The sequence below is a fragment of the Nocardia niigatensis NBRC 100131 genome (assembly GCF_000308655.1).
GTDB lineage: Bacteria > Actinomycetota > Actinomycetes > Mycobacteriales > Mycobacteriaceae > Nocardia > Nocardia niigatensis.
Genome location: NZ_BAGC01000043.1, coordinates 572,472 through 630,142, shown reverse-complemented (window position 1 = coordinate 630,142; position 57,671 = coordinate 572,472). Strand labels below are relative to the sequence as shown.

Here is a 57,671-nt window from a genome sequence, read left to right as displayed (position 1 = left end):
CTGAACCCCTTCCGCCGCTGGAGATCGAGCCGGTAATCCGGCGATTGGCCGGCGTCGTTGCAACATGGGTGGCAGCGGGCGCGCAGCTCATAACTGGTCGGAGTGATGATGCTCGCCTGTCGGCCCAGTCATCTATCTGTTGCTCGAGGATCGGCGCGAAGTCCATATCCTCCTGGTGCAGTGGCTCGGATGAGCTGGCCGGCGCGCCGGTAGAGATCCGATTCGGGCCGGTGTGGCCGGCCTGGATCGGGCAGCGGTGCAGCCTGGAACTGCTCGAACAGCTCGGAATCGACGCCATTCGCCGGCACGATGTGGCGCTGGCGGATCGGCTGGGCAAGGGACTGGGCCTGCCGGAAGGCAATTCGGCGATCGTGTCGATCGAGGTGCCGGAGCGGACCCTGGAACGGGTGCGCGCGGCGCGGATCGTCGGCGCCCTGCGAGCCGGGCGACTACGGCTGGCCTGCCACCTCTACAACACCGAGGCGGATATCGACCGCGCCCTGGATGTGCTCGCCGGACAGGCCGCAGTCAGAACGGCTGGAAACCGCTGCCGACGCCCTTGCCGGCGTCGACGGCGGCGCGGACGGTATCGAAGGCTACGGCGATGACCGGGGTGTGGAACGGGTTGCTGGGGTCGGTGCAGCTGAAGCGGATGGTGCGGGTGTCGCTGATCAGTGGGGCGGAGACCATGCCTACCAGTTGATCGCCGTCGGTGACGGGGGCGCCGGAGTCGCCGTAGCTCGAGCAGGCCTGTTCGAGGAAACCGACCGGGCTGGAGGCCCACACGACCCCGCAGGCGTGTCCGCTGGTGCGGCCGTTCTGGCAGACGATGCTCAGGGGCGGTGGGGCGGGGGCCACGGCGGTGATGGTGCTGCCGTTGAGGGAACGCAGGGGAGTGACGACGGACGGGTCGAATTCGATTACGGCGTAATCGAGTTGCTCGTCGGCGTCGCGGACCACGCCGACAACGCCGGCGTCCGGGAACCGCTCGCCGCGTACCGGGGTGCCCGCTGCGGCGCAGTGGCCGGCGGTGAAGCCGACCAGTCGTCCGGCGCCGTCGTAGCCGATGGTGGTGAGGCTGCATTTGGTGGTGCGGCCCAGGACCAGGCCGGAGCCGCCGCCGAGCGCGGCCTGAGTGTCACCGGGATCGGCGTGGGCGGCGGGCGCTGCGGACAATCCGCAGGCGACGGCCACCGCGGCCGGTGCGATCCAGCGGTTCACCTGCATGCCCAACCACCCATCCGACTCGACGCATACCGTTTCCGGCTTCAGCTACACGGTAGCCTTCCGGCATCAGCGTGCCTGGAGTCTTCCGGCATCAGCGCAGCCAGATCGGAGGCTGTGCGGCGAAGGGATCGGGCTGGACGTGCGGTGCGTCGGACCAGATCATGGTCTCGCGCCGGTCGAGATTGTCGCGGGGCAAGCCGTTGCCCGGGCCTTTCCGACCCCGCCGCCGTGCCGCCGCTCACTGCGGCGGACCGCACGACGGTCTGATCGACGGCCGGGTAACGAGCAGGGCGGTGACGGCACCCCTCCGGCCGTCACCGCCATCGCCGCCCGCTCAGCGGGAGCCTCTCCTCCAGGGGTCTCGAAAGGTGCTGCCGGTCAGCGGATTCGCTGATCAGCTGTGCACCGGAGTCGCGGGTCGGTGGTGCGGCATCGGTGTGGCGTCGGGTCGCGGGTCGCGCTGCGCGGACCGGACCCACAGCAGCACAACGACTTCGCGCAGGGTGAGGTCGAGTTCGGCGGCCAGCAGTTCGGCCACCGCCAGCGCCTGCTCGGGATCCTCGGGATTCGGGTCGCTCAGGATTTCGTCGAGCGCGAGGCCGTGGCAGGCCGCTTCCTGGGTGAGCAACCGGTCCGGAAGCCAGCTCAGCACCCAGCTGTCGGCGGAAAGAGTTGTGCGAACGGCCATCTCGGGCGTTTTGTCGCTGCGGACGGTCCAGGTCGTGAATTCGAGGGCCATGAGGTCGGGCACCTCCTCGAAGAGTGGTTGTAGCACCAAGGATACTGGAGTGCTTCCATGGCACATAGCCAGAAGAATTGCCCAAGAGAGATACTCGGAAGACGAATGCTGCTCAAAAGTAAGCGGGTAGGCATACATGTATCTCAAATATTGCAGATATCAGGCATTTTGGCGTCCGTTGCAGCGCCGTTGGCCGGTTTCAGGTCTCAGATTCGAGGTGCACCTGATATTCGCCATGACCATTTCGTCCGTTCAGCCTGACCTGCAAAAGAATCAACAGACTCGTGCTAGGTCTGCGATGGCGCAGATGACACATCCTGCTTAGGATGGGCATCGCATGACACGTCTGAGCAATGCGGATCATGATGGGAGACGGGCATGTCTGGCTCGGCCTCGGACGGCGAGCGGATCGGCGCGGTGATCAAGCGACTCCGCCGGCAACGCAATCTCACCCAGGAGGCACTGGCCGAGCGGGTCGGGTGCTCGCGCAGCCTGATTCAGCAGATCGAGAACGGCAAACGCACGCCGCCGCGTCCACAGCGAGAGAAGCTGAGCGCGGTCCTCGGCGAACGCCTGCCCGGCCTGGGTGACGAGACCCCGGCCGAGGCGGCCAGTAGCGACCTGCGCATCCGCTTCGACATCCTGCTGGATCGCCGGCCGGAGATCGCGGCCCGGGTGCTCTCCCTGGCGCAGAGCCTCGCCGCGCTCGACGACACGAGCGAGGAACTCGTCCCGCTGCGGGAGATCGCCGAGCGGCAGCTGGCCCGGGCAGAGGAGGTGCTGATCCAGATCCCGTCGGGCAGTGTCGTTGTGCGCGAATGGAATACGGTCAACGACTGGCTTTCCGTACTGGTGCGCGCGCGGGAACGGATCTGCGCGATCCACACCGCCGACCTGGGCGCGATCGGCGGCGATGTCGGCGACGAGTATCACCGGGCGATCCTGGCCCGGGCCCGATCTGGTGTGTCGGTGCAGCGTGTCTATGTCCTCGACGACGTTTCGGGCGTGATCCCCTATGAGGACAAACTCTGGCAGCAGGTCAAGGCGAAGGTGGAAACCACACTGGTGAAGCGGGACTTCGCTCCCAACGCGCAGGGCATGCTCATCGTCGACGACAGCTACGTCCTGGCCGGGGATTATGATTTCCGCCGCCGCGAGCGGGACTCCAGCCGGTTCTCCTCGCTGTGGCACGACGTGCAGACTGCACACCGCAAGTTCACCCACCTTCGTGAACTCAGGAGCGACGGAATGGCGCTTGGCGTCAACGATCTCGTGGAGCGAACGGGACTGGCCCGCTTCCAGCGCCTGGACGAGGAGGACTGCCGCGACCGTTTCCGCGCGGCCCTGCGTCAGGCGTGGAACAACGAGCAGTCCGGATTCGAAAGCGCGCCCAGATGAGCCGAGGGTTCGCGGTGTCGCCACCGCCGGACCCGGTCGACGTGGCGGACCGTTCCGACCAGCGCAAGCAGATCGCGCGGAGGTACCTCGACAGCGAGAGCCGGTTTCCCGGCACGAACGGCCGGAACTACCGCGGGATCATCGACGCGTACCACGGTGAGACCGGGCTGCCCCGGGACGAGAACGCCACGGCGGCCCTGAATTCGGCGTGGGCGGAGGTGATGGGCGGTCCGGACCTGGCGGGCGGCGGGAATCTCGTCGACCTGGATGGGGCGCCCTATGCGAAGAAACAGCCGGCGATCCTGCGCCGGCTGGCCGCCGAGCGGCTCTTCGCGCGGATCGCGCACCCGATCGCCGGAATGCCCGGTGTCGATATCGATCCCGCCGAGGTGATCGTCAGTCCGTACTCGAGCACCGTGCTGCTGGAGGAGGCGATCGCCACGCTGGCTCGCCCCGAGGGGGTCCTGGTCTGCCCGGAGGGCTACTACAAGAGCGTGGCCGGCCACATCGCCAAGTTCGGTATGCGCATGGCGACCAGCGAGGTGACCGCCGACGACGATTTCCGCATCGACCCGGTATCGCTCGAACTGACCCTGAAACATCATGCGGCAGAAGGTGATCTGTGCGGTGTGCTGCTGACGCTGCCCGGCAATCCGGTGGTGGCCGACTACACCCCGGAGCAGCTGGTCGAGATCGGCCGGGTGCTCGTCGCCGCCGAGGTTCCGGTGATCTGCGACATGTCCTTCGACCTGCTGGTGCAGGGGCATATCCCGATAGCGTCGATCGTCGTTCCCACCGACAGCGGGCCGGTGCGGCTCTATGACCGGGTCCTCAGCATCACCGGCAATTCCAAGGCGTTCAATGCCGTCGGTCCGTCCAAGTTCGGTGCGGCGTGTTCGGGAGACCAGCAGTGGCTGGCCAGGATTCGGGAGCGCCTGCGCGTCGCGTTCCAGCGGGAGACCACGCATCTGGCCCGGGCCACGATCGAGGGCACCTCGGAGGACTACCTGGTCCGCAACCGTGTCCTGCTCCGGGAACGGATGGATACCGCGCGGCGGCTGGTGGCCGGGATCAATGCCGGATTCGGCACCGAGCTGCTGCGGCCGCTGGGCAGCCGGGACGGCATGTTCCTCACCATCGAGTTCGATGCCGAGGTGATGTCGGCGGCGGCGGTGCGCTCCAGTGCGGATCTGGAGGACCTGCTGCTCATGGCGGCCGGTATCGACTGCGTGGCGCTCGACCGCACCGGATCGGATCGAATGGGCGTGCGGCTCAATGTGACAACGCCCCGGCGCGCCACCGGAGAGGCGGGGCCCGGCCTGGTCGCCGAGGTGTTCGACCGCATCGAACGGCTGCTGCAGCGGATCGACGACGGCATGACGTATTCCGGCGCCCTGCTGGAACGACGGATTCCCGCACGGTCCCCGCGTGTCTCCACCGTCGGAGTCCTGCGCGAAACGGCCGCGCACGAATTGCGCGTCGCCTCCACCCCGGACGACGTGACGGCGCTGGTCCGCAGCGGGCTGAAGGTGGTGGTCGAGCAGGACGCCGGCCGGTGGGCCCGATTCGACGACGCCGACTATCGGGCCGCCGGCGCCTCGGTGGTGCCCGGCCCGGAGGGTGTCTTCGCCGTCGCCGACCTGGTCGCGTGGGTGAAACCGCCTGCCTACGATCTGGATACGATGCCGACCCGGACCGGGCAGCTACTGCTGGGTTTCCAGGATCCGGTGCAGCGCCGCCGGCACATTCGCCGCCTGCGTCAGTACGGAGTGGAGTCGGTGGCCTTCGAGCACATGCCGCCGGACCTCGAAACCGCTCACCTCGATCCGCTGAGCGCCATGAGCCGGATCGCGGGTGAGGTGGCATATCGGGAAGGGCGTGAACTCCGGCAAGAGCGGAGTCCGGGTGATCCGGTGCGTGCCCTCATCATCGGCTGCGGGCAGGCCGGGCTCGCGGCGGTGGATGCCGCGGTGCGCAGTGCGGACGAACCTCCCGCCGTCATCGGCAGCCGTGCCGAGCAGCGTGCCGCGGCGTCGGCGCGGGGTGTGCGGAACTTTCTCCTCGATCCGGACCCGGGCCCGGACCTGGTCGCGGAGTACATCCGTGCGGTCCGGCCGAATCTGGTGGTGTGCGCGGCAGGTCGGCGCGGGATGCCCGCACCGGTGCTCCTCGACCGGTCGGGTCTGGCGGCCTTGCCGATCGGTGCGGTGGTGGTCGATCTGACGGCCAAGGCAGGCGGCAACTGCGTGGTGACCCGTGTGGACGGCACGGTGACGCTCGCCAACAACGTGACGGTGATGCATCGCTCGAATTTCCCGTCCGTGCGCCCGGATATCGCGAGCCGGGCGTACGGCGCGGCCGCGGCCACCGCGATCCTGGGGTACAGCGCGGCCACCGGTTCAGGTGGAGGATGTTCGCGCTGATCTGCGTGTTCCTCGCGATCGCGGCGTGGATCGGTTAGGCGCCGGGGAACGCCATCCCGGTGAACTGGGCCCAGCACTGCTGGAGGTAGAACTCCATGTCGATGGTCGGGTCGATGAGCCAGCGCGATTGCAGGCCGTCGGAGAGCGCCATGAACACGGTGGCCATCACCTGGGTGTCGACGGCCTCGGGGATGTTGCCCGCCCGCTGCATGCCGCGCAGGATCTCGGCGAAGCCGGCGGTACCCAGGTCGTAGCGCTCGCGCATGTAGTCGTGGGCGGGGTGGCGCGGATCGGCGGCGGCCGCCTGCATGTGGGTGAACAGCTCGATGAGGCCGGGCACCTGGGTGTTCCGGCGAATGATCTGGATCAGCGCGTCGGGCGTGGGCTCGCCCATGGCGGCCGCGTCGATCTCGTCCCGCTTGCGCAGGACCGCGATGAACAGCTCCTCCTTGGAACCGAAGTAGTGCAGCAGCCCGCTCTGGCTCAGGCCGACCGCCTCCGCGAGCTCGGCCACCGAAGTCGCCAGGAATCCGCGCTCGGCGATGGTCTGCAGCGCGGCCTCCAGGATCTGCTCTCGTCGTTCGATGCCCTTCCCGTACGGTCCTCGTTTCGCCACCGGTCGAGTCTAAGGGGACTCGGAGAGCTTCTTGTCCGCCAAAACAGAGCATTGTGTGGTTTTCGGCATGCGCTTCCGCCGCCACAATCTGGCACCAGGCGTCCTGGCCGCCTCCGACGCCCCCACCGCGAGCGCCACTCCGCCCTTCGCCCGGCCCCAGCCACCCGAGCAGATCGCCCCGCTCGGACCCGATTTCCTCTGGGGTGTGGCGACTTCTGGCTTCCAGTCCGAAGGGCACGCGCCCGACAGCAATTGGTCGCGGTACGCCGCCTCCGGCGCTGCACCGTAGACCGCCCGCCGACCCCGGACGTGCTGCCGGCGGGCGGTTTCCGGATTCAGCGCAGGGCCGGGACGACCTCGCGCTCGAAGAGCTCCAGGCCGGAGGTGTCGTAGGCGGTCTCGGGGAAGTAGTGGATGGAGTAGCCCAGCCCGAGATCCTTGACGCGCGAGAGCTGTTCGACGATCTGCTCCGGGGTGCCGACGGCGGGGGAGTTGCGGAACAGATCCTTCACGTGCTGGGCCGCGCCCTCGGCGCCCACGAACGGGGTCAGCCGGGTTTCCAGCTGGGACAGGCGATCCTGCACCTCGGCCTCGGTCGCGCCGATCAGGGTGTTGAAGTTGGAACTGCGGGTGATGGCGTCGAATTCCGTTCCGACCGCGGCGCAGTGGGCGCGCAGCAGATCCGACTTCTGGGTGAAGGTCTCCGGGTCGCCCGCGAAATTGGTGTACTGCGCGTACTTCGCCGCGATCCGCAGCGTCACCTTCTCGCCGCCGCCCGCGACCCAGATCGGAATGCCGCCCTCCTGCAGCGGGAGCGGTCGCACGATCGCGCCGTCGACCTGGTAGTGCTTGCCGTCGAGGGTGGCCTTCCCGGTGGTCCAGGCCTGCTCGAAGATCTGCACGCCCTCGTCCAGCCTCCCCAATCGCTCACCGGCGGAAGGGAATCCGTACCCGTAGGCCCGCCACTCGTGCTCGTACCACCCGCCCCCGATACCCATCTCCACTCGCCCACCCGAGATGAGATCCACGGTGGCCGCGACCTTGGCCAGATAGGCCGGATTCCGATAGCTCATCGCGGTACACATCTGCCCCAGCCGAATCCGCGAGGTGCTCGCCGCCAGCGCCGACATCAATGACCACGCCTCGTGCGTGGCCTCCTCGGTCGGTACCGGAACGGTATGAAAATGGTCGTAGACCCACAGCGATTCCCACACCTCCCCGGAATCCGCGCGCTGCGCCAGATCCCGCATCACCCCCCACTGCGCGGCGGGATCGATACCGACCAGGTCGAGCCGCCACCCCTGCGGAATGAAGATGCCGAAACGCACGAGATGTCTCCTCTGTTCGAATCAGTTCCGATCGAATCCGGTGGGACCGATCCCGCTCCCCACCCTTCCCGCCGCCCGGCGGCCCGGCAACCGTTCGGCCCAACCCGCGTCGAATTCCGCCGCGTCCCACACTGCGCGCTACGGCGTGCCGACCTCGGGTGGCGGGATGTCGGCGGGCGCGAGCACCTTGCGCAACGCTCCCGCGACGGTCTCCAGCTCGGCCGTGTCCAGCTTGCCGCCGAAGCGTCGCTCGATTCCGGCCAGATAGTGCGGCGCGGCCTCCCGGAAGCGGCGGCGGCCGGCGTCGGTGATGCTCACGAACGCCGAACGCCCATCGTCCGGATTGGATTCTCGCCGGACCAGTCCGTCCGACTCCATCTCGGTGATCAGCCGGCTCACCCTGGTCCGGCTCAGCACCACCCGCTCGCCGAGGTCGCTCATCCGGAGCCGGTGTGGTCCATCGAGTTCCAGCAGTACGTCGTACCAGCTCAGCGGTAGCCCGGTGGTGCGGCGCAGTTCGGCGTCGAGTTCGGGGACGAGTTTGGCGTGGACTTGCAGCAGCGCGGCCCAGGCATGGACGGCCGGATGGGATCGGGAGGCGGACACCGGCTCATCATAACCAGTTGCGTGCGCCCGCACATAAGTAGTAGCGTGCACACGCACATAATTTCGGGAAAGGAACTTCCATGACCGCACTCATCACGCGCGACGAGCTCGTTCGAGAGATCGAGGCCGGTTCGGTCATCGTGCTCGACGCCCTCGGTGGCGAGTACTACGCCAAGGCGCACCTTCCCGGGGCGCTCGCCCTGGTCGAGTCCGAGGTGGAAACGCTTGCGCCGCAGCTACTTCCGGATCGCGACGCGGCCATCGTCACCTATTGCTCCAATGCCGCCTGCCCCAACAGTCAGAACGTGGCCGCGAAACTGGAGCGTCTGGGCTACACGAATGTCCGCAAATACCGTGACGGCATTCAGGATTGGACCGAGGCGGGCCTGCCAATCGAGGGCTGATTGTCCCAGACACGTTAGGATGCGGTGGTCAGCTCGATCCCCGACGGAGAGGCTCGCCGATGAGCACGATCCAACTGACCACCCCGAACGGTGTCATCGATGCCTACGTCGCCACCCCGGCGGGGACCGGACCCTGGCCGGGTGTGGTGGTCCTGCACGACATGGTGGGCGTCAACCATGACATGCGGACCACGGCCCGCCGACTGGCGGAGAACGGGTATCTCGCCATCGTTCCGAATCTGTTCGCGCGCGGCCGGGTTCGCTGCGTACCCAGCATGATGCGGGAGCTGTTGTCCAATGGGAACGGGACGACAGTGCACGACATCCTCAGCGCCCGCGCCCATCTCATCGCCGATCCGGACTGCACCGGCCGGGTGGCCGTGGTCGGCTTCTGCCTCGGTGGCGGGTTCGCGCTCCTGGCCGCCACCAAGGGTTTCGACGCCGCGGCGCCCTTCTATCCCTCGGGTCGCGGCAACTACAAGGACATCCTGCGTGGTTCCTGTCCCATCGTCGCCAGCTACGGCGCTCTCGACCCGGCCAACCCCGGTCGCGGCGCGAAACTCGAACGCGTGCTGACCGATTACGGCATCGACCACGACGTCAAGACCTACCCAGGCGTCACCCATGCCTTCGCCAACCTCACCCCCGCCGAATCGGTCATCCGGGTGACCGGCCTCGGCTACAACGAGGAAGCCACCGAGGACGCCTGGAAGCGGATCTTCAGCTTCTTCGAGACCCACCTGCGCTGAGCTCGGTCGAACGCCGTGCAAAGGTCATTCCAGGCTCGCGTTCTCATCCAGGACGTCGATGATTTCGTGCGTCTCGACCTCGCCGGCCCGCACCGCGGCAATGGATTCCCTAAGCCGTCGGGCCATCTTCGGTGAGGACATCCTGTAGTCGGTTTCCGTCACCACGCCGCCCGCGTCGGGCCTCGCTGCTCAGTCCCGCACGGTGATCGAGAGGCGGGGGCGGGTGGGATTGTCGGGGGAGACGCGTTCCCAGACGGCATCGAGCATGGGAGCCAGGAGGAGTTCGCCGAATTGGCGGAGCAGGACCGCGACGATCTGGGCGGATTCGGGTTTGTCGGTGGAGGCCAGCCCCGCCTCGCGGAGGCCGGCGACCTCGCTGCGGGTGAGGTCGACGACCGCGTCCAGCAGGTGGATGCGGGTTTCGGAGGGCTCCAGCAGGGAGCGGCGGATGTAGTTCACGACCGCCGGATTGTCGTGCAGCATCCGGCGGACCGCTTCGTCGCGGGCGGACGCGACCTCGGCGTGCGTGCCGGTCGGGGGAATCGAGGCGACCGTCTGGGCGAAGTAGTCGACGACCAGTTTGTCGACGGCGTCACGCAGGCCGTCCTTTGTCTTGAAATGGTGCTGGACGAGCCCGAGGGTGACGCCGGCCTCGGCGGCCACCGCGCGCAGCGAGACCCGCGAATCGCCGTACTGGGCGAACAGATCCATCGCGGCATTGCGGATTCGCGCCTTCGCGGTCAGGTCGTCATTGGTGGCCCGTGGATTCAGCATCGCCCCTCAACTCGTCGATTGCGTCCGCCGATTTTACGTCTCGTAGTAGCGGTTCCCGCTCAGGCGCCGGGCGCGCCTTGCCATTGACCCGTTTACGATACAACTGTATCGTTCGCTGCATGCGGGAGCCCGAGTGCCGGGTCGTCGCGCGGAAACCGCTGCGGGACAGCCGTATCGGGCGGCTCTGGAGGAGGCGGCCGCCCGGGCGCGATGGCGACCTTCGAGGCCGACGGCACCGACGAGGCCTTCCGGAAGGCGTTCGCCGACAAGACCATTGCCGAGCTCGAAGCCATCGCGGCTCGGGACGACCTGCCGCTCAACGGCATCCGACGCAATAGACGGCATCCGAAGCAACAACGGAGAGTGACACCGATGTCCGAACTGTTCCCCGACTATCGCCCCTCCTGGGAGACCGAACAGCACCGCGAGCTGCGCAAGCACGCGGCCGAATTCTTGCGCAAGGAGTCCGCGCCCAACCGGGAGCGCTGGACCAAGCAGCACATGGTCGACCGCGAGTTCTGGAACAAGGCCGGCGACGCCGGGCTGCTCGGCCTGGACCTGCCGGAGGAATTCGGCGGCGCGGGCGGCGATTTCGGCCTGCAGGCCGTGGTCCAGGAGGAACTGGTCTACGCCCACGACAACGGCTTCGGCTTCTCGGTGCACTCGCCGATCGTGTCGCACTACGTCTACAACTACGGCAACGAGGAGCAGCGCCGGCGCTGGCTGCCGGGCATCATCAGCGGCGAGCTGGTACTGGCCATCGCCATGACCGAGCCGGGCACCGGTTCGGACCTGCAGTCGGTGCGCACCACCGCCATCCGCGAGGGCGACCACTACGTCGTCAACGGCTCGAAGACGTTCATCTCCAACGGCACCCACTGCGATCTGCTGGTGATCGTGGCCAAGACCGACCCGTCCAAGGGCGCGGCCGGCGTCTCGCTCATCGTGGCCGAGACCAAGGATCTGCCGGGCTTCGAACGCGGCCGGGTGCTGGAGAAGATGGGCCAGCACGCGCAGGACACGCGTGAGCTGTTCTTCTCCGACATGCGCGTCCCGGTCGCGAATCTCCTCGGCGCGCAAGAGGGTCTGGGCTTCTACCAGCTCATGGAGCAGCTGGCCCGCGAGCGCCTGATCATCGCCAGCCTGTGCTCGGCGCTGGCCGAGGCCGCCGTGCTGGAGGCGCTGCGCTACTCCAAGGAGCGCGAGGCGTTCGGCCGCCCGATCGGCAAGTTCCAGCACAACGCCTTCACCCTGGCCGAGGTCAAGACCGAGGCGCTGGCCATCAAGACCCTGGTGGACTACGCGATCCAGCAGTACATCGATGGCAAGAACGACCCGGCTACGGCCTCCATGGCCAAACTGTTCGCCGCCGAGACCGCCGACAAGGTGGTCGACAAGTGCCTGCAGCTGTTCGGCGGCTACGGCTACATGATGGAGTATCCGATCGCCAATATGTACACGGGTTCTCGCGTCAACCGCATCTACGGCGGCACCAGCGAGATCATGAAGGAGATCATCTCGCGCTCACTGTGACGCGGCCGGTTGCTCAGGCCGGGCGGGAGCGACCCACGATGGCCAGGCATACCGCGCAGGCCGCGGCGAGGACGCCGAACATGGCCGGATATCCGATCCCGGTCCCGTCGTGGCACACCGCCATGACGGCCGGGACGCCGAAGCCGAGGTAGCTGACCGCGTAGAACACCGCGGTCAGCCCCGCCAGGTCGTCGGGCCGGGCCATGCGCTCGATCTCGAGCAGGCCCGCGACCAGGCCGCTGCCGAAGCCCATGCCCAGCGCGACGGCGGTCAGCACGGTCAGCCACATGGTGAGGGTGGCGGAAGCCGCTGCGGCCAGCAGCATTCCGGTGATCACCAGGCTCAGCGCCAGGATCGGCAGCCGGAGCGAACCGGGCCGGTCGATGCGGCGCGCGACGGACTGGATGCCGAACCCGCAACCCAGCGTGATGACCGTGATCAGGGCCGAGAACGCGATGGGCGCGCCGTGCACCTTGGGCATCATGAGCGTCGGCATGATGGCGTAGGCCGCCGCCGACGAGGTGAACAGCCACAGACACACCGGCAGTGCCACGGTCCGGAAGCGGTGGTGCGCCGCGGCCGGAACCTTCAGGTCGTCCAGCAACCGGCCCGGATTCTCCTGCGGCACGGTGGTTTCCGGCGCGCGGAACAGCAGGACCGCCGCCAGCCCGCAGAGCATCACATTGATCAGGTACGCCAGGGTGTCGGGCCACGGACCCCACTGCGCCAGCACCCCGGCCACGCCCGCGCCCACACCGAAGCCGCCGGTCAGGCTCATGGCCGAGCGGCGCGCCCCGGTCCCCGAGACGGTGTCGGCGGTGAACGGCGCCTGCGAGAGCTCCTTGAGCCAGCTGCTGCCCACCGCCATGGCCAGGCCCAGCGCGATGCCGCACAGCACGCGACCGGCGGAAAGCATGGGGACGGAGGCGGATCCGAAAGCCAGCAGCGTGGAGCCGGTGGCCGCGATGAAGGGCGCGGGTCGCATGAGCAAGCGGCGGCCGTAGCGGTCGGAGAGCGGGCCGCCGATGAGCAGGGCGGGGATGATGCCGAGCACGTATTCGAACAGCAGCAGATCCACGGTGGTGACGGGGAGTCCGTCCCGCTTGTACATGACCAGCAGCGGGGTGAATTCGTTTCCGCCCCAGGCGATCGCGAAGATCGCCGTGGCCACGCCGAGCCACGCCCTGGGATGGGTGCCGATGCCGGTGGTGCGGGCGCCGACGGCTGTCAGCGTTGCCATCACAGTCCTCTCAGGGTCACGCCGTGCACGTCCGTGAGGTGCTCGGCGAGTGCTTCGGCGAATCCGGCGGCGTCGGCGGCTTCGATCAGGTCGGCGATCCGGTTGTGCTGCTCGATGATCCGGTGCGGATGGGTCTCGCCCCGGTGCAGCGCAACGCTGTTCATGCGGCGCTGGCGCTCCCGCAGTGAGTCGTAGAAGCCGATGAGCAGCGGATTGTCGGCCGCCACCACGTACTCGCGGTGGAAATCGGCGTCCACGATGGCGAATTCGTCGAGGTTGCCGGCGTCCGCGAGTTCGCGCTGGCGGTCCAGGGATTCGCGCAGTCGGGGGATCAGCCCCGCGCGCGCGATGCGGGTGAGCGCGTCGACCGCGCCGGTTTCCACGATGTAGCGGGCATGGATCACATGCTCGGCCTCGTGCGAGGGCACCGGCACCACCAGGGCGCCGCGCTTGGGGTAGAGCCGCATCCAGCCCTCGGTCTCGAGCCGCAGGAAGGCCTCGCGGACCGGGGTGCGGGAGGTGCCCAGCTCGCCGGCCATCTCGTTCTCGCTGACCAATTCGCCACCCGGCAGGTCGCCGCTCAGGATGCGTTCCTTGATCTCGCGGTAGGCCCGCTCGGCGGCGGAGAAAGTCTTGGACACGACTTGCATACTAGAGGCGACATGGGATGATTTGCTGGGATGTGGCGGGTTTCACGCGGGGCTGAAAGAGTTGCGCCGCAACCCTCTCACCCATAATGATTCACGCTGTTGGCAATACGTCAGTAAGTTGCCCCATTTCCGGGACGAGGAGGTCCGCATGGCGAACGATGCCCCGCCGCTGAACGAGGTCGTGAACGGTGGTCTGGAGTTCACGATTCCGATCGCGCACAAGATGGGGGTGCGGGCCGAGGAGGTGCGCCCCGGCTTCGCCGCCACCACGGTGCCGGTCGAGGGCAATGGCAATCACTTCGGCGTCATGTACGCCGGCGTGCTGTTCACCGTGGCGGAGATCCTGGGCGGCGCGATCGCCATCGCCAGCTTCGACACCGCCAAGTACTTCCCCCTGGTGAAGGATCTGCAGATCTTCTTCCGCAAGCCCGCCGCCACCGATGTGCGTGCCGAGGCCACACTGTCGGACTCGGAGATCGCGCGGATCACCGAGGAAGCCGCGGCCAAGGGCAAGGCCGACTTCACCCTCGAGGCCGTGGTGACCGACGCCAATGGCGTGGTGGTGGCCGAGACCCGGGGTCTGTACCAGCTGCGCGCCCACGGCAAGTGAGCCACGCTCGGTGAGCTGAAACGGCCGGGCCCCGAGGAAAACCCCCGGGGCTCAGCCGTTCTCGCGGCGGGTCAGGCGACGATGATCCAGCCCTTGCAGCCGGTGCCGATGCTGCCGGGCCACTCCGAGCCGGACACCTCGAAGGGGATGGCCCCGGGCATCGGGGTGCCCAGGTCGATCTGGGTGGTCTGGACGGCGTAGGTGTCGGGCAGCGGGGTGCGCTGCCCGTTGATGTCGATCTTGGCGTCGTCGGTGAAGTTGCTGGAGGTGGTGATCTCCAATGTGGTCGGCGTGAACGAGTGCGCCAGCAGGGTGGTCTGGGCGCACCGGCCCTTGGAGTAGTCGAGCGTGATCCGCTGCGGGGCCGCGTCGGCGGACGCGGGTGCGGCGAGGGCGCCGGAGACGGCGCAGGCGAGCGTGGCCAGGGCGATGCGGCGGAGGTACACGGTCTTCACGAACAGAACCCCTTTCCTGTGGTCACGACAGTGAATCCCCCCTCGAACGACGACGATCATGCCGTGACCGAGCCTCCGGCACGCGGCGGACGCGCGGAGGAATCCGCGCGGGTTGCCCGGATCAGCGCACGCTGCGCCGGTCCAGGCACGTCGGGTGCGGTCCGGGTCATGGGATCCGCGTTTCCCGGACCCTGAACCGACTGTCAACGGCCGTCTCGCGGTGAGACGGCGGACGCGCGGTGACTCACCCGTACGCTGGGGGTTTTGATCGCCGCTCGAGACTATGGGCCCCCGTCCCGGACGGTCGACTAGTATCGGACGATTACGCGATAACGCTGCTGGCCCAGGAGGCTCGGGTGATCGTGCGTGACCGGGAGTGGATGGGGTGGGGAGCCGGGGCGGTGCTCTCGGTGGTGGCCCTGCTGGTGACGGTCTTCGCGGTGCACGGACCGGTGGCGCGCGCCCTACCGGCCGCCCCCGGCATCGTCGCCGTCGACAGTGGCAGCCTGCGCGGCGTGGTCGCCCCGGACTACCGGCTCTTCAATGGAATCCCTTACGCCGCACCACCGGTCGGCGCGCTGCGCTGGCAACCGCCCGCACCGGTGCCGCCGTGGCCGGGCCTCCGCGAGGCCCGCGACGCCGGGCCGAAATGCGCGCAGGACACGGGCGTGGGCGGACTGCGCTCGACCGATGAGGACTGCCTCTACCTGAACGTGTGGACCCCGCCCACGCTCCCGGCCGATGGCCACGGCCTGCCGGTCATGGTGTGGCTGCACGGCGGCGGCCTGCAAACCGGCACCGGAAGCATGTACGGCGCAGCGCCTTTGGTGTCGCAGCCGGACGGTGACGCCATCGTGGTCACCATCAACTACCGGCTCGGCACCTTCGGCTTCCTGGCTGCCTCGGGCCTGGACGAGGGCGCTGGCTCCGGGGATTACGGGCTGATGGATCAGCAGGCCGCGCTGCGCTGGGTGCAGCGCAATATCGCGGCCTTCGGCGGCGACCCGAAGCGGGTGACGGTGGATGGTGAATCGGCGGGCGGGATCTCGATCTGCGCGCAGCTGGCCACGCCCTCGTCGGCCGGACTCTTCCAGGCGGCCATGATGCAGAGCGGCCCGTGCGCCGGGCAGGCGCTCTCGGCCGCCGAGGCGGAGGGCGATGCCTGGGCGGCCGGCGTCGGTTGCCCGGGAGCCGATGCGGCGTGCCTGCGCGGCCTGCCCGCGGATGTCCTCGTCGATCGCGCGCCGGAGTCGGTGAATGTGGTGTACGGCAACGACTTTCTCCCTCGCGATCCGGTCGCCGTGCTGAAAGCCGGTGGGATGGCGCATGTTCCCACCTTCATCGGCTCCAACCACGACGAGATGGCGCTGTGGGTGTGGATGGATTACGGCAACCCGCTCGGCGCGAGGATGACCGCCGCGGATTACCCCGCCCAGCTCACGGCGAAGCTGAGCGGGGTGGATCGGGCGCAGGTCGATCGAATCGTGGCGGAGTATCCGCTGAGCGACTACGCGCAGCCCACGCTCGCGCTCACCCGGGCCTGGACCGACAAGTTCGTCTGCAACCTGGCCGACCAGGTCGGCGACTTCGGCCGCCAGAATCCCACCTACGTCTACGAATTCGACGACAGGTCGGCCCTGGCCCCGCCCAGCACCTTCCCCATGGGCGCGTACCACGCCGCGGAACTCCCCTTCCTCTTCGATCTGGTGCAGGCCGGTCCGCTCCTGCACGCCGTCATGAACCCCGCCCAGCAGCGCCTGCAGGACGAGATGCGCCGCTACTGGACCCGCTTCATCACCGCCGGCACCGCCGACCCGCAGGGCCTGCCCGCCATGCCGCGATACACCACGGCCGCACCGTCGTTCCTGTCCTTCCGCCCCGGCGGCAGCCAGTTCTCCGACACCTTCGCCGCCGACCACCGCTGCGCGTTCTGGAGCGACCTGCTGCAATAGCCACCATCGGGTCGCGTGGCGCGACAACTCGTTCATGGGTCCCGACTCGCTGACGCGAGCACTCCCGCCCGCTCGTTCAGCTCCGGCTCGTCGAGTCGACGCGGTACCCGCTCAGCCCTGGAATCGCGGGGCTTCGCCGTCAACCCGGTCCAGCGGATGCCGGTGCTGTGGGTGGAGGCCGGCTGACCCGAGACCGCTCGATTGGCCTGCCGTGCAGGTACATTCGAGGTGTGACGCTCGGTAAGGGGGAACCGTGGGCGGGGCTGGGGCCGGTGGACCCCGAGCCGGCGACGCCGCGTGCGGGCCTGGCCGCGCGCCTGCGGGCGGCGGTGCAGGACGCGCATGCCGAGGCGGTGGACGCCGCGGTCTCGCCGGACGGCATCGGGGAGGCGATGCCCCGGGATCTGATCGAACTGCTCGCCCTGCAACGCCGGATCGCCGTGATCGCCGATCAGCTCGATACGAATCCCGCTGACCCGGACGTTGATTCGGTGATCTCCGCGTCGCGGCGCGAGGACGACCGGGCCGGGCGGTTCCGATCCGGGAGGGACCGTCACGCGATGAGTGTCCGGGTGGCCAAGGGCGGCAATGTCTCGCTGTCGAGGCAGGCGCCGAACCTGACGAAGGTGGCCGTCGCCCTGGGCTGGGACGTGCGCGACACCGTCGGAGCCGATTTCGATCTCGATGCCAGCGCGCTCGCGTGCGGATCGAACCAGCGTGTCGTCTCCGACCGGCATTTCGTGTTCTACAACAACCTGCGTTCCCCCGAGGGCGCCATCGAGCACACCGGCGACAACCTCACCGGCGCGGGCGACGGCGAGGCGATCACCGTGGATCTGGCGGCGATGCCGCCGGGCATCACGAATATCGTCTTCCCCGTATCGATCTACGAGGCCGAGACCCGACGGCAGGCCTTCGGCCAGGTCCGCAATGCCTACATCCGGGTCGTGGACGCCGTCACCGGATCGGAGCTGACCCGCTTCGACCTCACCGAGGACGCCTGCACCGAGACCGCAATGGTGTTCGGCGAGCTCTACCGGTCCGGCGCCGAGTGGAAGTTCCGGGCCATCGGACAGGGCTACGCCTCCGGATTGGGCGGTATCGCAGGGGATTACGGGGTCGACGTCTGACTACGCGGGGGCGACCCCGCTGCCGGGCATCGTGACCGGATCGCTCAGCTGGACCGGGAGCGGCACCGGGCGCTTGGGCACCCGTCGGTCCCCGGAGGAGATGCCGCGCAGCCGGCGCATCACCCACGGACCCAGTGCGGTTGCCGCCCAATGGAATTCGGCTGCGATCGAGCGCAGCGCCCCGTTCTCGGGCAGGGCCGGAAGCAGCGGCCGGGTCCAGGCGTCGTTCGCGCCGGGCAGCCGCAGCGCCTCGGCCACCGCGTCGGCGATGCGCTGATGCCCGAGCGGGCTGGCGTGCAGCCGGTCGGCGTCCCACAGGCGGGGATCGGTCACCACGGGGTGATGGCCGGTCTCGGCGACCAGTACGCCGTGCCGATGGGCGGCCGCCCGCAGCCGGTCGTTGATCGCCGCGATCCGGCCGCGAATGGGCCGGGCCATCGGAATGGTCTCGGCCACATCGGGGAAGGTCAGTGTCGCCACTACCGCGCCGGTGGCGGTGAGCGCGGCGAACATGGCCTCCACGTGCCCGGCGATCTCGTCCGGATCGAAGTTCGGGCGCAGCAGATCGTTCATGCCCGCCAGCACGGTGGCCAGGTCCGGGCGCAGCGCCAGCGCCGCGTCCAATTGGTCGTCGCGGATCTGGTGCGCCAGCTTGCCGCGGACCGCCAGATTGGCGTAGCGCAGTTCGGGATTGGTAACGGCGAGTCGCTCGGCCAGCCGGTCCGCCCACCCACGCAGGCCGGTCAGGTCGTCGCCGTCGCCCACGCCCTCGGTCTGACTGTCGCCCAGGGCGACGTATCGGGTGTAGCTGCCCTCGGTCATGGCGGATCGGCCTTTCGGTGACTGTTCGTGGATCATCCCAGGAAATCGGCCGCCACGGGAGCCGGGCCGGACTCGTTCACGAGCCCGCCGCTTGGCGTTCGGCCGCTGCTGCCTCCCGTTCGATTTGCGCCACGGCCTCGGCCTGGATCCGCTCGAACTGCGCGGCCATCGCCTCCGCGAGGACCTGCGCGCCGGAGAGCGGGCGCACCATCACCGTGAACTCGTCGATCAAGCCGTCGGCGTCGACGTGCAGGAAGTCGCATCCGGTGATGCGCTTGCCCGCGACCGTGGTCTCGAAGACCAGGGCGTGATCGCTGCTGTCCGCCGCACCGATCTCCTTGATGTAGCGGAAGTCCTCGAACACCCGCATGACTCCGCGCAGGATGGCGGCGGTGATGGCCTTGCCCCGATAGGGCTTGAAGGCGACCGGGCTGGTGAAGATGACATCGTCGGCGAGCAGGGCCTCGATGGCCGCCGCGTCACGGGCTTCGACGGCCTTCCGGAACGGGTGCATGATCCCTCGATTTCAATAATCAAATCATTGTCTACCGACTTCGAACAGTAGCGCGCGGCTGACCGGAGTGTCCAGGTCATCGCTAGTCAAAAAATTGAGTATTTAGGTAGCGGTCGACGAAGCTGGCTACCGCGGCAATGCGGTGCCGGGTCAATAGACTCGCCGGGTGCGACACAAGCAGGCTGACGGCTCGATGGATCTCGCGCAGTTGCGGACCTTCCTGGCCGTCTACCGAGCCGGGTCGATCACCGCGGCCGCCGGGCAGGTCGGTCTCTCACAGCCGACCGCCACCACCCAGTTGCAGGCGCTGGAACGTCAGCTCGGCCGCCCGCTCTTCGAGCGGCTGCCGCGCGGTGTGGCACCCACCGCCGCCGCCCACGATCTGGCCGCCCGGGTCTCGGCCCCGCTCGATGCTCTGGAGTCGGTGATCGGCAACGGTTCCCCCGACACCGTCGCCGCCGTGGAACCGCCCGTGTTGCTCGGCGGCCCGGCCGAATTGCTGTCCACCCTGGCCCTGCCCGCGCTCGCGCCACTGGTGTTCGACGGCGTCCGGCTCGCGGTCAGCATCGGTCTGGCCGACGATCTGCTCGCGGATCTCCGGGTCGGCAAACTGGACCTTGTTCTCTCGACCGTCCGGCCGCGCGGCCGCGCCGTGCTCGCCGAACCCCTCGCCGACGAGGAGTTCATCCTGGTGGCCGCGCCCGAGGTGGCCGCCCGCACCGATCTGGATCGATTGCGCGCCAACGACTTCGGCGTGGCACCGCTGGTCGCCTACGCATCCGACTTCCCGATCGTGCGGCGCTACTGGCGGCATGTCTTCGGGACCCGCCTGGAAGCGGATCCGGGCCTGGTGATTCCCGACCTGCGTGCCGTGCTCGCCGCGGTCGTGGCGGGTGCCGGCATCTCGGTGCTGCCGAGTTACCTGTGCGCCGGCGAATTGGCCTCGGGCGCAATCCGGAAGCTCCACGACCCGGAGGACGCACCGATCAACACGGTCTTCCTGGCCCGCCGTGTCGGCGGCCCCGACCGCCCTCACGCGGATCGCGTCCGCGCCCGGCTGCTGGCGGCCGCCCGCGCCTGGAGCGACTGCGACCGCTGACGACAATGGCCCGGTCCCAGCGGAACCGGGCCACCGTGGCCGGGATTACTGGCCGATGATGCCGTACTGGGTGAGCAGTTCGCCGATCTCGTTGTTGCCGAGGCGCTTTGCCAGCCCGCGCCACAGCAGATCCGGGCCGGGGAGATCGATGGGATCGCCGTCGCGGAGGCGGGTCATGGCGGCCAGCAGGGCGCGGACGTCGTAGGTGGAGTTGAAGACCTCCGGGACGCCGCGTTCGATGTCGAGCAGCCGGTACGCCGCCTCCATACCGGTGCGCACCGAGTACTCGGTGGTGAAGATGCAGTCGCGGCTGGTCTCGGCGAACTGGCCGATGAAGGCGAAGTTGACCGCACCCTTCGGCACCACGTCCGGACGGTCACCGGCCTTGCGGGGCATGAAGAACGCGGTCACGTACGGCATCATGACCGGGACGCACTTGGCGGCGTTCGCGGCCAGCTCCGGGATGTCGGCTTCGGGAACGCCCAGGTGGTACAGCCACTCCTGGGTGATCTCCTCGCCGGTGCACTCCTGCATGGTCTTCTGCACGTAGTCGCCCGGCTTGTCGACGAACAACGAGTACACCCACACCACGATCTGGTCCTTGGGCTGCTGCTTGAAGTGCGGCTGCCGGTTGACCGTCCAGCTCATCAGCCAGCTGGAGTCCTTCACGGTGACGATGCCGCCGGTGACGACCTTGCCGCTGAAGGGATCCCGCTTGCAGATCTTCTGAATGTATTCGGGGATGCGCCCGTCCAGGGTGGTGACGGTGGCCGACTCCCACTTGGTCTCGGGGATGTGCGATCCGAACACGTCCGGATGGCCGAAAGCCTTGTCCTTGGCCGCGATCCGGCGCCATAGATCCCAGGCGGGAGCCGGGCCGTCGTTGACCTTGGCGGGGGTGTGGTGGTCGCCCTCGTCGGAGTTCTCGGTCAGCGAGCCGATGGTCATCAGCACCATATCGTCGGGCCCCAGGTCGACGCCGCCCTCGACGCCCTCCGAGATCCAGTGAATCCTGGTGGCCTGCTTGCGATCCGCGGCGAGGTCGAAGTCGACGTCGGTGACCGTGGTGTCGAACTTGAAGGTGACGCCCTGGTCGAGCAGCCAGCGGTACAGCGGCAGCACCAGTGACTCGTACTGGTTGTACTTGGTGAACTTCAGCGCCGAGAAGTCCGGCAGGCCGCCGATATGGTGGATGAAGCGATGCAGGTAGAGCTTCATCTCGAGCGCGCTGTGCCAGTCCTCGAAGGCGAACATGGTGCGCCAGTACATCCAGAAGTTGCTCTCGAAGAAGTCCGGCGAGAACACCTCGTTGATGCGCTTGCCCTCCATCTCCTCACGGGTGGCGAGGAAGATCTTGGTGATGTCCTGCTGTGCCTTGGCGTTCAGCGTGAAGAGGTTCTTGGTCTGGGCGCTCTGCCCGCGATTGACGGTGGCGCGCTCGAGGGAGAAGTTCGGGTCGTCCTTGTTGAGCCAGTAGAACTCGTCGAGCACGCTCGCGCCCTCGATCTCCATGGACGGGATGGTCCGGTAGAGGTCCCACAGACATTCGAAGTGGTTCTCCATCTCGCGGCCGCCGCGAATGACGAAGCCCTTCTTCGGTTCCCTGATGCCGTCGAGCGCGCCGCCGGGCAGCTTCAGCTCTTCCAGAATGGTGATCTTGCTCCCGGGCAGTTGACCGTCGCGGATCAGGAAGGCGGCGCCGGACAGCGACGCCAGACCGGATCCCACGAACCAGGCCGTCTTCCCGTCCACTCCCGCGGGCTTGCGCGGGCGGGCGAAGGCCTCGTAATTGCCACTGCTGTAGAACATGCGAATTCCTATCCCTGAAGGTGATCTGGAAGTGCTCAGCTGTCGTGGATCTCGGCTCAGTACTTGTAGAAGCCCTCCCCGCTGGCGATGCCGAGCTTGCCCTGGTCGATGTAGTTGTCCTTGAGCCACTTGGCGATTCGCTGCGCGGTCTCGTCGCTGTTGTTGATCATGATGTTGTAGGGCGTGGTCAGGCCGATGATGTCGAGGATCTGGAACGGCCCCGCCGGGGCGCCGGTGCCGATGCGCCAGGTCTTGTCCACGGCGTCGGGCTCGGCGTAGCCACCCTCGGCCAGCGTCATGGCCGCGTTCAGCAGCGGCACCAGCAGCGAGTTGAGGACGTAGCCGGCCTTCTCCTTGTGCAGCTCGATCGGCACCATGCCGATGGCGGTGGCGAAGTCCACGACGGCCTGGTAGACGGCCGGATCGGTGTCGGCGGTGCCCATGATCTCGGCGGTGTTGAAGTGCCACACCTGATTCGCGAAGTGCAGCGCCAGGAACCGGTCCGGGCGACCGGTGAAGTCCTTCATGGCGCTCGGCAGCAGCGTGGAGGAGTTGGTGGCGAAGATGGTGCGCTCGGGCGCGAGCTTGCCCAGCTTCTCGTAGGTGTCCTGCTTGATGGTGAGCACCTCGGGGATCGCCTCGATCACCAGGTCGGCGTCGGCGACGGCCGCGCCGAGATCGGAGGTCAGCGCGATGCCCGCCGCGGTCGACTCGGCCTTCCCGTCGGCGCCGCCCGGTACCGCCTGCCGGTAGACGGCGGCCAGCTTGTCGAAGCGGCCGCGCGCCGCGGTCAGGGCCGCGTCGTCGATGTCGTACGCGGTGACGTCGAATCCGCGGAACGCGGTCTGGAATGCGATCTGGGAACCGAGAACTCCGGTGCCGAGCACGGTGACCTTGCGGATCTCGATGGTCATTGTCATTGCCTCCCTGGGGATGTGAGGAATCCAGCGATTATCTGTGCGATCTGCGCCCGCAGATCCGCCATGGCGTCGTGGCCGGGATGCGCCCCGGTGGACGGTTGCACCAGTGCCAGGTGCAGGACCGCGAAGATGCTGCGTCCCGCCAGCCGGGCCTGCTCTTCCCCACGCGCCGAGGGGTTTTCGAGCAGCCGCGCGGCGATCATGGACTCCAGCCGGGCCACCAGTGCCAGGCCCTCGGAGCGGTATTTGTCGGTGGGTGAGCCGAAAAGCAGTTCACGCTGATAGGCGATGGTGTTCTCGGGCCTCCGCTCGGCCGCGCGCAGCAGCGGATCGAGCATGGCCGACACCGCTTCCGCCGGGTCGGTCCGGGTCCGGGACGCGGCAGCGCCGTCGTCCAGCGCGGTCCGCAGTTCCTCGTTGTAGACCATCAGCAGCAGTTCGCCCTTCGTGGCGGCGTACCGGAACAGGGTGCCCGCGGCGATGTCCGCGCGGTCCGAAATCTGCTGGGTGGTCACCTGATCGAAACCGTATTCAGCAAACAGCGTGGCGGCGGCTTCGAAGATCCGGGACTGCTTATCGTGCATCTTCCGTTGCCGACGTCCGACGTGTGTCGACCGTGCCTGAACGGTCATCGGGCACCTCCAACCCCGCCTTCAGAACTGAGTGGACTCAGAAATGAGCGTACTCCCGGTTATTGAAAGCGCAACCCGGGACGGTCTTGGCCGCGCGTATCTTGGTCGAATGGCGACGCATCTCACCCACTGGGGCGTTTTCGAGGCGAGCAGCGACGGGGAGCGGCTCACCGCGGTGCGACCCTGGAGCCGTGATCCCGAGCCCTCTCCGCTGATCGGGAATGTGGCCTCCGCCCAGCATCATCCGGCGCGCATCGCGCAGCCCCATGTGCGAAAAGGCTGGCTGGAGAACGGTCCCGGTCCCGCGGACCGCGGCGCGGACGAATTCGTGCCGGTGTCGTGGGAGACCGCGCTGGACCTGCTGGCCGGCGAATTGGCCAGGGTGTACCGCGATTTCGGCGCGTCGGCGGTGTACGGCGGGTCCTACGGCTGGGCCAGTGCCGGCCGATTCCATCACGCGCAGAGCCAGATTCACCGTTTCCTGAACTGCCTCGGCGGTTACGTCTCACACCGCAACAGCTACAGCCTGGGCGCGTCGACGGTGCTGCTGCCGCACATCCTCGCGGACATGGGCACGATCATGACGCGCGCCACCACGAAATCGGTGCTGGCCGAACATTCGAAGCTGGTGGTCTCGTTCGGGGGACTGTCGCCGAAGAACGCGGCGGTGGCACCGGGCGGGGTGTCCCGGCACAACGGGCGCGGCTGGATCGAGACGGCGCGCGAGAACGGCTGCCGGTTCGTCACCGTCTCTCCGCTGCGCGACGATATCCCGGCCGGCGCGGCGGCCGAGTGGATCGCGGCCCGGCCCGGCAGCGATGCCGCCCTCATGCTCGCGCTCGCCCAGGTGCTGGACGCGGAAGGATTGGCGGACAACGCTTTCCTGGACCGCTACACCGTCGGTTACGAGCGTTTCGCCGGCTACCTGCGCGGTGTGGACGACGGCATCGTCAAGGATCCGGAGTGGGCGGAGCCGATCACCGGCATTGCCGCGGAACGGATTCGGGCGCTGGCTCGGGAGATGGCGGGCACGCGCACGCTGGTCACGGTGAGCTGGTCGCTGCAACGCGCCCGATACGGGGAGCAGCCGCTGTGGCTCGGCGTGGTCCTCGCCGCCATGCTCGGCCAGATCGGCCTGCCCGGTGGCGGATTCGGACACGGCTATGGTTCGGCCGCGAATGTCGGTCTGGCCGTGCGGCTCACGTCGCCGCCGCGCCTGTCGCAGGGCGTCAACGGCGTCCACGATTTCATCCCGGTCGCGCGGATCGCGGACATGCTGCTGAATCCCGGCGCGCCCTACGAATACAACGGCGAACACCGTACGTATCCGAATATCCGGCTGGTCTATTGGGCGGGTGGCAATCCCTTCCACCACCACCAGAATCTGGCCCGGCTGCGCACCGCGTTCGGCCGCCCGGACACCGTGGTGGTGCACGATCCGTTCTGGTCGGCCACGGCCCGGCACGCGGACATCGTGCTGCCCTCGACCATGACGATCGAACGCGACGACTACGGCTCCGGGGAGGGCGACCGCTTCCTGTTCCCGATGCCCGCCCTGACCCGCCCGCACGGCGAGGCCCGCGACGACTACTGGATGTTCGGTGAGCTCGCCGAAAAACTGGGCGTCGGAAAGGAATTCACCGAGGGCCGGACGGCGCGGGAGTGGCTGCGCCACCTCTACGGCGAGTGGCGGGAGCGATTGGCCGGCCGAGGCCACGAGGTGCCCGACTACGACGAGTTCTGGGCGGGCGAATCGCTCGAGCTGCCCCTCGAGGCCGAGGAGCACATCGCGTTCGCGGATTTCCGGGCCGACCCGGCAGCGCATCCACTCCGCACCCCGAGCGGCCGGATCGAGATCTTCTCCGAGACCATCGCGGGCTTCGGCTACGGCGATTGCCCGGGGCACCCGGTCTGGCTCGAGCCCGACGAGTGGCTGGGCAGTCCGCTGGCGGCGCGGTTCCCTCTGCAGTTGGTGGCCAACCAGCCCCGAACCAAGCTGCACAGTCAGCTGGATATCGGCGCGCACAGCCAGTCCACGAAAATCTGCGGCCGCGAACCGGTCCGGCTGCATCCGGAGGACGCCGCCGCGCGCGGCCTCGGCTCGGGTGACATCGTCCGGATCTTCAATGACCGCGGCAGCTGTCTGGCCGGACTGGAAATCAGTGAAGCCGTACGGCCCGCGGTCGCGCAGCTGTCGACCGGAGCCTGGTACGACCCCGACCCCGACGACCCGACATTCTGCCGCCACGGAAACCCGAACGCGCTGACCGCCGATCGCGGCACCTCCCGCCTGAGCCAGGGCTGCACCGGCCAGCTGTCCCTGGTGGAGATCGAGCGCTACACCGGCCCGGTCCCGCCGCTGACCGTCACCGGCCCGCCCGCGATCGCCGATTGCTGAGCTCGCCGATGACTCCGGGTGGGTCGTGGTGTGGTGACCGCTGACTTCCGGGGCAGGGATGAGAAGCCGGATGTTGCATTCCGCTCCGAACCCGGCCGCCGCAGCCGACTGGCGAGTGCGCGAGCTGCCCAATGGGTTAGCTTTCGGACCCGGCGCCCGTCAGGACCATGTCGACCAGGCGCTCGACGTAAGCGTCGTCGGGGCATGGTGGCCTGGCCGCTCTGTGGGAAAAGAGGATATGGCTCAAGGCGGCGCCGGTCACCATCTCCAAAAGCGTGGTGATGTTCGTGGTGGCGGGCAGTTCGCCACGGTTGATCCCACGTCTCACGATTTCGCGGGTCGCCGCCAAACGGCTGGCACTGATCGTCAGCGTGAGTGGTTCGAGAAGCTCGGGAAACACCCGAGCGTCGAGCGCGACCCGGAGTGCAACCAATCCGGACCGAGATTGATAGCCAGCGAGCAGGTGCCGTGTCAACTCTTTCAAATCGCCACGCGTTGTTCCCGTGTCGATCGGATCGTGCAGTGGAGAGACCTGCTCGAGTGCGGCGATCAGCAGTCGGATCTTGGTCGGCCACCGGCGGTAGATCGCCGGGCGGCCGACGCCGGCCGTCTTGGCGACTGCGTCGATGGTGAAGCCTGACCAACCGGTCTCCCAGTAGACGGTCTGCACTGCGGCGAAAACCCGGGCCTCGATGCCCGGGTCTCGCGGACGACCGCGGGCAGGCGAGGCGTCCTGTGGTCGCGTCTGGGAACTCACGGACTCAATCTTGCCCGAGGATCCCCATCATCAACCGCCCTTGACTAACGGACACAAAATGTCTGTAATCAGCTCACGCGACATTCCCATGTGTCCTGCATCACTGGTCACGAGCTGTCGCGGGGGTCAATGGATGGAGTCAACCTCGATGCAAACAAGTGTCCGGGCCTGTTCGGCGGCGCTGGCGGTGGTCTGCGGTGTGCTGTTCACCGGAGTCGGTACGCCACCGGCGTCGGCAAGTCCTCCCGATGTACTGGCGCCGGCGGGTCCGTGGGGGTCGTTCTATGAACCGCCCGCTGAGTTGCCCGGTGCGGCCGGAGATGTGATCCGCGAACAACCGTTCACGCCGGTCCTGTCGGTTCCCTCGGCCACGGGAGCTTTCCCTGGCACGGCTCGGCGCATCATGTACCGCAGTGTCGACGACGCCGGTCGCGCGATCGCTGTGACCGGCACCTACTTCGAGCCCAGCACTCCATGGCCGGGCCTGAGCCGGCCCCTGGTGTCACTGGCATCGGGAACGATCGGCGAGGGGCGTCAATGCGCGCCTTCGATCGCGATGCAATCCCTGGTGCGTTACAGCCCGCCCTTCGACTTGTCGATCGCCTACGAACAGCTGGCTGTCGATTACCTGCTGGGGCAGGGGATCTCGGTCGTCTTCACCGATTACGTCGGACTCGGGACCCCGGGTCCCCACCCCTACGGCAATCGCGCCGCCTCCGCGCGGGCGGTGATAGACGCGGCACGAGCCGCGCAGCGCCTTCCCGGAACCTCGCTGAGTCCAGATGGGCCGGTGGGTTTCTGGGGCTACTCCCAGGGTGGCCATGCCGCGGCGGCCGCTGCGGAATTGCAGCCGACATACGCTCCGGAGCTGAACATGAAGGGCACCTACGCGGGAGCCCCGCCGGTGAAGCTGGACGACACGCTGGCCCTGGCGGAAGGGAGCACCCTCATCGGAGCCGTTGGCTACTTCCTCGACGGAGCGGTACGCACCGATCCGGAAATCGGTCCCGTACTCGACCGCATACTCAACGACCAGGGTCGAGCCATGATGAGCAACACCGCCGACCAATGCGTCGGTGAAACGCTGCTGAACTATTCGTTCCAGCACACCACGCAATGGACCAACACCGGCGAATCACTGGGCGCTGCGGTCACCGGCGACCCGATCGGGCGTCGCATAGTCGAGGAACAGGCCATCGGAAACCTGACCCCCGCCGCACCAGTTCTGCTCGCCTCCAACGTCAATGACGACGCGGTCCCCTACAACCGTGTTCACGACCTCGCGCAGACCTGGTGTGAGCGAGGCGTCCCGGTCACGCTCAGCACCATCGAGCTGCCGCCGATCATTCCAGGGACCGCCGTCGGTCACGGTGTCCCCGAATTCGCCAACGTCCCGGCTGCCGCCGCATGGATGATCGATCGATTCAACGACGTCGGAATCCTTGATCAGGTGAATTGCGAACAGAAGTAGTGATCGCAGAGGTAGCAATGGATTGTGACGTATCGCCTGATGAGGATTGACTCGCTGAGTTTGCCTGCGGTACAGGGTGGCCGGCTTGGCGGCCGGCCACTTCGCGTTCCCGACGCCCTGCTCCGACTGCGGCTACGCGAGGCGGACATCGGGCGGTGGCGAGGCCGAAAACCTTACGTCCAGCCGACTTCGCGACGACGACCGTGTGTCCCGCTCGCGGTGAGGGCCTCGATGACGGTGCGGGCCGCGTTGGACGGTGTGCGCTCGGCGGCATGGCCGACGCACAGCTTCCAGGGCAGCGGCCGGGGTGCGAAGTCGCAATAGGGCACACCGGGGGAGAGCCTCGCGACGGACTTCGGGATGAGCGCCACCCCGAAGTCCTTGGCGGCCAGTTCCAATGCGAAGGCCTGGTCGGCCACCTCGATGACGGGATGGCGGCCGGAGAAGAGGTCGTCGGCGATGGTGCGGATGCCCCAGCCCGGCGGGAAGTCGATGAAGCGAACGCCATCCAGGTCGGCGGCCCGGAAGGAGCGGCTCGCCAGCGGATGACCGGGCGCGGTGCACAGCACGAGGGTTTCCTCGACGATGAGATGGGTGGTGATGCCGGGGAATTCGCTGCTCATGCCCGCGAGCAGCGCCAGTTCCAGCGAATTGTCGCGCAGCCCGGCCACATTGCCCGCCATGCCGGAGATGCTCTGCCGCATTTGCAGGGTGACCGCCGGAAACCGCTGGTGCAGTTCGGCGATGATGCCCGCCAGGTCGAAATTGTGAACGTTCATGAGGTTGCCGATGACCACCTCGCCGCGGATCTCGCCGCGCGCCGCGTCGATGGCGTCCACGATGTCGCGGCGGGCGCGCAGCAGGGTGCGGGCGGGGGCGACCATGGCCCGTCCCGCCTCGGTCAGCTCCAGGGTGCGCGGGGTGCGGTCGAACAGGCGCACGCCGAGTTCGTGCTCGAGCTTGGCGACGCTGGTGGAGACGGCCGATTGCACCAGGTTCAGTGTCCGCGCCGCGGCGGTGAAGGACCGGTGGTCACAGCAGGCCAGGAAGCATTCGATCTGGCGCAACTCCATGGACAGAGCCTACCCATGGCATCTAGTTCATAGATGGCAGTATCTAAAACCATCGCTTTTGTTGATCCGTTCGCGCGCCCCACCATGAACTGGTGATCGATTCGATGACCGCCGCGCCCGCGCGGCCTGTGCGCGAGACCGCGCTGACCCGCACGACCGTGTTGGTGTTCGCCGTGACGGCGGGCTCGTCGGCGGCGGGCAACTACTATCTGCAACCCCTGCTGCACGAGGTCGCCGGGGATCTGAACATCTCCACCGCCACCGCGGCCCTGCTGGTCAGCGCGGCCCAGATCGGCTACCTGTGCGGCCTGGCCCTGCTGGTGCCGCTGGGCGATTTCCTGCACCGCCACCGCATGGTCCCGGTACTGCTGCTGGCCTCGGTTGCGGCCCTGCTGGTTTCGGCGTTGGCGCCGAACTTCGGCGTCCTGTTCGCGGGGGTGGTGGCCACGGGTGTCGCGGCCTCGGCCGCGCAGGTGGTGGTGCCGTGGGCCTCGGCGCTGGCCGATCCGGCCCGGCGCGGGCAGGTGGTCGGCACGGTGATGAGCGGGCTGCTGCTCGGAATCCTGTTGTCGCGGGTGCTGTCCGGGGCGGTGGCGCAGCTGGGCGGCTGGCGCGCGGTGCTGCTGGTGGCGGCCGGACTCCAGGTGGTGATGGCGGTGAGCGTCTATCTGCTCGCGCCCGCCACGCCGCGGGCGGCCGCGGGGGAGAGCTACCCGCAGGTGCTGGCCTCGATCCTGGGCCTGGTCCGCCGGCACGCGGTGCTGCGGCAGCGCATGACGCTGGGCTTCATCCTCATGGCCTGCTTCTCGGCGGTCTGGACGGCCATCGCCTTCCTGCTGTCCGGCGCGCACGGAAGCGATTACCACTACGGGGAATTCGCCATCGGCCTGTTCGGCCTGGCGGGCGTGGTCGGGGCGCTGGGCGCGCCGGTGGTCGGCCGGCTGGCCGATCGGGGGCACCTGCGCCGCGTCACCACGCTGACCTGGCTGGTGCTGCTGGCGAGCTGGGCGCTGATGGCCTGGGGCGGGTACAGCGTGCTCGCGCTGATCGCCGCACTGGTGATCTTCGACTTCGGTATCCAGGGCGCGCATCTGACCAATCAGAGCGCCATCTACGCCCTCGATCCGGCCGCGCGCAGCCGCCTGACGACCGCCTACATGGTCACCTACTTCCTGGGCGGCGTCGCGGGTTCGGTGACCGCCGGGGTGGCCTACGAGGCGGGCGGCTGGGCAATGGTGTGCGGAATCGGCGTCGCCGCAACGGTGTTGGGCCTGCTGCTGTGGGCGGTGTTCGCACTTCGCCCACAGCGGGCGGGCCTGGGTCAGCCCGCCATGTCGGCGGGCAGCTGACCGGACATGGTGATGGCCTCGGCGAGCAGGTCGGCCGTCGAGATCAGTTGCCGCTCGGTGTGTTCGGAGGTAAGGAAGAAGCGCAGCCGTTCCTTGCCCGCCGGAACCGCCGGGGCCGAGATGGCCCCGGCATACACGCCGCGCTGCAGCAGGTGGGCCGAGACGAATCCGGCCCGGATCTCGCCCGGCACGATGACCGGCAGGATCGGGGTGCCCTGGGAGTCACCGAGATTGAGCTCCCGTTCCCGTAGCGCCGTATCGAAGAGTCGCGCGTTGTCCCACAGCCGGGTGACCCGCTCCGGTTCGGCCTCGAGCACATCGAGCGCGGCCATGGCGGCGGCGATGCCCGAGGGCGCGGGCCCGCCGGTCAGCATGGACACGCCGGGTGCGCTGGACTTCATCGCCCCGATCAGGTCGGCGTCGGCGGCGATGAACCCGCCGACGCTGCCCAGCGCCTTGGACAGGGTGCCCATCCAGATGTCCACGTCCGCCCCGGCCATGCCGTAGTGCTCGCGGATGCCGTGCCCGGTGGGTCCGAAGACGCCGAGCGAATGGGCCTCGTCCACCATGACCGCGCAGTCGAATTCGCGTGCGACGGCGGCGAGTTCGGCGACGCGGCCGACGGTGCCGTCCATCGAGTAGTGGCCCTCGACCACCACCAGCGCCCGGTCGAACCCGGAGCGCGACATCTTCAGCACCGACCGCAGCGAGTCCGGGTCGTTGTGCCGGAAGTTGATCCGGCGGCACCCCGCCCACTGGGTGCCCGACACCACGCTGCCGTGAATCAGGCTGTCGCAGAAGGCCACATCGCCCTCGCGCAGCAGGAAGCCGATGACGCCGGCATTGGTGAGGTAGCCGCTGGTGGTCACCATGGCGTCGCCCACGTCGTAGATGCCGGCCAGCCGCTGTTCGAGCTCGCCGTAGAGCGCGATCTCGCCGGAGACGATCCGGCTGGCCGACGCGGAGGCGCCGTACTGGTCGAGCGCGTCCTGGGCGGCCCGGACCACCCGGGGATGGCTGGACAATCCCAGGTAGTTGTAGGCGCTGAAGTTCACCAGCTCGGTGTCCAGCGCCCGGATCACGGTGTCGTTCGGGCTGGTTCGCGGCAGGAAGACCGGGTTCGGCATCCCCGACCGGCCGTAGAGGGCGTCGATGGCAACCCGCTTCACCACGGCCGCGGCGACGTCGGGGTGATCGGCGAACTGGCGGCCGGGGCCGCGCGGGGTACGCGCGCCGGACCGGCCGGCCGGCGGCGCGAAGCCGGTGGACACGGCGCGCTTCACCGCGGGCGCGGTGCCCGTGGTCTCCTTGATCCCATTGCCCGCCAGGAGTTTCCGGGCAAGATCGCGTGCGGACTCGCTCATGCCGGCACCACCTCGGTCACTGCCGCCGGCTGTCCGGCTTCGGTCGCGCCGACCAGGAGTTCGGCCGCACGGGCGCCGGCCTGCTGGAGGGTGAAGGATCGCCCGACCTTCATGGCCATCAGGTCCACACCGAGCGTCTTGCTCACCAGCGCACCGAATTCCACCGCCATCAGTGAGTCCAGACCCAGTTCCGGCACCGGCACGGACAGATCGATGGAGTCGGCGTCGACGCCCATCACCACCGCCAGCTGTTCGGCGAGCATGTGCGCCACCACGTCCGCACGCTTCTGCTCGTCGAGCTCACGCAGGGCCGCCACCAGGTGGGAGGCGGCCGAATTGTCCTCGACCGCGGCGGCGATGCGTTCGGCGGTGCGCCCGGTCATGGCGTACCAGGACACCGTCGAGGCCACCCGGGACCAGTCGATGGGAATGATGGACGCCTGGTGGTGGATGCCGAGTTCCAGTGCCTTCTCCAGGTATTCGGCGCCCTCCTCCATGCTGATCGGGTCGAATCCGGCGGTGCGCAAATAGCGGGACACGTATTCGTCCTCGGCCATGCCGCCGCCGGACATGTGACCCCAGCCGACCGACAGCACCTTGCCGCCCTCGCGCGCCACCACGTCGGCGGTGGCGTCGAGCGCGAGATTTGCTGCGGTGTAGGCGAATTGGCCGATGCTGCCGAAGATGGCGCTGCCGGAGGAGAACAGTACGAACATGTCGAGTTCCGCCCCGGCGGCCTCGATGCCGTGCCGCAGCGCGATCACGCCCTCGGCCTTGGGCCGGTACACGGTGGCGAGGCTGTCCCGGCTCATGTCGGGGACCCGCTTGTCGTCGATCGTGCCCGCGGTGTGGAAGACACCGCGCAGCGGATGTCCGGCGCTGTGCGCCCGCGCGATCACCGCGGTCATGGCGTAGGTGTCGGTGACGTCCACCCGCTCCTCGACCACCTCGACGCCCTGCTCCTGCCAGATCGCGAGCTGGGTCCGGGCGGCCTCGGTGCGCGGACCGCCGCGCCCGACCAGGGTGAGCCGCCGTGCGCCCAGCCCCACCAGCCAGCGGCCCATGGCGAGGCCGAAGGCGCCGAAGCCGCCGGTGATCAGGTACCGCGCCGCCGGGTCAACGATGACCGCCGGAATCATCGGACGCACCTGCGGCGCCGCGGACTCCAGGCTCACCGCGATGCGGCCGAAGTGCGCCGACCGGGCCACGTCCTCGAACGCCTTGGCCACGTCGGCCGTGTCGTACAGCTCGTAGGGCAGGTACCGGTAGGTCCCGGCCGCCAGCTTCTCGTGCACGCCCTGGACCAGTTCGCCGGTGGCCCGCCGCTTCAGGGCGAGCATGCGATCCAGGTCGAAGGAGTGGTAGGAGAGGTTCTTGTCGAAGTACCCCAGATCGAGGACGCCGCCGCCGTAGATGTCGGCCTTGCCGATCTCCACGATGCGCCCGAACTCGGCCACCGCCTTGAAGTTCCGGCGCAGGATCTCCCCGGGCGCGGTGCTGATCACCACGTCCACGCCGCGACCGTCGGTGAGGCCGAGGACGTCGTCGGCGAAGTTCAGCGAGCGGGAGTCGAGCGCGTGGTCCGCGCCCTGCGACAGCACATAGGCTCGCCGCTCGTCGCTGCCCGCGGTGCCGATCACGGTGGCCCCGTGCAGTTTCGCGATCTGCACGGCCGCCGAGCCGACGCCGCCGGCCGCGCCGTGCACCAGCACCACGTCGCCGGCCCGCACCCGAGCCAGTTCCAGCAGCGAGTACTCGGCGGTGGCGAAGGCGACCGTGCTGGTGCACTGTCCGATCTCGGTGTGCTCGGAGACCCGGGTGACCAGGTCGGCGTCGGTGGTGTGGAAGCGGGAGATCATGGCCTTGGAGGTCAGGAACACCCGATCGCCGACGGCCAGATTGTCGACCTCGGCGCCGATCCGGACGACGACGGCGTCGGCCTCCATCCCGGGTTCGGTGCCGTAGAAGGTGCCCGCCATCTCGCGCTCGCCGAGCACGCCGATGACCTTGAGCGGGTCCTTGTAGCCCAGGCCGATGGCCTGGATCCGCACCTCTACCTCGGTGGCGCCCGGGGCGCGCCGGTCGCAGCGCCGCCACGCCAGCCGGGACAGCACTCGCGACTTCGGCAGCTCCAGGCGGAAATTCGCCTCCGGATCGGTGAGCGGTTCCGCCCGGTCCAGGGCCTCGAGCCGGTCGGGCAGGGTGGCCGCGACCACCGTTACCCACCGCAGGCCGTTGCGCAGTACCACCTCGTCGGCGTGGTCGTAGGTGAAGGCGCCCGCGATGGCGAGCTCGGCCATCAGATCCGCATCGGCCACATCGGGATCCACGTCGACCAACCGCCAGCGCAGCCGCGACTGCTCGTTGAGCAGGACCCGGCGGGCGCCCGCCAGGGCGGCGTGGGCCGGGTCGGGTGCGGCATCCTCGTCCGGGTGCGCGAAGGCGCGCTCGGTGACGAGGGTGGCGTGCAGGGTGCCGTCGCCGGTCATGGGGATCTCGACGGCCCGCTGTTGCAGCCAGTCCTCGAGGAAGCCCTCGACGGTCACCGCGATCCGGCGCAGCGTCCAGAGCGCGTCCAGGTCGGTGTATTCCGAGCCCGCGACCAGCACGACGTGTGTGCGCTCGACACCGGTCAGCGCCACGATCTGCTGCAGGCGTTCGCGCACCACGGCTTCCAGGTCGGCGCGGGTCGGATCGCCGACCGCGAGCACCTCACCGTGGGCGGTGGCGCCCGCGATGACACCGGCGCGCGGTCCGGCCTCGGTGGCGAGGTCGATGGCCAGGGTGTACGCGGTCTCGGGGGACGGCAGCGTGCTGACGTCCACGGGTTCCCGCATGTCCCAGCGGTTTTCGTAGAAGTAGTCCGTGAGCCGTTGCAGCGCACCGCGATCCGGGTTGATGGCTCCCAGCCGCAGTCCGATGATTCGCATGACCACGTTCTGCTCGGCGTCGAGCAGGTCGTAGTCGCAGGTCAGGTCGGCGCCACTGTGCAGCCGCGCCACCACCGTCACCTGATCGGGGATGGGCGCGAAGACTCGCACCCCGTCCACCGCGACCGGAACCAGCGCGCCCCGTTCGGCATTCGGCGCGGCGGCGAGGACCGCGCCGAAGCACTGCACGGCGGCGTCGACCACGGCCGGGTGGGCGAGGTGGCCGCTGTCGCGGGCGATGGCGCCGTCCAGGGTGGCGACCACGGTATTGCCGGACACCCGCAGCTCGGTGGCGCGGCGGAAGGCCGGCCCGTAGTCGAGGCCGCGCGCGGCGAAGGCGGTGTAATAGGCGTCCGGGTCGATGACGAGCATCTCCTCGAGCACCGGCAGATCGGCCTTGGCGGGCTCGTAGACGCCCTCGACCAGGCGGCCGGTGGCATTGACGGTCCAGTTGACGCTCGCGGGTTCGCGGGAGCGGATCGTGAAGCGCCGCGTGGATTCCTCCACGTGCAGTTCCACCACCGGCGCCATGCCCTCGTCCACCACCAGCGGCGCGAGGAAGCGGACCTCCTCGACGGCGACCCGCGTGGACTCGGTGCGCACCGCGGCCGCGCTCAGCGCCGCGTCCAGATAGGCCGCGCCGGGCAGGATCCGGGAGCCGCCCACCACGTGGTCGGCCAGCCACGGCAGGTCGCCCACGCTGAGCTGAATACGCCAGGCCGTGGTCGGGTCCTCGAGCGTCGGATCGCCGAGCATGCGGTAGCCGCCGGGGGTGCCGTACTTGAGCTGCTGCAGGCCGAGTAGTTCGACACGCAGCCGGGTGCGCTGCCACGGGTAGCGCGGCAGGTCCACGTGCGGGGTGACGGCCGTGCCGAAGAGGGCGTCGATGTCGAGCACGCCCGCGGCGTAGAGTCCCGCGACGGTCTGGCGGATGCTCTCGTCGTCCTCCTGCTTGCGGTTCAGCGTGGCGACGGTGGTGCCGGTCTCGCCCGCGCCGATGAGGATCTCGCGAATGTTGGCGCCCAGCACCGGATGCGGGCCGACCTCGAGGAATACCCGGCTGCCCGCGCCGACCAGCTCGGTGACGGCGTCGGCGAAGCGCACCGGCTGCCGCACATTGGCGCACCAGTACTCGGCGTCCCAGTCGCCGGCCGTGACGCGGGCGCCGGTCACGGTGGACCACAGGGGAATTCGCGGATCGGCCAGCTCGAGCCCGGCCAGCGCGGTGCGCAGCTCGTCGAGGATCGGATCCATCAGGTAGCTGTGGTAGGGCACCTCGACCTGTAGTCGGCGTGCGAAAACGCCCTGCTCGGTGAGGGATTCGGCGATCTCGTCGAGACGCTGCTCCTGCCCGGCCAGGGTGACCGCGCTCGGGCTGTTGACGGCCGCGATGCTGACCAGCTCGTCGCCCTCGATCAGTTCCAGGGCCGCGGCCGGGGGCAGGCCGATGGCGAGCATGCCGCCCGAACCGGCCGTGGTGGCCTGCAAACGCGCCCGGTGATAGCTGACCAGCAGCGCGTCGCGCAGCGAGAGCATGCCCGTGACATAGGCGGCCGACACCTCGCCGACGCTGTGGCCGACCACGGCGGCGGGCCGGATGCCCAGCTCGTCGAGCAGCGCGACCAGCGCCACCTGGATCAGGAAGTTGGCGGGCTGGGCGACCGCGGTCGAGGTGACCCGCGACTCCTCCTCGGGCCGCAGCAGTTCCTCGACGATGGACCAGCCCGAGATCTCCCGGAACACCGCGTCGATCCGCTCGGCCTCGGCGGCGAAAACGCCACCGGCGGTGAGTAGTTGGCGGCCCATGGCCCACCACTGCGGTCCCATGCCGGTGAAGACGCAGACCGGTTCGGGTGTCTTGCGGGTGATCACCTTGGCGGTGCGGCCCTCGCCGGCGGCGAAGTCCACCAGGGCCCGCACCAGGCCGGCGTCGTCGCCGAAGGTCAGGCCCGCGCGCACGATGTGGTGGTGGCGGCGCGTCCACGCCGCCTCGGCCAGCCGCGCGGGCTCGGCGCCGGCCGCGATGAGTTCGGCGTAGCCGCGCGCCAATTCGCGCGCGGCGGTGTCGGTACGGGCCGAGATGGGGAGCACGCCGAGGTGCCGGGGCTCGCGTGCCGGCGTCGCCACCGGGGCGTATTCCTGCAGGATCACGTGCGCGTTGGTGCCGCCGTATCCGAAGCCGTTGACCGCCACTGTCATTCGCGTATCGGGCGCGACCGGCTCCGCGTCCAGCTGCAGGGTCAGCCCCAGCTCGTCGAACGGGATGTCCGGGTTGGGCTCGTGCAGCCAGCCCTGCGGCGCGATGGTCCGGTGGGTGATGGCCAGTGCCGACTTGATGACACTGGCGATGCCCGAGGCCGCCTCGGTGTGCCCGAGCTGACCCTTCACCGAGCCCACGCCCAGCGGCGCGGTGCGCCCGTCGACCCGCCCGTAGGCCCGCCCGATGGCCCGCAGTTCCAGCGGGTCGCCCACCGGTGTGCCGGTGCCGTGCGCCTCCACGTAGGTGACCTCGTGCGGTGCGATGCCGGCCCGCTGGGTCACCGTCCTGGCCAGTTCCTCCTGCATATCGGCATTGGGGACGGTGATGGCCGTGGTGCGCCCGTCCTGATTGGAGCCGGTGGCCTTGACCACCGCGTAGATCCGGTCCCCGTCGCGTTCGGCGTCGGCGAGCCGCTTCAGCACGACCATGCCGGAGCCCTCGCCGCGCCCGTAGCCGTCGGCGGCGGCGTCGAAGGGCTTGCTGCGGCCGTCGGCGGCCAGGAAGCCGCCCTTGCACATGGACACGAAGGTCTCGGGCTGCAGCAGCAGGGTGACGCCGCCGGCCAGCGCCATGGTGCAGTCGCCGTTCTCCAGCGCCTGGCAGGCCAGGTGGAAGGCCACCAGCGACGACGAGCACGCGGTATCGACGGTCAGCGCGGGACCGATCATATTGAGCGCGTACGCGATCCGGTTGGAGAGCATGGTGTAGGACGCGCCCGCCGCGGTGTGCATGTCCACCCACGGCAGTGTCGCGGTGGAGCAGGACATGCCCAGTTGGTCGAGGGTGAAGGCCCCGACGTACACGCCGATCGGCGCGCCCGAGACGCGCCCGGCGATGCCGGCGTCGTCCAGGGCCTCCCACGCCACCTCGAGGATCAGCCGCTGCTGCGGGTCCATGGCGGCGGCCTCGCGCGGCGAGATGCCGAAGAACTCGGGGTCGAAGGCCCACGGATCGCCGGTCATGAAAGCGGCCCGCTTGGTGTACATGCGCCCCGGAGTGCGCTTGTCGGGGTCGTAGTACCGGCGGTAGTCCCACCGATCCGGCGGGATCTCCACGACCCCGTCGCCCTTGTTGATGATGAAGTCCCAGAACGATTCCGGTGAATCGATACCACCGGCGTAGCGGCACCCGATTCCGACAATGGCAATGTCAGACACTACGTCTCCTCGGCAAAACAGCAACGAACCTGGTAATCCCCCCGCGAACTGCGGAAATGCGAAGTGGCCCGGACCGTGTCGGCGATCCGAGCTCGCACCCCCGATGCGGTCAGCCGGCGTTGGCCCGCACCGCCGGACGCACGAGGAAGTTCAACTCCGGACCCTTGCTCCCGATTCGGATCCGGCTGACCGGCTCGGCGTCGAATGCCCCGTAGTAGATGATGTTGTCGTCCTTGCAGATTCCGCACAGTGCCCGCCCGTGCGCATCGGTCTCGGCGATGAGCCAGGCCATCAGCGCACGGCCCACCCCGGCCCGCTGCGCCTCCGGTTCCGCGCCCAGATAGACGATGTAGTTGTGCGGTTGCCCGGGCGCGGTCCGGGCGATGGCGGTATCGATCTCGATGCCGCGCCTGGTCGCGCCGGCGCCCATGGCCCACAGCAGCTGCGGACCCGAAATCGCTTCCCGCCATACCGGATTGCGGTATCCGTCGGGAATCCAGAGCAGGGCGCCCACGACCCGGCCGTCGACCTCGGCCACGATGGCGGCCTCGGCGGGCAGGTAGCGGTGCTTGATGAGAACGCGAATCATGCCGGGCGCGCGCCGGCGGCGGGCCTCGGGATCGGGGAAGACGTAGTCCTCGATCGGATCGTCGGTCTCGAAGGCCAGGGCGAGTACCCGGACCATGTCCTCGATGTCGGCTTCGGTGGCGCGGCGAACGGCCGGTGCACCCGACTGAACCAAAACTGTCCCTTACGTTTTCATGCCCGTTAGCGCCCGACCTCGATGACGGACAGTGTGACCACGCCCAGTTTGTCTGGTTGTCCTCACTGGACGGCAGCCTTCCAAGCTACTGCCGAGTAGGGTACCCGTAAGTTACTGATCATGCGACCGATTCGTGTTGTGGCATAAAACGATTCGCCGGAGGGTGGTCTGGCGTCGTGATATGTCATAAGGTGCGCGCGCGTGAAAGCGATATCTCATCGTTTCGTCCAGGTTGCCCGAGGTTCCCATAGAGTGGGAGCGTGGCCGCACTTCTCACCCAAGGACAAACCGGTGAACTGGGCGTCGCGGACATCACCGTGACGGTGCACTTCAGCGCGGGTATCGACCTCGCCGCACTGCTTCTCACCGATCGGGGCGCCGTCCGCAGCGACGGTGATCTGATCTTCTACAACCAGCCCGCGGGCCCCGGCGTCCAGCTGGTGCCCGGGCAGAACGCCGTCGCCGTCGACCTGCGCTCGGTACCGCAGGGCGTGGCGCACATCCGCATCGTCGTCAGCCTGGACGACCGCGACGGCCGCCTCGGCGACTATCCCGCCCCGCACATCGGCATTGCCGACGATCGTGGAAACCCGCTGTACGAGTACGTGATCGACGGTCTCGGCAACGAGTCGACGGTCGCGGCGGTCGATCTCGACCGCGGCGAGGACGGCTGGTACGCCCGCGCGGTCGGCTTCGGTCATCCCGGTGGCTTTCCGGCGCTGCTCGCCGAGCACGGCGTGTCCGTCAGCAGCTCGCCGCAGGCCGCGGCGCGCCCGGCCGCGCCGGCCATCTCTCCGGTATTGAAGGCCGGTGACACCGTCGCGCTGCGGCGGCAGGGCGCCGACCTGAGCTTCGTCAAGATGGGGCTGGGCTGGGATCCCGTGCACGTGCAGCACAAGTGGGGCTCGCGCCCGGTCGAGATCGATCTGGACGCCTCGGCCCTGGTGTACGCCGGGCACGATCTGGTGGACGCCGCCTACTACGGCCAGCTGGTGACAAAGGACGGCGCCATCCGGCACTCCGGCGACAACCTCACCGGTGAGGGCAAGGGCGACGACGAGGTCATCACCGTCGACCTGACCCGGGTGGGCCCGCATGTCACCGCCATCGTCTTCGTGATCACCTCCTACGCGGGCCACACCTTCGAGCGCGTGCGGAATGCCTTCTGGCGCTTGATCGACGGCACCAACAACGCCGAGCTCACCCGATCCAACCTGAGCTCGGGCGGCCCGCATACGGGCATGGTGGTGGCCAAGGTGCACCGTGAGGACGGGATCTGGAAGGTGCTGGCCCTCGGCCATCCGATCCAGGCCGGCCACCCGGTCGAGGCCGCCACGCAGGTCACCGAGTTCCTCTGAGCGCCGGGCCTTCCGGCGGGTCGCCGGTGTGCCGTGGGTGAGCAGGTCCGGCCGACTGCGGATTCCGTCCCGCGCCCCACGGTTCGTCAGGAGACGGTGATGAACCGGCCCAGCTGCGGGACGGCCTCACCGGGATGCTTGGCCTGGAAGCCCTCGCCCATGGCCTGCAGGCTCCATTCCCCGTTCGTGCGGAATACCTTTGCCATGGCGATGGCCGTGAACGGCATGCCGCCCGCCAGCGCGTAGCGGGCCAGCTCCGCCTGCGTGGTGTCGTCCACCAGCCGGCAGTAGGCATTGCTGACCTGCTCGAAGGTATGGCCCTGGTACGAGGTGACGATGAACAGCAGCGTGGTCACGTGGCGCGGCACCCGGCTCAGGTCGACCAGGATCACCTCGTCGTCCCCGGCGGCGCCCTCACCGGTCAGGTTGTCGCCCGAATGCCGGATGGAGCCGTCCTTGGATGTGAGCTGTCCGTAGTAGGCCACGTCCACCAGATGCCGGTCGGCGAACATGGCCACCCAGGCGTCCAGGTCGATGTTCACCGCTCGCCGCCCGAACAGTCCGCCCTGCCGGGCCGGGTCCCACCCGAGTCCCATCCGGATCCGGGTGAGCGCGACGCCGCCGTCCTTGCGCAGGGTGACGCGCTGGCCCTTGGACAGATTCACCGGCCGTCCGCGTGAGAGCCCGCCGTCGCCGGCCGGCTGGGTGGGGCCAGGGGGCGGGGCCTGATAGGGCGAATTCGGCTGCGGCTGAGCCGGATACGGGGAAGTCGGCTGCGGTGGCGCGGGATACGGCGAGTTCGGGGGCGGTTGTGTCGGATACGGCGAGTTCGGCGTGACGTAGGTCGGCTCGACCGGCGGCGGGTAGGCCGTGGGGGCCGGTGGCGGCGGGGGCGGGGGAGCAGCGCGGGTATCGGCGGGCGCCGCCGCGTCGTCGACGGTGACCCCGTGATCGGTGACCAGGGCCGCGAAGCCGCCCGCGTAGCCCTGGCCGACCGCGCGCACCTTCCAGTTCCCGTAGCGCCGGTACAGCTCCACCGCGATCACGATCGATTCGCTCTGCAGGTCCTCGATCTTGTACTCGTACAGCGGGTTACCCTGCTGATCGGACACCACCGCGCTGGGCGGCGCGATCCGGCCGAAGGTGGCACCCGCCTCCTCGAGCGTGATCACCGCCCGGATCTCGGTGATGTCGGCCGGCACCTGGGCCAATGCCACCGACAGTTCGGCGGGCTGCCCCGCCGCTCCGTTCCGGAGCCGCACCCCGGGCCCGGAGGGCTGGTTGTAGAACACGAAATCCGCGTCCGAGCGCACTTTCCCGTGCTCGGTCACCAGTAGCGCGGACAGCCCGGCGGCCGCCGCGACCCGGACGGAGACCACCACCTCCGGCGTGGTGAGCGGTCCGTTCTGACCCTTCACAAGCGTTGTGGACAAGGCCGATCCTCCCGTATCGAGACGTCCACTTGCCACTGTAGGAGACCGGGGTGTCCTCAGCAGCCGAGCTGGTCGGCCAGGTCGAGGAAATCCACGGCATTGATATCGAATTCGTCCGAGAACTCCGCATCGCCGAGTTCCGGATCGCCGTATTCGAGCGGCCGTGCGATGAACGCCGTCCGGAACCCGAGTGCGCCGGCCGCCCGGATGTCGTACTTGTGGCTGGCCACCATCATGATCTCCGCCGGTTCCAGGCCCAGATATCCCGCCGCGAGACGATAGGTCCGCGGGTCGGGCTTGAACACCCCGGCCATCTCGGCCGCGAAAACGGCATGCCACGGCAGGTCCCCGTGCCGCGAAATCGCCACCACGGCACTGACATCCGCATTGGACAGCGTCGCCAGCGTGAACCGCGTCCGCAACCGCCGCAGCCCCGCCACCGTGTCCGGCCACGGATCCAGCCGGGCCCACGCCCGGGCCAGCTCGTCTCGCGCCGCCACCCCGGCCGAGATCCCACGCGCGTCCAGCAGGGGATCCAGCGTCTTCCGGTACACCGAGGCCACGCTCATCCACGGCCCTTGCTCCGGCTGCTGTGACGTCTCCGCGAAATACGCGGCCCGCCACTCGTTCACGAACGCGCTCCAATCCTCGCCCGGCCGTTCACCGCCGAGCGCGTCCGCGGCCGCCCGCCGAATGGTCGAATGGAAATCGGTCGCCGTCCCCTGTACGTCGAACAGCAGCGCCTGCACGCTCAACACGCTCACAGCCGAAGACTAGGCCCCGGCCCCCATGTCCGGCGGTCCGTGGCACCGAGCGGAACTCGAGGGGTTTGTCATAGTTCCGGCGGTCGGTGGCGGTTCTAGGCTGTGGGGATGGAGACCGGTAGGGCGAGTAGGACTGCTCTGGCCACCGCGTATGCGCGGGCCTATCACCAGCTTTCGGGAGAGCCGCGGGTGTTCACCGATCCGCTGGCGGCACGGATTCTGGGTGTGACCTCGGATCGGATCCGGGAACTGGATACGGCGACGCTGGATCGGCCGGGCGGGAACGATCCGCGGAAGCGGGTGCGGCGGTACTTCCTGGGTGCGCGGGCCCGGTTCGCCGAAGAGGTGGTGGCGGCCGCCGTCGCAGACGGGACCACACAGGTGGTGATTCTGGGGGCCGGCCTGGACACGTTCGGCTACCGGAATCCGCACCCCGGCCTGCGAGTATTCGAGGTCGATCACCCGGACACCCAGGAGTGGAAGCGGGAGATGCTCGCGCAGGCCGCGATCGGGATTCCGGAGTCGCTCACCTTCGTGCCGGTGGATTTCGAAACCGACACGCTGGCAGCGAGATTGGCGGACGTCGGGTTCGACCGGGACCGGTCGGCGGTGTTCGTCTGGCTCGGCGTCGTCATGTATCTGACCCGGGCGGCCATCGAGGAGACCCTGCGGTTCATCGTGGGGCAGGGGCAGCCGGTCCACGTCGTGCTCGACTACCTGAGCGCGGGAAACACCGAGGAGGAGCGGGCGGAGGTGCGGGCACGGGCCGAGCGGATCGCGGCGATGAACGAACCGTGGCTCAGCTTCTTCGAACCCGAGGAGATCGAGAACCTGCTCCGCGCAGTGGGTTTCGATACGGTCGAGCTGCGGTCGCTGTCGGAGCTGTTCGACGAGTACCTCGGTGCACCGCTGCCGGATCTGCTGGTCAGGAACGGCCGGGCACCGCTGCTGCACGCGGTCCGCGGGCCGGTCGGGGACTGAAGATTGCCTGAAACTCCGCGCGTGACCCCCTGAGCAGGCGTGCGAGCGCTCGATACTCGGGACATGGGCAGGTCTGCGGAGTGGATGGCAACCGCACGGGTGCTGCGCCGCACCGGGTTCGGCGCGACCGGGCCCGAGATCGACGCGGTCTCCGATGTCGCGGGGTACCTGCGCACCGCGCTGACCACCGACCCCGAGGCCGATCCGGGCGCTCGCGCCACTCCTATGCCGGAGCTGGTCCCACCCGCCCCGCTCGGCAAGGACGCGCCCGCCGACGCGCGCAAGCAGTACCAGGCGCGGATCACCGGGCAGCTGGACGCGCTGACCTGGTGGTGGCTGCGGCGCATGGCCGCCGTCCGGGTCCCGGTCCGGGAGAAGCTGACCCTGCTGTGGCACAACCACTTCGCCACCTCGGCCGGCAAGGTCCGCAATGCCGCCGAGATGGCCGCGCAGAACCGGACATTGCGGACCGGTGGCACGGGTGACTTCAGTGCGCTCGCCTACGCCATGCTCACCGATCCGGCCATGCTGCGCTGGCTGGACGGCGTCGCCAATACCGCGAAGGCGCCCAACGAGAACCTGTCCCGGGAATTCATGGAGCTCTTCGCCCTCGGCCACGGCAACGGCTACACCGAGACCGATGTCCGGGAGGGCGCCCGGGCCCTCACCGGCTGGACCATCACCGGCGGTACGGCCGCCTTCGACGCCAGGCGGCACGACCCGGGCGCGAAAACCGTGCTGGGCATGACGGGTGCGCTCGACGCCCGGTCGTTCTGCGATGCCGTGCTCGCTCGCCCGGAGTCCGCGCGCTTCGTGGCGGGGCGGCTGTGGCAGCAGCTGGCCTCCGACGAACCACCCTCCGACGCCGCCCTGAACCGCCTCACCGCGGCCTACGGTCCGGGCCGGGACCTGTCCGCGCTGGTGACCGCCGTCTGCACCGACCCGGAATTCACCACCGCCCGCGACACCGTCGTGCACGGACCGGTCGAATGGCTGATCGCCGCCGTGCGAGCATTCAAGATCCCGCTCACCCAGGACGCCGAGGCCCGCGCTCTCGCCGGGACGCTGCGCACCCTCGGCCAGCTGCCCTTCTACCCGCCCTCGGTCGGCGGCTGGCCGCGCGGGCAGGGCTGGATGTCGAGCGCGGCCGCGCAGATACGGCTCACGGCGGCCATGGATCTGATGAAGAAGGCCGACCTGTCGCCGATCACGCAGGCGGGCAGGCCGGATCGCCTGGACGCGACGGCCTATCTGCTCGGCCTCGGCTCCTGGTCGGACCGCAGCGCCGAGGTGCTCGCGACCGCTGTCGATCAGCCGTCCCGGCTGGCCGCGCTCGCCATCAATACGCCCGAATACCTCACCAGCTGAAAGCCACACCACCATGCCGCAATTCAGTCGCAGACAGTTCCTGGTCGGCACCGGCGTGCTGGGCGCGCTCGGGGTGGCCGGCGCCTCCGTGATCACCTGGGACGAGCTGCAGCAGCGGGCGGTCACCACCCCGCTGGCCGCCGGGTCCGGAATCCTGGTAGTGCTCACGCTCTACGGCGGCAACGACGGCCTCGGTACGGTGATTCCCTACGCGGACAACGCCTATCACGATGCGCGACCCGAAATGTCCTACCGTCCTGAGGAAGTCCTGCACCTCGACGACCAGCTGGGCCTCAACCCGGCGCTGAAGGGCCTGGCCGGCCTGTGGAGTGACCACACCCTCGCCATCGTGCGCGGCGTCGGCTATCCGAAGCCCGACCACAGTCACTTCCGCTCCATGGACATCTGGCAGACCGCCTCACCCGATGAACCGGTACAGACCGGCTGGATCGGCCGCTGGCTGGACACGACCGGCGACGATCCGGTGCGCGCGGTCAATATCGGACCGGTCCTGCCGCAGCTCGCCCTGGGTGCGAAACACACTGCGGCGGCGCTGGATCCGTCGTCCGCACCCCTGTCCGCCGAGCTGGCCGCGGCGCTGTCCGGTCTGGCCGCGACCGATCCCGGCGACAGCCCGGCGCGAGCCCGGGTCTGCACCGGATATCAGGCCGAACAGACTGCCCGGCAGACCTTCTCGGCCCTGAAGCAGTCCGGGAAGACGGGCGCGAACCCGCTCACCGCCCAGCTGGACCTGGTCGCCCAGTGCGTCAAGGCCGGTGTCCCCACCCGCGTCTACTCGGTCGGCCTGGGCGGGTTCGACACCCACGCCGACGAGCGGCACACCCAGGAACAGCTGCTGGGCCGCCTGGACGACGCGGTCACCGCCTTCCTGAAGGACCTCTCCACCCATCCACGCGGTCGTGACGTGGTGCTGATGGCCTACAGCGAATTCGGCCGCCGGGTCGCCGCCAATGCGTCGCAGGGCACCGACCACGGCACCGCCGGACCGGTCTTCCTGGCCGGGGCGTCGGTGGCGGGCGGCTTCCACGGCGACGAGCCCGGCCTCACCGACCTCGACAACGGCGACCTGAAGGTGACCGTCGACTTCCGCGACGTCTACCACGAACTGGTGCACCGGGTCCTCGCCGCCGACCCGGTCCCGGTGGTCGGTTCCGGCCGCCGCGACCTGGGCCTGCTGTCCGCCTGACCACGGCCCGCGCGGAATGTCGGCCCGGTGACACGCCTACGTGTTGCCGACCCGCCCGGAACGCGGTATTCAGTTCGCCGTGTGGGAAGGCGAATCGAGGCTGAGAGTAGGAACCGGTGCGCGCCGATGTTTCTGCGGCGGGCCGGGCGAGAAACACGCATGGCCGCCGCGACCCACGGATCCGACTGCTGCCCCAGCTGCTGGCCGCGGCGGCGGAGGGTAATCCGTCCGGTATCGCAGTGCGCGCGGGTGCGCTGTCACTGACCTATGCCGAGCTCGACGATCGATCCACCCGCCTGGCACGGGTTCTGGTGGCCCGGGGTATCGGACCCGGCGACCGCGTCGTGCTGGCTCTGCCGCGCTCGCCCGAGGCGGTGATCGCGGTCTGGGCGGTGGCGAAATCCGGGGCGGCCTTCGTGCCCGTCGATCCCGGCTATCCGCCGGATCGGGTGTCGCACATGCTCGCCGACGCGGGCGCGTGCTTCGGGCTCACCCGCACCGCGCTCCGCGACCGGCTCGGCGACGCCGTCGAGTGGTTCGAACTCGACACGCCGCACTGCGCCGAACTCCTGGCGGACGGCTCGGCCGAGGCGCTGCACTTCACCGAACGCACCCGCCGCCTGCACGGCCGGGACATCGCCTACGTCATCTACACCTCCGGCTCGACCGGCGCGCCGAAGGGCGTGGCCGTCACGCATGCCGGGCTCGCCGGACTCTGCGCCGAACTGACCCGCCGCTTCGCCGTCACCCCCGAGGCCCGCATTCTGCACTTCGCCTCCCCGAGTTTCGACGCCGCCGTGCTGGAGCTGCTGCTGGCCGTGGGGGCGGGCGCGACCATGGTTCTCGCGCCCGCGGACTGCTACGGTGGCGGCGACCTGGCGGTCCTGCTGCGCGCCGAGCGAGTGACGCACGCGTTCCTGACCCCGGCCGTGCTGGCCGGACTGGACGCGACCGGGCTGCCCGATCTGGCGGTGGTGGTCGCGGGCGGTGAGGAGTGCCCGGCGGATCTGGTCGCGCGCTGGTCGCCGGGACGGTCCTTCTTCAACCTCTACGGTCCGACCGAGACCACGGTCGCCGCGACCATCGGCACCGCGCTGACCGCCGTCGGCACCGTCGATATCGGCGGACCGATCGCCGGAGTGACCGCACTCGTCCTGGACGCCCGGCTCCGGCCGGTGCCGACGTCGGTGGCCGGTGAGCTGTACCTGGCCGGGCCGGGCCTGGCGCGCGGATATCACCACCGTCCCGGGCTGACCGCCACCCGCTTCGTCGCGCACCCGAATGGCATGGGGGAGCGCATCTATCGGACCGGGGACGTGGTGCGGTGGATCCTCGGCCCGGCCGGGGCCCCGGTGCTGCAGTACCTGGGCCGCAATGATTCGCAGGTGCAGATCCGGGGCATCCGGGTGGAGCTCGAGGAGATCGACGCCGTCCTGTCCGCACACGAATCCGTGTCCTACGCGACCAGTCTCGTGCGGCGGCTGCGCAGCGGGGCCGACGGCGTCGTCTCGTACGTGGTGCCCGCGACGGGCACTGCCGCGGATGCCGCCGTCCTGGCCGCGTATGCGCGGCAACAACTTCCGCGCCATGCCGTCCCGGCCGCCATCACCCTGATCGACCGCATTCCGCTGACCCCGTCCGGCAAGCTGGATCGAGCCGCCCTGCCCGAACCGGCCCTCGCCGCGCGACCGTACCGTCGGACGCTGACCGACACCGAGCGGGCCGTGGCCGCCGCCTTCGAAGAACTGCTGGGCGTGCGCCGGATCGGCGCGGACGACGATTTCTTCGACCTGGGCGGAAACTCCATCCTGGCCACCCGATTGGCCGGACGTCTGGGCGCGGATCGGGCGACCCGGGTGCCCGTGCCCGTGGTCTTCGAGCATTCGAGCGTGGCCGCGCTGGCGGCGGCCGTCGACGGGCTCGGCAGTGGTGGCCGGCCTCCGCTGACCGCGCGGCCGCGATCCGTGACCCGGGCGCCGCTGTCGCCGGCCCAGCAGCGCCTGTGGTTCCTGGCGCGCCTGGACCCGGAATCGGCGACCTACAACATTCCGTTCGCACTGCGGCTGTCCGGGGAACTCGACACGGCCGCAGTCGAACTCGCCGTGCGCGATCTGCTCGACCGGCACGAGGCGCTGCGGACGAGATATCCCGAGCACCACGGCACCGGATACCAGGACATCCGGCCTGCCGTCGCAGTCCAGTGGGACCCGGCGACGGTCGAGATCGCGGAGTCTCGGCTGTGGCCCGAGCTGATCGCACTGGCGGGCAAGGGATTCGACGTCACCGCCGAGGTCCCGGTGCGCCTGCGGCTGTACCGGACCGCCGAGCGTGAGCACGTGCTGGCCGTCGTGATCCACCACCTGGCCGCGGACGGCTTCTCCATGGTCCCGCTGACCCGCGACCTCATGACCGCCTACACCGCCCGCACACGTGGCGCGGCCCCCGATTGGCCGCCGCCGGCGGTGCAGTACGCCGACTACGCGATCTGGCAGCGCGAATTGCTCGGTACGGCAGAAGACTCCGGCTCACTGCTGGCCGACCAGCTCCGGCACTGGCGCCTGGCGTTGGCCGGACTGCCTCCGCTCCTGGACCTGCCCACCGACCGTCCACGCCCGCCCGTGGCCTCGCATCGCGGTGCGGCCCAGCACTTCCGGGTGGACGCCGCCCTGCACCGGGCGCTGGAGGAACTGGCCCAGTCGCGCGGCGTCTCGGTGTTCATGCTGCTGCACGCGGCCCTCGCGGTCCTGCTGGCCAGGCTGGCCGGGACCACGGACGTGGCGGTGGGCGCACCGGTCGCGGGCCGTGGCGAACCCGCACTCGACGAGGTCGTCGGCATGTTCGTCAACACCCTGGTTCTGCGCGCCCGCATCGATCCGTCCGAGAGCTTCACGCGCCTGCTGAACCGGGTGCGCGACAACGACATTGCCGCCTTCGCCCATGCCGAGCTGCCCTTCGAGCAGCTGGTGGCCGACCTGGACCCGCCGCGTACCCGGGCACACCATCCGCTGTTCCAGGTAGCCCTGTCCTTCCAGGAATTCGGTGACCAGGTGCTGCGGCTGCCCGGGCTGACGGTCACCGCGGCCGATCTCGGGGAGAGCTTCTCGCCGGTCGATCTGCAACTGACCGTCGTCCCGCAGCGCGACGCCGAAGGGGCGGCGGGACTGCACTGCTCGTGGCGGTACGCCATCGATCTGTTCGACGAGTCGACCATCGCCCGGCTCGGACAGCGGCTGACCGCGCTGCTCGCCGCGGTCGTCGCCGAACCGGGGCGAGCGGTGGGGGACCTGCCCTTGACCGACGCCGCCGAGCTGGCGACCTTCCCGACGCACGGGCCGAATCATGCGGTGCCGCAGAGGTTCATGTTCGACGCGTTCCTCGACCAGGCCCGTCTCACCCCCGATGCCGACGCCGTGACCGGAGACGGGGTCACCCTGACCTACCGCGAGCTCGCCGAACGATCCAATCGCCTGACGCGCAAACTGATCGGACTGGGCGTCGGCCCGGGCACTACGGTCGGCGCGGCGCTGGACCCCGGTCCCGATCTGATCGTCACCCTCTACGCCATCGTGCAGGCCGGTGGCGCGTTCATGCCGATCGACCCCGGCCAGCCAGCCGACCGCATCGAGGCCATGCTGGCCACCGCCGCACCCGTGTGCACGGTGACCGCCGACCTCGTGAATCCCACTGAGCTGTACGGCTTCTCGCCCGAACCGGTGACCGACGCCGACCGGCTCCGGCCACTGCGTGCACAGGATCTCGCCTATGTGATCTTCACATCGGGCTCCACCGGGCGTCCGAAGGGCGTCGGAATCCCGCACAGCGCACTGGCCGGCTACATCGCGTTCTTCACCGCCGAATATCAACTGACCGAACGCGATACCTACCTCCAGCTGGTCCCCGCCACCTTCGACGCCTCCCTCATCGGCGCGACGGTCCCGCTGGCCGTGGGCGGGCATCTGGTGGTCCCCTCGGGTGCGAGCCGCACCGATCCGGAGCACCTGGCCGATCTCATGGCCCGCCACCGGGTGTCGGCCTTCCTCGCCGTGCCGTCTCTCCTGCGCGCGCTGCTGGACCACGCTCCAGCCGGTGCCTTCGACACACTGCGGGTGGTGTGGGCCGGCGGTGAAGCACTGCCCACCGAACTGATCGCGCGCTTCGCCGCCGCCGGCCCGGCCCGGCTGCACAATCTGTACGGACCCACCGAAGCGACCATCTCCGTGACCGGAACCGAGGTGACCCGGTTCGGCGACGAGCCGGTGTCCATCGGCGCCCCACACTGGAATTCGCGCGCCTATGTGCTCGATGCCCGCCTGCACCCCGTGCCCGCGGGCACACCCGGTGAGCTGTACGTCGCGGGCGCGCAGCTCGCCCGCGGTTACCTCGGACAGGCCGGGGTCACGGCCGATCATTTCGTCGCCGATCCCTTTGCCGGCGGGGGCGAGCGTATGTACCGCACCGGCGATCTGGTCCGGCGCACCCGCGACGGCGGCCTGGAATATTTGGGACGCAGTGATTTCCAGCTGAAGCTGCGCGGTCTGCGCATCGAGCCCGGCGAGGTCGAGGCCGCACTGCGCGCGCACCCGGCGGTCGCCGAGGCGGTGGTCGCGATTCGCCGAGAGCGACTGGTGGGATACCTGCGCGTCACCGGCACAACCCTGGTGCTCTCCGATGTGCTGGCAGTCGCTCGAAAGCGATTGCCCGGCTATATGGTTCCTGGTCAGCTGACCATCGTCGACGCCTTCCCCCTGGGGCCGACCGGAAAGCTGGACCGGGGCGCGCTGCCCGACCCCGAACCTCGGACGCGGGAATACCGAGCCCCGGAGACGGCCGAGGAACTGGCCATCGCCGAGGTGCTCGGCGCGGAACTCGGTATCGAACGAGTCGGCCGCGAGGACGACTTCTTCGCGCTCGGGGGAAACTCGCTGTCCGCCATCCGGATTCGTGCCGCGCTGTCCGATCGACTCGGCCTGCCGGTACCGCTCGCGTATCTCTTCGCCCATCCCCAGGTGTGGGAGCTCGCCGCCGCGCTGCGGGCGGAACCGGCCACGATCGGCCACGAACTCGACCCCGTGGCCGACATGGCACTTGCCCCGGAGATCACCGCCGCAGATCTCGCGGCGCAGCGGCCGGGCGCGCCCGCCACCATTCTGCTCACCGGCGCAACGGGATTCCTCGGCGTTTTTCTGCTCCGGGAACTGCTCGAACACACCTCCGCCACCGTTTACTGCCTGATCCGCGCCTGCGATGAATTCGCAGCGCGCGAACGGATTTCCGCGAACGCCGGCCGATACGGCATCGACCTCTCGGCACACGCCCACCGAATCGTCGCTGTCGCAGGTGATCTCGCCCAGCAGTGGCTCGGCCTGGCCCCGGCGGACTTCGCCGACCTGGCCCGGCAGATCGACGCGATCTACCACAACGCCGCCCTCGTCAATCACCTCGAGCCCTATGCCCGCATGCGCGCCGCCAATGTCTCGGGCACGGTGGAGGTACTGCGGCTGGCCGCCACGACCCGAGCCAAACCGATCCACTACATCTCGACCGCCTCGGTCTGCGACGGTCCGCTCCCGCACGGCCTGCCGGGCTACGTCGCCACGAAATGGGTTGCCGAACATCTCGTCCGGACCGCCGCCGACCGCGGCCTGCCCGCCCGTATCTACCGTCCCGGACTGATCACCGGCGATTCCCGCACGGGTGTGGCCGGCACCGACGACGCTTGGTGGACCATGCTGCGCGCCATGCTGATCCTCGGCCTCGCTCCCGAGCTGCCGGACGCCGAGGTCGCCATGCTGCCCGTCGACCAGGCGGCCACGGCCGTCGTGGCCGCCGCCGAGTGCTCCGGACCCCGCATCGTCGGCCTGCTGCCCGCAAGAACCCTGTCTCTCAAGGCCATCCGCGACGAGCTTCTGGGCCGGGGTTATCGGCTCGACCTCGTCGACCCGGCGGACTTCGCGACCGCGCTGCTGACTGCTGCCGAACAACCCGGCGCCGACGATCTGCTGGTGCGGGCGGCCGCCCTCACCGTCAACTATTCGGCCGAGGTCACCGGCGCCCCGAGCGACCCCGACTCGCCCTGCCCGGGCGCCGGCCGTGCCACCTTGCTCCGCTACCTCGACTACTACGTCGCCGCCGGTTTCCTCCCCGCGCCGCCACTGTGACCCGGATCGCGCGCCCGGAATCAACGCCCGCCGCTCGCGTCGGCACCGACCATGACTCCGGCGCTGCGGGTGATCGCTGCTCCATCCTGGACCGCTCCCGGGTGCGCTTGGACCAGCCGCACCCGGAGGCCCTGCGCGAGAGCCCGCCTCGAGTCCCACCGCAGGCTCGCCGATGCGGTCGGACTGCGCGCGTCAGTGTGAGCCGTGCCAGACGCCGTGATGCTCGCGGTGGGTGGACAGGCAGGCGGTGTCGGTCAGCAAGGTGTCGTAGAAATCCAGGTCGATGTGCTGGGCCTGGAGGTAGTTCATGATCCAGACCGAGGGGACCGTGCCCGGGAACTTCCCGAACGTGTCGTCTATATAGGCGGCTTGGAGGCTGACCAGTTCGCGGAAGCGGCGGTCCCACGGCGCGGCCGCGCCACGCACCCCGGGGGTGTCGGCGAATGGGCCCGGGGTCTGCGGGTGGTACGGGCCGCCCGGTCCGAACTTGCGCTCGGCCAGCGCCTCGACCGCCGCGGCCATGGTCTCGTGGTGCGGGCGGCAGCTGGCCTCGAACACCCCGGGCAAACCGGTCGGATTGGGGATGGGCCACGCCGGATCGGTGTCATAGCGGAAGCCCAGGCCAGGAACCTCTGGATCGCCGGAGGCGCCCAGCACGGTGAGCCGGTCGATGCCGTCGAAAGTCCATCCGCCCAAACCCATCGCGCCCAGCAGCAGATGACCGTTCACCACGGACGCCATGAGTTCGGCGGTGGCCTCGGTCAGCGAGTACTGCTCGACGAAGCTGAGCGGGATCGGATCGGTGAAACGCAAACGGTCCCGGTACTTCTCGACGCCAGGGATCTCGCGGCCGTGGATGTCGTCGTAGAGCGCGAACCCGTTCTGCACGAAGAACGCGATATTGGCCAGCAGCTGCTGGGCCACATCCGCGACCGGGATCACCAGCAGCGATCCGGGGTGATTCGCGATCCAGGTGTTGTGGCCCTCCAGGTAGGGTTCCTCGCACGGAATGTGAATGCGCTTGTCCGACAACCGGATCACCCGCGCCAGCAGCGCGTTCAGCTGGGCTTCGGCGGCGCCGTCGCCCTCGGCGTAGACCGTCTCGGGCGGGGCGTCGCGGGTCGGCAGGAAGTAGGTGCCGGAGTCGTCGGTGAAGAAGAACTCGCTGGTGTGGAATCCGGCCGCCGAGGCGAAGGTGCGCCCGGTCGCCGATCCGCTGTAGTTCGGCCACGCGGGCGCGTATCCGGGGTGGTGGCTGATCCCGAAATGCCATCCCGTCCAGCCCGCGACGGTATTGAGCACCACCGCGCGCTCCAAGTCGCTCAGCGGGCGTGGCGCGTGTTTGCTGGTGAAGGCGAGCGGCCCCGCCGGAATGCTCCCGCCCAGTGGAAAGCGCCGGGAGCGCCGCCCGTAGATGGCATCCAGGAGCGGGTATCGCGCCAGTCCACGCAGCGCTTCCCGTTCGCCCTCGGTGAGGGTCAGGGGCGGCACGCCCACATCGATCGAGTCCGGCACAGTTCTCCTAAGGTGAACAGAAGGTGAACATAACTTGACCAGAAGGTCGCGGGTGGCTAATAATGGCTGGTCTGTGCCTCGCAACCAGCGAGGTTTTGCACTCGGTATTACGCCGGCGCAACTCCGGAAGGAGGGCTGTCATGGCTTTCATCAACTTCTCTCGTCACCCGCTGACCGTGCTCTCGGTCCTCGCAGAGCGTTCGCGCTCGGCGCTCACCGCTCAGGAACGGGCCAATCTGCGGTCCACCCGGGCTCGCGCCGCGATCTTCAGCGCCTCGCTCGGCGTCCACAGCACACGCTGAGTCGACCGACGCAGAGTCACGAATCACGCCCGCTGTCCCGAATCATTCGGGGCGGCGGGCGTTTTGGCTCTTCGGCGGGTGGGTGCGGACGGGTGTGGGGCCCGCCGCCCCGTCGACGCCCAATCGACCGTCATAGCCGAAAAGTATCAGGCCGCTCCTGGGGTTTGTGATCGGGCTCACGCTTGAAACCGACGTAACGTCAGGTTTTAGCGTGGGTGGAGCACACCGAAAGGGAGGCTGATGGGCGATCGGACCTGGCGGGTCGGCGAGTTGGCCCGGGAGACCGGGGTGACCGTGCGGACATTGCATCACTACGACCGGCTCGGGCTGGTGACGGCGTCCTCGCGGACCTCCGGCGGGCATCGCTGCTACGCCGCCGCGGATGTGCGCCGGCTGCATCGCGTGATCGCGTTGCGGGACTTCGGTTTCACGCTCGAGGAGATCGCGGGCGTGCTCGCCGACACCCCGGATCAGGACCCCCGGGAGCTGGTCCGGCAGCAGCTCGAGGTGCTCGACGCCCGGATCGCGCAGGCCCTGCGCCTGCGTGGCCGCCTGCTCGGTGTGCGCGACGGCCTCGACCGGGTGGCCGAGCCGTCGGCACTGGAGTTCCTGCGATTGATCGAGGAGATGGTGGCCATGAATCAGCCCATGACGCTGGAGGAATTCACCCGGCTGGCCGAACAGCGCGAGGCCCGCATGCGCGAGCTCACCGAGGAGCAGCGTGCCGATTTGTTCGAGCGTCGCGAGGCCGCGTTCGCCGCGCTGAGCGCCGCTGATGTCGAGCGCATGCGGCAGGAGCGTCGTCGCTACCTGCCACCGTGCTTCGAACTCGGTGGCGCGCAAGGGTAATCACGGCGGCGGTGTCGGTCCGCCGCTAGGTCGTTATGAATGTGCCATTGACAACTGGCACATTGGTTGGCGATGCTGAGCCCATGAGGACGAGGTCAACGGTGACCTTCCCCGCACAGGCGGCGGTCCCCACCCGGCCGACGCCGCGGACGCGATTCGCGGCCGCGGCGTCGGTGGTGGGATTGCGGCAGGTCAATGGGTTGTTGCCGAACAATCGGATCGGGATCGAGGCCGGTCGCGGGCTCATCGCCGGAATCATGGCGGCCGGCGGGCCCACCCTGCCGGGCACCTCGGCCATGTCGGTGCGGTCCGGCGGCGTGCGCGGCGAATGGGTGCGCGCGGCCGGGGTGCGGCACGGCGATCGGGCCATCTACTACATCCACGGCAGCGGGTACGTGGTGTGCTCGGCCCGCACCCACCGGGGACTGGCCTCGCGACTGTCGAAGCTCACCGGGCTGCCGGTCTTCGTGCTGGACTACCGGCTGGCGCCCGAGCATCCGTTCCCGGCGGCCGCGCTGGATGTCGCGGCGGGCTACCGGTGGCTGCTCGAACACGGCTACCGGGCAGCGGATCTGGTGATCGGCGGGGATTCCGCGGGCGGCCACCTGGCCCTGGATCTGCTGCTGCAGAACGCGATCGCCGGAATCGACCAGCCCGCGGGAACGTTCATGTTCTCGCCGCTGATGGATCCTACCCTCGCCCTGGCGGAGCGGCGCGATCGGGCCCTGCCCGATCCCATGGCCCCGGCCCGGGTCGGCCGGCGGCTCATCGAGCTGTATACCGCCACCGCACCGGCGAATTCGCCTCGGCTGCGGCTCACCATTCCGGCCGGTGCGGCGCTACCGCCGCTCTACGTGCAGGCCAGCGCGGGCGAGATGCTCGCCGATGACGCCCGCCACCTGCGGGACATGGCGGCCGCGGCCGGAGTGCCGTGCGAGCTGGAGCTGTGGCCGGGACGGATCCACGTCTTCCAGGCGCTGCCGCTGCTGGTCCCCGAGGCCGTGCCCGCGCTGCGGCGCACCGCCGCGTTCGTGGCCTCGGCACTGACGCAATCGAATTCGATCTCCCGGAAGCAGGCGGGCTGACCATGTGGCCGATCGACGATCCGATGTTCGCCCTCGGCGGCAGGCGCCGCTCCCAGCATGCCCTTACGCCCAAGCTCTGGGCGTCCTGAATAGCGTCCTGCCGCAGCATGATTCGGCGGCGACCGGAACCGATCTCCAGAAGACGGGAGTCTGATATGTCCTCGAAGAACTCGACCTTCGATTTCGACGCCATGCTGGCCAAGATCAAGTCCAGGCAATGGGCGCTGGCCGATATCGACTGGGACGCACCGGGAGCCGAGCTCATCGACCCGGCCCTGCACGCCAAGCTGAAGCCGTTCATCGCCGATCTGATGTGGATCGAGAATGTCGGCGCACGCGGTTTCGCGGCCATGGCCAAGAAGGCGCCGACCCCGACGCTGGCCGAGATCTACCGCTACTTCCACGCCGAGGAGCAGCGGCACGCCAATGCCGAACTGGCCCTCATGCGGCGGTGGGGCATGCTCGAGGACGACGAGATCCCCGAGCCCAATGTCAATGTCAAGCTGGTCATCGACTTCCTCGACAAGTACTCCGATGGCATGTCGCTGTCGTTCCTGGGCACCGTCATCCCCATGCTCGAGGTGGCCCTCGACGGCGCGCTGATCAAATTCGTCACCGACGAGATCGCCGACCCGGTGGCGCAGGAGGTCTTCAAGAAGATCAACAATGACGAATCCCGGCACCTGGCCACCGATTACGCGGTCATGGAGCTGCTCGGGCACGCCAGCGCGCGCAAGCTGGCCATCGATCTGGTGGGCGGCTGGATCAAGCCGTCGCTGTTCATCGGGCTGCTCAGCTATATCCCTCTGCTGAACAAGATGCGCGACAACATCGTCGAGATGGGCGTGAGCGAGGAGAAGCTCTACGCCGCCATGGCCCGATTCAAGCAGGTCGGCGAACGCGCCCCGATCGTGAACCGGCTGCCCATGTACCGGTTCGTCAAGATGCACTCCGACTGGGTCGTCAACCGCGACCACCCGTATCACCTGCTCGCGGACGCCATGGTCAAGGTGACCGGCGCCATTCCGGACCGCCTGCTGCCCGCCCAGCCGACCTGGTCCAAGGAACTCACCTACGAGCCGGTCGCATGAGCGCCGTGAGCAAGCCACTGGACGTGGCCATCGTCGGAGCCGGATTCGCGGGCATCGGGGCGGCCATCCGGCTGCGGCAGAAGGGGATCGGCGACTTCGCCATCTTCGAGCGCGGCGACCGGGTGGGCGGCACCTGGCGTGACAACACCTACCCCGGCGCGGCCTGTGACATTCCGTCGCGGCTCTACTCCTACAGCTTCGCGCCGAATCCGGACTGGTCGCGCACCTACTCCGGCGGTTCGGAGATCCTCGGCTACATCGATTCCATGGTGGCGGAGTTCGGCATCGCGCCGCACCTCCGCTTCGGCCACGACGTCACCGGGATCGTGTTCGACGAAGCGGCCGGGCTGTGGACGCTGTCGTTCACCGGCGGACGGCGAAACGTGCGGGCGCGCACCGTGATTCTCG

46 protein-coding genes and 1 pseudogene (2 of these 47 cut by a window edge) are annotated in these 57,671 nt (G+C 69.0%); 25 read left to right on the top strand and 22 right to left on the bottom strand.

What is annotated here, in order from left to right; genetic code table 11:
• Together ON33_RS20180 and ON33_RS41400 are read left to right on the top strand one after the other, a co-directional pair.
• A protein-coding gene (locus tag ON33_RS20180; RefSeq protein WP_040860407.1) for a flavin-containing monooxygenase crosses the window boundary here: on the top strand, window positions 1-4 show its end. It extends 1,499 nt beyond the left edge of the window; the window shows 4 of its 1,503 coding nt (coding positions 1,500-1,503); the start codon falls outside the window, past its left edge; its stop codon occupies window positions 2-4.
• A 226-nt stretch (window positions 5-230) separates the two neighbouring features.
• Window positions 231-608 carry an aminotransferase class V-fold PLP-dependent enzyme gene (locus tag ON33_RS41400; protein WP_157184620.1) on the top strand — a complete coding sequence of 126 codons (378 nt, stop codon included), beginning with the start codon at window positions 231-233 and terminating at the stop codon, window positions 606-608.
• Here the strand turns inward: ON33_RS41400 and ON33_RS20175 are convergent.
• Both ON33_RS20175 and ON33_RS20170 read right to left on the bottom strand, forming a co-directional pair.
• Entirely contained in the window at window positions 529-1,227 is a 699-nt protein-coding gene (locus ON33_RS20175; protein WP_040860406.1) for a chymotrypsin family serine protease, read from the bottom strand. The two genes, ON33_RS41400 and ON33_RS20175, sit on opposite strands and share 80 nt — an antisense overlap.
• 394 nt (window positions 1,228-1,621) lie before the next feature.
• Window positions 1,622-2,002 carry a hypothetical protein gene (locus ON33_RS20170; protein WP_157184619.1) on the bottom strand — a complete coding sequence of 127 codons (381 nt, stop codon included), beginning with the start codon at window positions 2,000-2,002 and terminating at the stop codon, window positions 1,622-1,624.
• Between the two features lie 342 nt (window positions 2,003-2,344).
• On the opposite strand from ON33_RS20170, the gene ON33_RS20165 reads away from it, so the two are divergent.
• On the top strand, window positions 2,345-3,364 hold the full coding sequence (locus ON33_RS20165) for a helix-turn-helix transcriptional regulator (RefSeq protein WP_040860404.1): 1,020 nt from the start codon (window positions 2,345-2,347) through the stop codon (window positions 3,362-3,364).
• Window positions 3,361-5,787 carry an aminotransferase class I/II-fold pyridoxal phosphate-dependent enzyme gene (locus ON33_RS20160; protein ID WP_040860403.1) on the top strand — a complete coding sequence of 809 codons (2,427 nt, stop codon included), beginning with the start codon at window positions 3,361-3,363 and terminating at the stop codon, window positions 5,785-5,787. Before ON33_RS20165 ends, ON33_RS20160 begins: the two co-directional genes overlap by 4 nt.
• Before the next feature lie 34 nt (window positions 5,788-5,821).
• Here the strand turns inward: ON33_RS20160 and ON33_RS20155 are convergent, their stop codons facing one another.
• Window positions 5,822-6,403 (bottom strand): TetR/AcrR family transcriptional regulator, encoded by a 582-nt coding sequence (locus ON33_RS20155; RefSeq protein ID WP_051152495.1) that lies wholly within the window; start codon window positions 6,401-6,403, stop codon window positions 5,822-5,824.
• A 67-nt stretch (window positions 6,404-6,470) separates the two neighbouring features.
• Here ON33_RS20155 and ON33_RS20150 point away from each other — a divergent pair.
• Window positions 6,471-6,680, top strand: a pseudogene (locus tag ON33_RS20150) (glycoside hydrolase family 1 protein); the annotation flags it as partial.
• Between the two features lie 58 nt (window positions 6,681-6,738).
• Here ON33_RS20150 and ON33_RS20145 read toward each other — a convergent pair.
• Window positions 6,739-7,731 (bottom strand): LLM class F420-dependent oxidoreductase, encoded by a 993-nt coding sequence (locus ON33_RS20145; protein WP_040860401.1) that lies wholly within the window; start codon window positions 7,729-7,731, stop codon window positions 6,739-6,741.
• A 138-nt stretch (window positions 7,732-7,869) separates the two neighbouring features.
• On the bottom strand, window positions 7,870-8,337 hold the full coding sequence (locus tag ON33_RS20140; RefSeq protein WP_051152494.1) for a MarR family winged helix-turn-helix transcriptional regulator: 468 nt from the start codon (window positions 8,335-8,337) through the stop codon (window positions 7,870-7,872).
• 80 nt (window positions 8,338-8,417) lie between these two features.
• Between ON33_RS20140 and ON33_RS20135 the strand changes: the two genes are divergently transcribed.
• Together ON33_RS20135 and ON33_RS20130 are read left to right on the top strand one after the other, a co-directional pair.
• Complete coding sequence (locus tag ON33_RS20135; RefSeq protein ID WP_040860400.1) at window positions 8,418-8,741, top strand: rhodanese-like domain-containing protein; 324 nt, start codon at window positions 8,418-8,420, stop codon at window positions 8,739-8,741.
• Window positions 8,742-8,800: 59 nt separating this feature from the next.
• Window positions 8,801-9,490, top strand: coding sequence for a dienelactone hydrolase family protein (locus tag ON33_RS20130; RefSeq protein ID WP_040860399.1), 690 nt, complete (start codon window positions 8,801-8,803; stop codon window positions 9,488-9,490).
• Window positions 9,491-9,679: 189 nt separating this feature from the next.
• Here ON33_RS20130 and ON33_RS20125 read toward each other — a convergent pair whose 3' ends face one another.
• Window positions 9,680-10,264, bottom strand: coding sequence for a TetR/AcrR family transcriptional regulator (locus ON33_RS20125; protein ID WP_040860398.1), 585 nt, complete (start codon window positions 10,262-10,264; stop codon window positions 9,680-9,682).
• 372 nt (window positions 10,265-10,636) lie between these two features.
• On the opposite strand from ON33_RS20125, the gene ON33_RS20120 reads away from it, so the two are divergent.
• On the top strand, window positions 10,637-11,797 hold the full coding sequence (locus tag ON33_RS20120; RefSeq protein WP_040860666.1) for an acyl-CoA dehydrogenase family protein: 1,161 nt from the start codon (window positions 10,637-10,639) through the stop codon (window positions 11,795-11,797).
• Window positions 11,798-11,810: 13 nt separating this feature from the next.
• On the opposite strand, the gene ON33_RS20115 is transcribed toward ON33_RS20120, so the two are convergent.
• Both ON33_RS20115 and ON33_RS20110 read right to left on the bottom strand, forming a co-directional pair.
• A complete protein-coding gene (locus ON33_RS20115; protein ID WP_051152493.1) occupies window positions 11,811-13,037 on the bottom strand; it encodes an MFS transporter in 1,227 nt (408 codons plus the stop codon).
• Window positions 13,037-13,687, bottom strand: a complete 651-nt coding sequence (locus tag ON33_RS20110) for a GntR family transcriptional regulator (RefSeq protein ID WP_040860397.1) — start codon at window positions 13,685-13,687, stop codon at window positions 13,037-13,039. The genes ON33_RS20115 and ON33_RS20110 overlap by 1 nt, the downstream gene beginning before the upstream one ends.
• 148 nt (window positions 13,688-13,835) lie before the next feature.
• Here ON33_RS20110 and ON33_RS20105 point away from each other — a divergent pair, with 148 nt between their 5' ends.
• Window positions 13,836-14,297 (top strand): PaaI family thioesterase, encoded by a 462-nt coding sequence (locus tag ON33_RS20105; RefSeq protein ID WP_040860396.1) that lies wholly within the window; start codon window positions 13,836-13,838, stop codon window positions 14,295-14,297.
• Between the two features lie 71 nt (window positions 14,298-14,368).
• Here the strand turns inward: ON33_RS20105 and ON33_RS20100 are convergent, their stop codons facing one another.
• Window positions 14,369-14,752, bottom strand: a complete 384-nt coding sequence (locus tag ON33_RS20100) for a hypothetical protein (protein WP_040860395.1) — start codon at window positions 14,750-14,752, stop codon at window positions 14,369-14,371.
• 356 nt (window positions 14,753-15,108) lie between these two features.
• Here ON33_RS20100 and ON33_RS20095 point away from each other — a divergent pair, with 356 nt between their 5' ends.
• Window positions 15,109-16,704: a carboxylesterase/lipase family protein gene (locus ON33_RS20095; protein WP_051152492.1), complete on the top strand. Its 1,596-nt coding sequence runs from the start codon at window positions 15,109-15,111 to the stop codon at window positions 16,702-16,704.
• A gap of 560 nt (window positions 16,705-17,264) precedes the next feature.
• Window positions 17,265-17,834, top strand: a complete 570-nt coding sequence (locus tag ON33_RS20090) for a TerD family protein (protein ID WP_040860663.1) — start codon at window positions 17,265-17,267, stop codon at window positions 17,832-17,834.
• Here the strand turns inward: ON33_RS20090 and ON33_RS20085 are convergent, their stop codons facing one another.
• Together ON33_RS20085 and ON33_RS20080 are read right to left on the bottom strand one after the other, a co-directional pair.
• On the bottom strand, window positions 17,835-18,656 hold the full coding sequence (locus ON33_RS20085; protein WP_040860394.1) for an SGNH/GDSL hydrolase family protein: 822 nt from the start codon (window positions 18,654-18,656) through the stop codon (window positions 17,835-17,837).
• Between the two features lie 76 nt (window positions 18,657-18,732).
• The gene (locus ON33_RS20080; RefSeq protein ID WP_040860393.1) at window positions 18,733-19,170 is read right to left on the bottom strand and encodes a nuclear transport factor 2 family protein; all 438 of its coding nucleotides are present in this window, start codon (window positions 19,168-19,170) and stop codon (window positions 18,733-18,735) included.
• 166 nt (window positions 19,171-19,336) lie between these two features.
• Here ON33_RS20080 and ON33_RS20075 point away from each other — a divergent pair, with 166 nt between their 5' ends.
• Window positions 19,337-20,269, top strand: coding sequence for a LysR family transcriptional regulator (locus tag ON33_RS20075; RefSeq protein ID WP_245550596.1), 933 nt, complete (start codon window positions 19,337-19,339; stop codon window positions 20,267-20,269).
• A 45-nt stretch (window positions 20,270-20,314) separates the two neighbouring features.
• Here the strand turns inward: ON33_RS20075 and ON33_RS20070 are convergent, their stop codons facing one another.
• Genes ON33_RS20070 through ON33_RS20060 form a run of 3 tightly spaced genes read right to left on the bottom strand, consistent with a single transcriptional unit; the run spans window position 20,315 to window position 23,582 of the window.
• The gene (locus ON33_RS20070) at window positions 20,315-22,078 is read right to left on the bottom strand and encodes an oleate hydratase (RefSeq protein ID WP_040860391.1); all 1,764 of its coding nucleotides are present in this window, start codon (window positions 22,076-22,078) and stop codon (window positions 20,315-20,317) included.
• A gap of 56 nt (window positions 22,079-22,134) precedes the next feature.
• The gene (locus ON33_RS20065) at window positions 22,135-22,992 is read right to left on the bottom strand and encodes a 3-hydroxyacyl-CoA dehydrogenase (protein ID WP_040860390.1); all 858 of its coding nucleotides are present in this window, start codon (window positions 22,990-22,992) and stop codon (window positions 22,135-22,137) included.
• A gap of 2 nt (window positions 22,993-22,994) precedes the next feature.
• Window positions 22,995-23,582 (bottom strand): TetR/AcrR family transcriptional regulator, encoded by a 588-nt coding sequence (locus ON33_RS20060; protein ID WP_083869112.1) that lies wholly within the window; start codon window positions 23,580-23,582, stop codon window positions 22,995-22,997.
• A gap of 157 nt (window positions 23,583-23,739) precedes the next feature.
• Between ON33_RS20060 and ON33_RS20055 the strand changes: the two genes are divergently transcribed.
• The gene (locus ON33_RS20055) at window positions 23,740-26,028 is read left to right on the top strand and encodes a molybdopterin-dependent oxidoreductase (protein WP_040860388.1); all 2,289 of its coding nucleotides are present in this window, start codon (window positions 23,740-23,742) and stop codon (window positions 26,026-26,028) included.
• Window positions 26,029-26,164: 136 nt separating this feature from the next.
• On the opposite strand, the gene ON33_RS20050 is transcribed toward ON33_RS20055, so the two are convergent.
• A complete protein-coding gene (locus ON33_RS20050; RefSeq protein ID WP_040860387.1) occupies window positions 26,165-26,785 on the bottom strand; it encodes a TetR/AcrR family transcriptional regulator in 621 nt (206 codons plus the stop codon).
• Window positions 26,786-26,795: 10 nt separating this feature from the next.
• Between ON33_RS20050 and ON33_RS20045 the strand changes: the two genes are divergently transcribed.
• Entirely contained in the window at window positions 26,796-28,256 is a 1,461-nt protein-coding gene (locus ON33_RS20045; protein ID WP_157184616.1) for a lipase family protein, read from the top strand.
• Between the two features lie 173 nt (window positions 28,257-28,429).
• Here ON33_RS20045 and ON33_RS20040 read toward each other — a convergent pair whose 3' ends face one another.
• Window positions 28,430-29,329 (bottom strand): LysR family transcriptional regulator, encoded by a 900-nt coding sequence (locus ON33_RS20040; protein ID WP_051152491.1) that lies wholly within the window; start codon window positions 29,327-29,329, stop codon window positions 28,430-28,432.
• 104 nt (window positions 29,330-29,433) lie between these two features.
• On the opposite strand from ON33_RS20040, the gene ON33_RS20035 reads away from it, so the two are divergent.
• Entirely contained in the window at window positions 29,434-30,678 is a 1,245-nt protein-coding gene (locus tag ON33_RS20035) for an MFS transporter (RefSeq protein WP_051152490.1), read from the top strand.
• On the opposite strand, the gene ON33_RS20030 is transcribed toward ON33_RS20035, so the two are convergent.
• The 3 genes from ON33_RS20030 to ON33_RS20020 all read right to left on the bottom strand — a co-directional run bounded on the left by ON33_RS20030 (window position 30,651) and on the right by ON33_RS20020 (window position 39,131).
• Window positions 30,651-32,042, bottom strand: coding sequence for an aminotransferase class I/II-fold pyridoxal phosphate-dependent enzyme (locus ON33_RS20030; protein WP_040860386.1), 1,392 nt, complete (start codon window positions 32,040-32,042; stop codon window positions 30,651-30,653). The genes ON33_RS20035 and ON33_RS20030 overlap by 28 nt on opposite strands.
• On the bottom strand, window positions 32,039-38,389 hold the full coding sequence (locus ON33_RS20025; protein ID WP_040860385.1) for a type I polyketide synthase: 6,351 nt from the start codon (window positions 38,387-38,389) through the stop codon (window positions 32,039-32,041). Before ON33_RS20025 ends, ON33_RS20030 begins: the two co-directional genes overlap by 4 nt.
• Window positions 38,390-38,498: 109 nt before the next feature.
• The gene (locus ON33_RS20020; protein ID WP_040860384.1) at window positions 38,499-39,131 is read right to left on the bottom strand and encodes a GNAT family N-acetyltransferase; all 633 of its coding nucleotides are present in this window, start codon (window positions 39,129-39,131) and stop codon (window positions 38,499-38,501) included.
• A gap of 281 nt (window positions 39,132-39,412) precedes the next feature.
• Between ON33_RS20020 and ON33_RS20015 the strand changes: the two genes are divergently transcribed.
• Entirely contained in the window at window positions 39,413-40,510 is a 1,098-nt protein-coding gene (locus tag ON33_RS20015) for a TerD family protein (protein WP_040860383.1), read from the top strand.
• An 86-nt stretch (window positions 40,511-40,596) separates the two neighbouring features.
• On the opposite strand, the gene ON33_RS20010 is transcribed toward ON33_RS20015, so the two are convergent.
• Together ON33_RS20010 and ON33_RS20005 are read right to left on the bottom strand one after the other, a co-directional pair.
• Entirely contained in the window at window positions 40,597-41,943 is a 1,347-nt protein-coding gene (locus ON33_RS20010) for a TerD family protein (protein ID WP_040860382.1), read from the bottom strand.
• A gap of 56 nt (window positions 41,944-41,999) precedes the next feature.
• Window positions 42,000-42,707 carry a haloacid dehalogenase type II gene (locus ON33_RS20005; RefSeq protein WP_085996790.1) on the bottom strand — a complete coding sequence of 236 codons (708 nt, stop codon included), beginning with the start codon at window positions 42,705-42,707 and terminating at the stop codon, window positions 42,000-42,002.
• Window positions 42,708-42,815: 108 nt separating this feature from the next.
• Between ON33_RS20005 and ON33_RS20000 the strand changes: the two genes are divergently transcribed.
• The 4 genes from ON33_RS20000 (at window position 42,816) to ON33_RS19985 (ending at window position 52,421) form a co-directional block, all read left to right on the top strand.
• A complete protein-coding gene (locus tag ON33_RS20000) occupies window positions 42,816-43,688 on the top strand; it encodes a class I SAM-dependent methyltransferase (protein ID WP_040860381.1) in 873 nt (290 codons plus the stop codon).
• Window positions 43,689-43,751: 63 nt separating this feature from the next.
• Entirely contained in the window at window positions 43,752-45,056 is a 1,305-nt protein-coding gene (locus ON33_RS19995; RefSeq protein ID WP_040860380.1) for a DUF1800 domain-containing protein, read from the top strand.
• A gap of 13 nt (window positions 45,057-45,069) precedes the next feature.
• Entirely contained in the window at window positions 45,070-46,263 is a 1,194-nt protein-coding gene (locus tag ON33_RS19990; RefSeq protein ID WP_040860379.1) for a DUF1501 domain-containing protein, read from the top strand.
• 116 nt (window positions 46,264-46,379) lie between these two features.
• Window positions 46,380-52,421 carry a non-ribosomal peptide synthetase gene (locus ON33_RS19985; protein ID WP_051152489.1) on the top strand — a complete coding sequence of 2,014 codons (6,042 nt, stop codon included), beginning with the start codon at window positions 46,380-46,382 and terminating at the stop codon, window positions 52,419-52,421.
• A gap of 192 nt (window positions 52,422-52,613) precedes the next feature.
• Here the strand turns inward: ON33_RS19985 and ON33_RS19980 are convergent, their stop codons facing one another.
• Window positions 52,614-53,936 carry a hypothetical protein gene (locus ON33_RS19980; RefSeq protein ID WP_245550594.1) on the bottom strand — a complete coding sequence of 441 codons (1,323 nt, stop codon included), beginning with the start codon at window positions 53,934-53,936 and terminating at the stop codon, window positions 52,614-52,616.
• 140 nt (window positions 53,937-54,076) lie between these two features.
• On the opposite strand from ON33_RS19980, the gene ON33_RS41390 reads away from it, so the two are divergent.
• The 5 genes from ON33_RS41390 to ON33_RS19960 all read left to right on the top strand — a co-directional run.
• Window positions 54,077-54,238: a hypothetical protein gene (locus tag ON33_RS41390; RefSeq protein ID WP_157184615.1), complete on the top strand. Its 162-nt coding sequence runs from the start codon at window positions 54,077-54,079 to the stop codon at window positions 54,236-54,238.
• 240 nt (window positions 54,239-54,478) lie between these two features.
• Entirely contained in the window at window positions 54,479-55,087 is a 609-nt protein-coding gene (locus tag ON33_RS19975) for a MerR family transcriptional regulator (protein WP_040860378.1), read from the top strand.
• Between the two features lie 83 nt (window positions 55,088-55,170).
• Window positions 55,171-56,172 (top strand): alpha/beta hydrolase, encoded by a 1,002-nt coding sequence (locus tag ON33_RS19970; RefSeq protein WP_063711032.1) that lies wholly within the window; start codon window positions 55,171-55,173, stop codon window positions 56,170-56,172.
• Between the two features lie 155 nt (window positions 56,173-56,327).
• Window positions 56,328-57,263 (top strand): ferritin family protein, encoded by a 936-nt coding sequence (locus ON33_RS19965; protein WP_040860377.1) that lies wholly within the window; start codon window positions 56,328-56,330, stop codon window positions 57,261-57,263.
• Window positions 57,260-57,671, top strand: the start of a protein-coding gene (locus ON33_RS19960; protein ID WP_040860376.1) for a flavin-containing monooxygenase. It continues 1,055 nt past the right edge of the window; only the first 412 of its 1,467 coding nucleotides appear in the window; it begins with the start codon at window positions 57,260-57,262; its stop codon lies off the right edge, out of view. Before ON33_RS19965 ends, ON33_RS19960 begins: the two co-directional genes overlap by 4 nt.

Coding starts and splice junctions, on each gene's coding strand:
- ON33_RS20070 (WP_040860391.1), bottom strand. CDS start 22,078: ATGTTCTACAGCAGTGGCAATTACGAGGCCTTCGCCCGCCCGCGCAAG.
- ON33_RS20065 (WP_040860390.1), bottom strand. CDS start 22,992: ATGACCATCGAGATCCGCAAGGTCACCGTGCTCGGCACCGGAGTTCTC.
- ON33_RS20165 (WP_040860404.1), top strand. CDS start 2,345: ATGTCTGGCTCGGCCTCGGACGGCGAGCGGATCGGCGCGGTGATCAAG.
- ON33_RS20030 (WP_040860386.1), bottom strand. CDS start 32,042: ATGAGCGAGTCCGCACGCGATCTTGCCCGGAAACTCCTGGCGGGCAAT.
- ON33_RS20040 (WP_051152491.1), bottom strand. CDS start 29,329: ATGGAGTTGCGCCAGATCGAATGCTTCCTGGCCTGCTGTGACCACCGG.
- ON33_RS20125 (WP_040860398.1), bottom strand. CDS start 10,264: ATGCTGAATCCACGGGCCACCAATGACGACCTGACCGCGAAGGCGCGA.
- ON33_RS20105 (WP_040860396.1), top strand. CDS start 13,836: ATGGCGAACGATGCCCCGCCGCTGAACGAGGTCGTGAACGGTGGTCTG.
- ON33_RS20055 (WP_040860388.1), top strand. CDS start 23,740: ATGGCGACGCATCTCACCCACTGGGGCGTTTTCGAGGCGAGCAGCGAC.
- ON33_RS19990 (WP_040860379.1), top strand. CDS start 45,070: ATGCCGCAATTCAGTCGCAGACAGTTCCTGGTCGGCACCGGCGTGCTG.
- ON33_RS41390 (WP_157184615.1), top strand. CDS start 54,077: ATGGCTTTCATCAACTTCTCTCGTCACCCGCTGACCGTGCTCTCGGTC.
- ON33_RS19975 (WP_040860378.1), top strand. CDS start 54,479: ATGGGCGATCGGACCTGGCGGGTCGGCGAGTTGGCCCGGGAGACCGGG.
- ON33_RS20110 (WP_040860397.1), bottom strand. CDS start 13,687: ATGCAAGTCGTGTCCAAGACTTTCTCCGCCGCCGAGCGGGCCTACCGC.
- ON33_RS20115 (WP_051152493.1), bottom strand. CDS start 13,037: ATGGCAACGCTGACAGCCGTCGGCGCCCGCACCACCGGCATCGGCACC.
- ON33_RS20120 (WP_040860666.1), top strand. CDS start 10,637: ATGTCCGAACTGTTCCCCGACTATCGCCCCTCCTGGGAGACCGAACAG.
- ON33_RS19965 (WP_040860377.1), top strand. CDS start 56,328: ATGTCCTCGAAGAACTCGACCTTCGATTTCGACGCCATGCTGGCCAAG.
- ON33_RS20085 (WP_040860394.1), bottom strand. CDS start 18,656: ATGACCGAGGGCAGCTACACCCGATACGTCGCCCTGGGCGACAGTCAG.
- ON33_RS20080 (WP_040860393.1), bottom strand. CDS start 19,170: ATGCACCCGTTCCGGAAGGCCGTCGAAGCCCGTGACGCGGCGGCCATC.
- ON33_RS20130 (WP_040860399.1), top strand. CDS start 8,801: ATGAGCACGATCCAACTGACCACCCCGAACGGTGTCATCGATGCCTAC.
- ON33_RS20135 (WP_040860400.1), top strand. CDS start 8,418: ATGACCGCACTCATCACGCGCGACGAGCTCGTTCGAGAGATCGAGGCC.
- ON33_RS20000 (WP_040860381.1), top strand. CDS start 42,816: ATGGAGACCGGTAGGGCGAGTAGGACTGCTCTGGCCACCGCGTATGCG.
- ON33_RS20175 (WP_040860406.1), bottom strand. CDS start 1,227: ATGCAGGTGAACCGCTGGATCGCACCGGCCGCGGTGGCCGTCGCCTGC.
- ON33_RS20160 (WP_040860403.1), top strand. CDS start 3,361: ATGAGCCGAGGGTTCGCGGTGTCGCCACCGCCGGACCCGGTCGACGTG.
- ON33_RS20090 (WP_040860663.1), top strand. CDS start 17,265: ATGAGTGTCCGGGTGGCCAAGGGCGGCAATGTCTCGCTGTCGAGGCAG.
- ON33_RS19995 (WP_040860380.1), top strand. CDS start 43,752: ATGGGCAGGTCTGCGGAGTGGATGGCAACCGCACGGGTGCTGCGCCGC.
- ON33_RS20060 (WP_083869112.1), bottom strand. CDS start 23,582: ATGCACGATAAGCAGTCCCGGATCTTCGAAGCCGCCGCCACGCTGTTT.
- ON33_RS20035 (WP_051152490.1), top strand. CDS start 29,434: ATGACCGCCGCGCCCGCGCGGCCTGTGCGCGAGACCGCGCTGACCCGC.
- ON33_RS19970 (WP_063711032.1), top strand. CDS start 55,171: ATGAGGACGAGGTCAACGGTGACCTTCCCCGCACAGGCGGCGGTCCCC.